Raw genomic sequence first — 55,815 nt, 5'->3', positions numbered from 1 at the left:
CTGCTTGCGCGCATCGATGCTTTCAAGGGCGCCACCCCAGGCGGCGTAGCGCCTGTAGCGGACCTCGACGAATACTACTGTATCGCCGTCGAGCATGACCAGATCAAGCTCGCCGCTGCGACAGGACCAGTTGCGCGTCAGCAGGCGCAGGCCCTGATCGCACAGGTGACGCAGCGCGAGTGCTTCGGCAGAGCGTCCGCTGCTCTGGCTGTCGCTCATTACTGCATGTTGTCCAGGCGCTGGATCTCGCCGTCGCGGAACTCGGCCCATGGAAGCTGACGCTCGATGCGCTGCTGCGGGTTCAGGCTGAGCGTGCCGGAGAGGCCGTCGAGTTGAGTATCCGGAAGTGCCAGCAGTTGATTCAGCCGCGGCGCGAGAAGGTAGGCGTCCGCACCCATTGCGTACAGTCGACCCAAACTGCCGCCCGCCTGCGGCCATTTCTGCTCGACTTCCTGGCGCAATGGAAGTTGGTCGTTCAATAGCCAAGGGGTTTCTGCGAAACGAATGCCTTCGAGGTCGAGGTATTGGGTGCGATCGTGGCTGGCCGCATGCAGGTGAGAGGTGGCGTATACCGGAAGGTCGCCCGCATATTGGAAGATCAGGGTGGGTCGGACTTGCTGGGCCTGCTGCGGAGTGGCTGCCAGGAACAGGAAGTCGACGTCCTGCCGGCGAGTGGGCTGGTTGCTCGTCGAGGCGTCAGTGATGCTGCTGACCCGTCCGCCACGACTCTCGCTATTGCGCAGTTGCAGCAGATCGGCGATCTGGTTGGCGAGTTGCACGGGCTCGGCCAATGGCTCGGCTGCAACCAGTGTTCCGCCGGCTTCTTCCCAGCTCTGGCGGAAGGCATCCAGAATCCGCCCGCCCCAGTCTCCGCGAGGAGCCAGTGCGATGGCGCGGCGATGGCCGTCCGCCCATGCGCGGCGGGCGACCTCGCGGGCTTCGTCCTCGGCAGCCAGGCCGAACTGGAACAGCTGGGGCGGGGTGCTCTGGCCGGCGTCACTGTAGTTCAGGGCGAGTGTCGTGATCGGCAGCTGATCCCTCTCGGCCAGTTGGCGCACCAGATCCTTTTCCAGCGGGCCCACGACCAGCTGTACGCCGGCAGCCTGGGCCTGTCTGTAGAACTCGTCGATGGAGGTCATGCGGGTGCTGTCATAAAGCTCGATGCGCAGCGCCTGGCCGGATTGCTGCGCGTGCAGGTGTGCCGCAAGGAAGCCGTCACGCAGGGCGCGAGCGACGCTTGCCAGCTGGCCGTCCATGGGGAGCAGCAGTGCGATGTTGTTCAGGGGCTGATCGGCCAGCTCACGAAGTTTCTGTAGTGGCTCAGGGAGCTGTTCTGCGGCAGGGTGCTGGGGGTTTTGTGCAATCCAGTCGTCAATGGCGCGCTGTTGCTGGGCAACGGTGCCGGCGCGTTTCAGTGACAGCGCCAGCGACTGCCAGCCGGCGAGATCGTCATCTGCCGCGCCTTGCAGTTGCTGCTCGGGAAGTGCGGATATGAGTTTCCAGATGGCTTCGTGGTTGGTTCTGGCTTGCTCGCCACTCAGGAGTGGAGCAGTGAAAACCCGTTCGCGCGCAGCAGCGAGGGGCTTGCCGGTCGCCTCCAGCGCTTCCGCCCGCGCCAGCTGGCTACGAACCTGCTGCGCCACTGGTAGCTCGCCCAGGCGTTCGAACGCAGGGTGCTGCAGAGCTTGCTCGGCTTGTTCCGGTTTGCCATCGGCTAGTGCGATTTCGGCCTGCAGTGTCAATGCGAAGATCTGCTGCGCTGGTTTCAGTGTATCCAGCTGAACCTTTTCCAGAATGCTGCGAGCCTGGGCATGGTTGCCCTGTTGGATGCTCTGGTCGGCGGCGGCCAGGCGCAGCTGCACGGCTTGTTCGGGGTCGCTTTGGTCGGCTTTCTCCAGCAGTTGCTGGGTGGAAGCCTGTGGTGTGCGAGGCAGTTCGCCCAATGTCGAAGAGGGAGAGCTGGCGCAAGCTGCGAGCATGATTGCGACGCACAGGAGTAGAAGGGGGCGTAAGCAAGCCATTGTTTGATCGTTCCTGAAAGCACTGGCGAGTGTTGGCGGATTGTACCCAAGCGCTGAAGTGGCGGCGATGTTGCGGCGGTGAATCGGGCTACAATGCGCATTTCCGTGACAGAGGTAAGCCCTTGTGACTGCCAGCGGTGGTGCGAATTCCGGAATGGGGACGCTTTATGTCGTCGCAACGCCGATCGGCAATCTGGAGGACATCAGTGCCCGAGCGCTGCGGGTGCTGCGAGAGGTGTCGCTGATAGCCGCGGAGGATACCCGTCACTCGTCTCGGTTGCTCGCGCACTTCGGTATTCAGACGCCGCTGGCAGCTTGCCACGAGCATAACGAGCGTGAAGAGGGGGGGCGATTCATCGGGCGGTTGCAAGGTGGAGAGGATGTCGCGCTGATCTCCGATGCGGGTACGCCGTTGATTTCCGATCCGGGATATCACCTGGTGCGCCAGGCGCGTGCTGCTGGGGTTGCAGTGGTGCCGGTGCCGGGTGCTTGTGCGCTGATCGCCGCACTGTCGGCGGCTGGGTTGCCCTCGGATCGATTCATCTTCGAAGGCTTTCTGCCTGCCAAGGCAGCTGCACGATGTGCACGGCTCGAAGCACTGAAAGAAGAGCCGCGTACGCTGATCTTCTACGAAGCTCCGCACCGCATACTGGAATCGCTTGGCGACTTTCGAGATGTGTTCGGTGGCGATCGAATTGCCGTGCTCGGCCGAGAGTTGACCAAGACGTTCGAAACGCTGAAAGGGCTGCCGCTGAGCGAGTTGCACGCGTGGGTCGAGGCCGACAGCAATCAGCAGCGCGGCGAGTGCGTGGTGCTTGTAGAGGGTTGGCATGCTCCGCTAGACGAGAGCGCGGTGAGCGCAGAGGCGCTCCGGGTGCTCGATCTGCTGTTGGCAGAAATGCCGCTCAAGCGGGCGGCCGCAATCGCAGCCGATATTACCGGTGTGCGCAAGAATCTGTTGTACCAGGCGGCGCTGGAACGCAAATAGGAGGTGGGCCTGGGCCTCGTGCCGCCTGGTGAGCTTGCAGGCAGAGCGTTGCGGCGATACTCTGGCGCCTGGAGAGTCGATCGGACAGTCGCTGTCTCTTTTTGTTCCGCAAAAAGGGAGGGAGGAAAGTCCGGGCTCCATAGGGCGAAGTGCCAGGTAACGCCTGGGAGGCGCGAGCCTACGGAAAGTGCCACAGAAAATAACCGCCTAAGCACTTCGGTGCCGGTAAGGGTGAAAAGGTGCGGTAAGAGCGCACCGCGCGGCTGGCAACAGTCCGTGGCTAGGTAAACCCCACTTGGAGCAAGACCAAATAGGGATCCATCGGCGTGGCCCGCGCTGGATCCGGGTAGGTTGCTAGAGGCAGTCAGCGATGGCTGTCGTAGAGGAATGGCTGTCCTCGACAGAACCCGGCTTACAGATCGACTCTCCTCTTTTCTTCCTTAGCAATACCCCATTTTTAATTCCGAAACATTCTTGCTCTTAACAAAGTACTTTAACTTTGTTGAGCAACTCGCTGTTGTCTCTGAAGATGCTTCCAGTCCTCTTCGCATTCTCCGCTCGAATTACCTCTCAACGTCGCTAAATTGCCGCTCCGTAAGGCTTTTTCCCGTCTGGCTCGCCTTGACGGTGGGGCGGCTGCGTTTCTATAGTGCGCACAAGTGGTAGGAAGTGGCAGAAAGTGGGTAAATATGGGCATGGATAGCTAATTCAGGGGAAGCGCAGCCGTGTTTCGCGGAGCTAACGCCATCAGTCTCGACGCCAAAGGCCGGCTAGCCATGCCCAGCCGGTATCGCGACGAGCTGAATTCCCGTGGCGATGGCCAGCTGATCATCACGATCGACGCCGTGGACCGTTGTTTGTGCATTTACCCCTTGCCCGAGTGGGAGCTGATCGAAGCCAAGCTCCGCGAATTGCCCTCCTTGCGTGAAGAGGCCCGTCGCCTGCAACGCCTCCTGATTGGTAATGCTGTCGATCTGGAGATGGATGGCAGTGGGCGCGTCGTGGTGCCACCGCGACTTCGTGAGTACGCCCGGCTGGACAAGCGCGCGATGTTGGTAGGGCAACTGAACAAGTTTCAACTATGGAACGAGGACGACTGGAACGCGGTTTCTGACGCGGACCTGGCGGCCATCAAGCAACCCGGCGGTCTGCCGGAAGAACTACGTGACCTAATCCTGTGAACCAGATCAGCAGCTTGCGACATATCACCGTGTTGCTCGACGAAGCCGTCGCGGCGCTGAGCGTGCGCCCGGACGGACGCTATCTGGATGGCACCTTTGGGCGGGGTGGTCACAGCCGGCTACTGCTTCAGCAGCTTGGGCCTGATGGCCTATTGCTAGGATTCGACAAGGATCCGTTAGCCATCGCTACGGGGCAAGCACTGGCGGCCGAGGACGGCCGCTTTGTCGTTGTGCAGAGAAGTTTTGCCGAACTTGGCGAAGAGGTGGCGCAGCGCGGCTGGAGCGGAACCGTCAGTGGCGTTTTGCTGGATCTGGGCGTTTCGTCACCGCAGCTGGACGACCCCGAGCGCGGCTTCAGTTTTCTTAACGACGGTCCTCTGGACATGCGCATGGATCCTAGCCGAGGCGTCAGTGCGGCCGATTGGATAGCGCACGCCGACGAAGATGAGATCGCCCGGGTGTTCAAGGATTATGGCGAAGAGCGCTTCGCCAAGCGCATGGCTCGTGCGGTGGTGCAGCGCCGCGAAGCGGCGCCTTTCGAACGTACCGCCGACCTCGCCAAGGTCCTGATTGATGCCAACCCCGCTTGGGAGAAGGGCAAGAATCCGGCGACTCGTGCGTTTCAGGGACTGCGCATCTACATCAACAATGAGCTTGGCGACCTTGAGCATGGCCTTGATGCAGCCCTGGAGGCACTGGAAGTGGGCGGCCGGCTGGTGGTCATCAGCTTTCATTCGCTGGAAGACCGCATCGTCAAACAGTTCATGCGCCGCCACGCCAAGGGCGAGGCGGACAAGCTGCCACGCGACCTGCCCATCATTCCGAAGGCATTCGAGCCGCGCCTTAAGCTGCTCGGCAAGCCGCAGTACGCTTCCGATGCCGAGGTCAAGGGCAACCCGCGTTCGCGCAGTGCGGTAATGCGCGTGGCGGAGAAGCTGCGGTGACCAAGGTAATGCGCTCCATGCCCAGCGGCAGCCTGTTGATGCTGGTGCTGTTCCTCAGTGTCCTGCTGTCGGCGATCGCAGTTGCCTACTCGGCGCATTGGAATCGTCAGTTGCTCAACGAGCTCTACGGTGAGCTTAGCGTGCGTGACAAGGCCCAGGCCGAGTGGGGGCGGTTGATCCTCGAGCAGAGCACCTGGACTGCGCACAGCCGCATCGAGACGCTGGCGACCGAGCAATTGCACATGCATATCCCCGAAGCGGCAGACGTCAGGCTGGTGAAGCCATGACCCTTCAAGGTGCGCTGTATCCGTGGCGGTTTCGTATCGTGCTCACGCTGCTGGCGCTGCTGGTCGGTGCGATTGTCTGGCGCATCGTCGATCTTCAGGTGATGGATCAGGGCTTCCTCAAGGGGCAGGGTGATGCGCGCAGCGTTCGGCATATCCCGATTCCTGCGCATCGTGGTCTGATCACCGATCGCAACGGTGAACCGCTCGCGGTGAGCACGCCGGTTACCACGTTGTGGGGCAATCCCAAAGAGCTGCAGGCAGCAAAGTCGCGTTGGCCGGACTTGGCTAAGGCGCTGGGCCAGGATGCTGCCGCGCTGAGCGAGCGCCTCAGGTCGCAGGCGTCGCGCGAGTTCATCTATCTGGTACGCGGACTTACCCCGGAGCAGGGGCAGGAAGTCCTCGACCTGAAGATCCCCGGCGTTTATGCGCAAGAAGAATTCCGTCGGTTCTATCCGGCTGGCGAAGTGGCTGCCCATGTGGTCGGCTTCACCGATATCGATGATCGTGGCCGTGAAGGCATGGAACTCGCGTATGACGAGTGGCTGGCTGGTGTGCCAGGCAAGCGTCAGGTGCTCAAGGATCGTCGCGGGCGGTTGATCAAGGACGTTCAGGTCGTAAAGAACGCCAAGGCCGGCAAGGCGATGGCATTGTCGATCGATCTGCGCCTGCAGTACCTCGCGCACAGCGAGCTGCGCAACGTCGTGCAGGAATACGGTGCCAAAGCCGCCAGCCTGGTGATGGTCGACGTCAAGACCGGCGAGATTCTCGCCATGGCCAACCAGCCTACCTATAACCCGAACAATCGGCGCAATCTGCAGCCCGCAGCAATGCGCAATCGCGCCATGATCGACGTCTTCGAGCCCGGTTCCACCGTCAAACCTTTCAGCATCGCGGCGGCACTGGGTACCGGCAAATATCAGCCGGATTCGGTCGTCAATACCTTGCCCGGGTGGATGCGTATCGGCCGCTACACGATTCGTGATGTCTCCCGTGGCGGCATGCTGACGCTGACCGGGATTCTGATGAAGTCGAGCAACGTCGGCATCAGCAAGATCGCCCTGGATATCGGCGCCGAGCCGGTATACGCGGTGATGCAACAGGCCGGTTTCGGCCAGGACACCGGGCTGGGTTTCCCCGGCGAGCGCGTCGGCAATCTGCCCAATCATCGCAAGTGGCGAGACGCTGAGACGGCTTCGCTTGCCTACGGCTATGGTCTGTCGGTGACCGCCGTTCAATTGGCGCATGCGTATGCCGTGCTGGGTAACCAGGGCAGCAACGTGCCGCTCTCTCTGTTGCGTCTGGATCGCACCCAGGACGGCGTGCAGGTCATTGACAAAGAGATTTCCGGCATCGTTCTGCAGATGTTGCGCGCGGTCGTGGAAGAGGAGGGTGGCGGCGGCGCTCGTGCCAAGGTGCCGGGCTATCACGTAGGTGGCAAGAGCGGTACCGCGAAGAAGATTTCCGGCACCGGCGGCTACACCAAAGACGCCTATCGCTCGTTCTTCGCCGGGGTTGCGCCACTTTCCAATCCGCGCATCGCTGCGGTGATCGTCGTGGACGAGCCGAGCAAAGGACAGTACTACGGCGGACTGGTCGCGGCGCCGGTGTTCGGCAAGGTCATGGCGCGCGCCCTGCGGCTGATGAACGTCGCACCGGACAATCTGCCGCCGCCTGCCGAGCTGCAGACCGCCGAAGCGGCAAAGGGCAAGGGAGGGCGTATCTGATGCCGATGCCATTGAATCACCTGCTGCCTCAGGCCGGCAGCGACGTGCTGATCCGTGAGCTGACACTCGACAGTCGCAAGGTTCGCGGCGGAGACCTGTTCCTCGCTGTACCGGGTCTGCAGTTCGATGGGCGCGATCACATACAGGATGCCGTCGCCCGTGGCGCGGCCGCGGTCGCTTATGAGGCAGAAGGCCTCGACCAGTCACTGACCGGTAACGCAGTCATGGTTCCGGTGCTGCATCTGGCAGAACAGCTGTCGGCGATTGCCGGCCGCTTCTACGGCGAGCCCAGCCGCAGCCTGCGTGTGGTCGGTGTGACCGGAACCAACGGCAAGACCAGTGTCAGCCAGCTGATTGCCCAGGCGCTCGATCGGCTCGGCGAACCCTGCGGAATCATCGGCACGCTTGGCACCGGATTCCACGGACAGCTGGAACTGGGACGCCACACCACGCCAGACGCCATCGGCGTGCAGGCGACACTGGCGAACCTCAAACAAGAGGGTGCTCGCGCGGTAGCGATGGAAGTGTCCTCGCATGGTCTCGATCAGGGGCGCGTCGCGGCCCTGGATTTCGATGTCGCCGTGTTCACCAATCTGTCGCGTGACCACCTCGATTATCACGGCAGCATGGATGCTTATGGTGCTGCCAAGGCGCGCCTGTTCGAGGTGCCCGGGCTGAACTGTCGGGTAATCAACCTCGACGATGCCTTCGGTCGAGTGCTGGCCGGGGAGGAGCACGAATCGCGCCTGATCACCTACAGCCTGGAAGACCCCACGGCCTACCTGTTCTGCGCTGAAGCGCGTCTCGACGACGACGGCATTCATGCTCGGCTGATCACGCCGCAGGGCGAGCGCTCGTTGCGCAGTCCGCTGCTCGGGCGTTTCAACGTCAGCAATGTATTGGCCGCCGTCGGGGCCCTGCTTGGCATGGACTATCCGCTGGACGAAATCCTGGCCGTGCTGCCTGAACTGCAAGGCCCCGCCGGCCGCATGCAGCGGCTGGGTGGCGGCGACCATCCGCTGATCGTGGTCGACTACGCACACACCCCTGATGCGCTGGAGAAAGTCCTCACCGCGCTGCGTCCACACGCGCGCGGCAGGCTGCTTTGTCTGTTCGGTTGCGGCGGTGATCGTGATACCGGCAAGCGCCCGCTGATGGCTGAAGTCGCGGAGCGGCTGGCCGACGGCGTCGTGGTCACCGATGACAATCCGCGCAATGAGGCCCCGGAACAGATTCTCGAGGGTATCCGTTCGGGGTTCAGCAATCCTGCGGCGGTCACTTTCAGCCATGGCCGCGCGCAGGCAATCGCCAGTCTGATCGCAGCGGCGCGAGCGGAAGATGTGGTCGTGCTGGCCGGCAAAGGTCACGAGGACTATCAGGAGGTTCGCGGCGAACGCTTGCCGTTCTCCGATCTCGAGGAAGCCTGCAGGGCGCTGTCCGTCTGGGAGAAGGCCAATGCTTGAGTCGATGCGCCTGAGCGAATTGCAGCTACCGCTGTCTGGCCGCCTGGTCGGAGCGGATGCCAGCTTCACTGCCGTCAGCACAGACAGTCGGGCCATCGAACCTGGCCAGCTGTTCATCGCGCTGACCGGGCCACGCTTCGATGGTCATGCCTATCTGGCGGACGTCGCCGCCAAAGGCGCCGTTGCAGCACTGGTCGAGCGTGAAGTTGCAGATGCAGGCCTGCCGCAGCTGGTCGTTGCCGATACCCGGTTGGCGCTTGGGCAGCTCGGCGCGCTCAATCGCGCCGCATTCAACGGTCCGGTCGCAGCCATCACCGGCTCCAGCGGCAAGACCAGCGTGAAGGAAATGCTCGCCAGCATTCTACGCAGCGCCCATGGCCAGGACGCCGTACTGGCCACTCGCGGCAACCTCAACAATGACTTGGGTGCGCCACTGACGCTGTTGGAGTTGAGCACCAGTCATCGCAGCGCCGTCATCGAACTCGGCGCTTCGCGGCCCGGCGATATTGCGTATACCGTCGATCTGGTGCGCCCGGATGTCAGCGTAATTACCAATGCGGGCACCGCCCACGTCGGCGAGTTCGGTGGCCCGGACAAGATCGTCGAGGCCAAGGGCGAGATTCTCGATGGCCTGAACGCATCCGGCACCGCCGTGCTCAACCGTGACGACAAGGCCTATTCGATCTGGGCCGAGCGCGCTGCGGGCAAGCGCATCGTATCGTTCGGCTTGGACGACCCCCTCGTGGATTTCTCCGCCGGGTCGATCGCCTACGACCAGCGTGGCTGCCCGAATTTCGTGCTGACTGGCCCGCTGGGCAATCTTCGCACCCAGCTCAATCTGCTGGGCCGGCATAACGTGGCCAACGCCTTGGCGGCAGCCGCGGCAGCCTATGCGCTGGGTATCGAGGCCGAGGCCGTAGTGGCGGGGCTGGAAAGCCTGCAACCGGTCAAAGGCCGAGCCGTGGCGCAAATGCTGGCCAATGGTGTGCGGCTGATCGACGACAGCTACAACGCCAATCCGGCATCGATCTGCGCCGCCATCGACGTGCTGGCCAGCTTTGCCGGTCGCACAATCCTTGTGCTTGGCGATATGGGCGAGCTGGGCGAGTGGGCCGAGCAGGGCCATCGCGACGTCGGCGTCTATGCCGCTGGCAAGATCGACACGCTTTATGCCGTCGGGCCTCTGATGTCCCACGCAATTCAGGCATTCGGTCCAGGCGCTCGGCACTTCGCCGACCAGGCCAGCCTTATCGACAGCCTGCGAGCCGAACAGGGCAGCGGTACCACCATTCTGATCAAGGGCTCACGCAGCGCGGCGATGGACAAAGTCGTCGATGCGCTCGCTGGGCCATCCATGGAGAAACACTGATGCTGCTGCTGCTCGCCGAGTATCTGCAACAGTTCCACAAAGGCTTCGCGGTCTTTCAGTACCTGTCGCTGCGTGGAATTCTCGGCGTCCTCACCGCGCTGGTGCTGTCGCTGTGGATGGGCCCTTGGCTGATCCGTACGTTGCAGATGCGCCAGATTGGGCAGTCCGTGCGTACCGACGGTCCGCAGTCGCACCTGTCCAAATCCGGCACGCCGACCATGGGTGGTGCGCTGATCCTCAGCGCCATCAGCATCAGCACCTTGCTCTGGGCCGATCTTTCCAATCGCTACGTCTGGGTGGTGCTGGCGGTGACCTTGCTGTTCGGCGCGATCGGCTGGGTCGATGACTATCGCAAGGTGATCGAGAAGAACTCCCGCGGCTTGCCAAGCCGTTGGAAGTATTTCTGGCAATCGGTCTTTGGCCTCGGCGCCGCGGTCTTCCTTTATATGACTGCGCAGACACCGGTCGAAACCACGCTGATTCTGCCGCTGCTGAAGCACATCGAGATCCCACTCGGGATTGGTTTTGTCGTGTTGAGCTACTTCGTCATCGTCGGCTCGAGCAACGCGGTCAACCTGACCGACGGCCTCGACGGTCTGGCGATCATGCCAACGGTCATGGTCGGCGGCGGTCTGGGTATCTTCTGCTACCTCTCCGGTAACGTGAATTTTGCCGAGTACCTGCTCATTCCTTACGTGCCGGGTGCGGGCGAGCTGATCGTCTTCTGCGGCGCGCTGATCGGTGCCGGCCTCGGCTTTCTCTGGTTCAACACCTATCCGGCTCAGGTCTTCATGGGCGATGTCGGCGCGCTGGCGCTCGGCGCGGCGCTGGGCACCATCGCCGTGATCGTTCGCCAGGAAGTGGTGCTGTTCATCATGGGCGGCGTGTTCGTGATGGAAACCCTCTCGGTGATGATCCAGGTGGCGAGCTTCAAGCTGACTGGCAAGCGCGTGTTTCGCATGGCGCCGATCCATCACCATTTCGAACTCAAGGGCTGGCCCGAACCCCGGGTGATCGTGCGCTTCTGGATCATCACTGTGATCCTGGTGCTCGTCGGCCTTGCCACCCTGAAACTGAGGTAATCAAGAGTGCTCATCGCTTCCGACCAGTTCCGCATCGTTGTCGGCCTCGGCAAGAGCGGCATGTCCCTGGTTCGCCATCTGGCGCGCCGGGGGCTGCCGTTTGCCGTCGCTGATACCCGTGTGAACCCGCCGGAGTTGGCGACGCTCAAGGCCGAGTATCCAGACGTGCAAGTGCGCTGTGGCGAGCTGGACGTCGAGTTTCTCTGCACCGCCAGCGAGCTGCTGGTAAGCCCGGGCCTGGCGGTCAGTACGCCGGCGCTGCAGGAAGCCGCGGCGCGTGGGGTCAAGCTGTCCGGTGATATCGAGCTGTTCGCCCGCGAAGCCAAGGCGCCGATCATTGCGATCACCGGCTCCAACGCCAAGAGCACCGTGACCACGCTGGTCGGCGAGATGGCCGTGGCGGCAGGGCGCACCGTGGCGGTTGGTGGCAACCTGGGCACGCCGGCGCTCGATCTGCTGGCAGACGACGTCGAGCTTTATGTGCTGGAGCTGTCCAGCTTTCAGCTGGAGACCACCGAGCAGCTCAATGCCGAAGTGGCGACCTGCCTGAACATCAGCGAAGACCATATGGACCGCTACAGCGGCCTGCCAGCCTATCATCAGGCCAAACACCGAATTTTCCGCGGGGCGCGTCAGGTGGTGGTCAATCGCGATGACCGGCTCAGCCGTCCGCTGGTCGCGGATGACCTGCCGACCTGGACCTTTGGCCTCGGCAAGCCGGACTTCAAGGGTTTTGGGCTGTTCGAGGAAAAAGGCGAGAAGTACCTGGCGTTCCAGTTCGATGCGCTGATGCCGGTTCGCGAGCTGAAGATGCGTGGTGCGCACAATCAGTCCAATGCTCTGGCAGCGCTGGCGCTGGGGCACGCGGTGGGTCTGCCGTTCGAGCCGATGCTGGAGACGTTGCGCCATTTCGTCGGTTTGCCGCATCGCTGCCAGTGGGTTGGCCAGCGTGGCGACGTCAGCTATTACGACGATTCCAAGGCCACCAATGTCGGTGCCGCGCTGGCTGCGATCGAAGGCCTGGGTGCGGATATCGACGGCAAGCTGGTGCTGATCGCCGGTGGCGATGGCAAGGGCGCAGACTTCTCCGCGCTGCGCGCGCCGATTGCACGCTATTGCCGTGCCGTGGTGCTGCTCGGTCGTGATGCGCAACGTCTTGCGGACGCGCTGGCCGATGCCACCACCCTAGTTCATGTCGCAACACTGGGCGAAGCCGTGCAGCGCGCCTCCGAGTGTGCCGAAGCGGGCGATGCGGTGTTGCTGTCGCCGGCCTGTGCCAGCCTGGACATGTTCAAGAATTTCGAAGAGCGTGGCCGTTTGTTCGCCGCTGCGGTGGAGGCGCTCGACTGATGCTTGCCTTCCTGCGCCATGCACCTTCGCCCTTGTTCGGCCGCCGCGGTCTGGATCTTGACTTCCCCATGCTCGCCGGATGTCTGGCTTTGCTTGGCCTGGGTCTCGTGATGATCACTTCGGCGTCGTCCGAAGTCGCGGCGGTCAATGCCGGCAATCCGCTGTATCACATGAGTCGCCATCTGGTTTATGTGGCGCTGGGCCTCGGCGCGGGAATTGCGATGCTGCTGGTACCGCTGTCGGTCTGGCAACGTCTGGACTGGATGCTGCTGCTGGCGGCGTTCGGCCTGCTGATCCTTGTCCTGCTGCCGGGAATCGGCCGGGAAGTGAACGGTTCGATGCGCTGGATCGGTTTCGGCGCCTTCAACGTGCAGCCGTCCGAGCTGGCGAAAGTCTTCGTGGTGATCTACCTGGCCGGCTATCTGGTGCGCCGGCAAGAGGAAGTTCGCGAAAGCATGTGGGGCTTTGCCAAACCCTTCCTGGTCCTGCTGCCCATGGCATTCCTGTTGCTGCTGGAGCCCGATTTCGGTGCGACCGTGGTCATGATGGGCGCCGCAGTGGCGATGTTGTTCCTCGGTGGTGTTGGCATGATCCGCTTCAGTCTGCTGGTGATCGCCGCGGTGGGTGCCGTGGTGGTGTTGGTGCAGACCCAGGAATACCGTCTGCAGCGCCTGATCACTTTCACCGACCCCTGGGCCGATCAGTACGGCGCCGGCTACCAGCTGACCCAGGCGCTGATCGCCTTCGGCCGCGGGGAGTGGTTCGGCGTCGGCCTGGGTAATAGCGTGCAAAAGCAGTTCTACCTGCCCGAAGCGCATACCGATTTCGTATTCTCCGTACTGGCCGAAGAGCTGGGCATGGTCGGCGCACTGGTGACCATCGCGCTGTTTGCCTTCGTCGGTGTTCGCGCACTGTATATCGGTCTGTGGGCAGAGAAGGCCCGGCAGTTCTTCGCGGCGTATGTGGCCTGGGGGATGGCGTTCCTCTGGCTGGGACAGTTCCTGATCAACGTGGGAGTAAACGTAGGTCTGCTGCCAACCAAGGGCCTGACGCTGCCGTTCCTCAGTTATGGCGGCAGCTCGCTGGTGGTGACCTGCGCAAGCATGGCGCTGCTGCTGCGCATCGAATGGGAAAGCCGCACCGTGCTGGGCAGCGAGGACACCGAGTTCGACGAGGCCGATTTCGCCGAGCCGCCGGCCAAGGAGGTCGCCCATGGCCGCTAATGTACTGATCATGGCCGGCGGCACCGGTGGCCACGTTTTCCCGGCGCTCGCCTGTGCTCGTGAGTTCCAGGCCCGCGGCTACTCCGTGCACTGGCTCGGCACGCCGCGCGGTATCGAGAACGAGCTGGTACCCGCCGCTGGCCTGCCGCTGCATCTGATCCAGGTCAGCGGATTGCGCGGCAAGGGCATCGTTTCGCTGATCAAGGCTCCGCTGCAGTTGATTCGCTCGCTTTTCCAGGCGCGTCGCATCGTGCGCGAGCTGCAACCGGTCTGCGTGCTGGGGATGGGCGGCTACGTTACCGGTCCGGGCGGACTGGCTGCCAAGCTGGCCGGGGTGCCCCTGGTGATTCACGAACAGAACGCCGTCGCTGGGACCGCCAATCGTAGCCTCGCGCCGCTTTCCAGCCGCGTCTGCGAAGCCTTCCCGGAAACCTTCAAGGCCAGCGTCAAGCGCCGCACCACCGGCAATCCGGTGCGTGAGGAGCTGTTCCTCGAGACGCCCCGCGATGCCCTTGCGCATCGTCGCCCGCGCCTCCTGGTACTGGGCGGCAGTCTCGGTGCCGAACCGCTGAACAAACTGCTGCCCGCCGCGCTCGCCCAGGTACCGGCGGATGTGCGGCCGCAGGTGTTTCATCAGGCCGGCAAGCAGCACGCCGATATCACCACGCAGCGTTATGCCGAGGTCGGCGTCGAGGCGGAAGTCGCGCCCTTCATCAAGGACATGGCGCGGGCCTACGCCTGGGCCGATCTGGTCATCTGTCGTGCCGGAGCGCTCACCGTTTGCGAGCTGGCCGCCGCTGGGTTGCCATCCTTTCTGGTGCCGCTGCCCCATGCGATCGACGACCACCAGACACGCAATGCCGAATATCTGGCGAAGGAGGGCGCTGCCGTCCTTCTGCCGCAAGCCAAGACTGATGCGGCCGTGCTTGCCGCTCAGCTGACCGAGGTAATGATGCAGCCGGAAAAACTCAAGGCCATGGGCGCCATCGCGCGCCGTCTGGCCCGGCCCGACGCCACCCGCAGCGTGGTCGATATCTGTCTGGAGGTGGCTCGTGGCTAAATCTCCCGCCGCGGTAAAAGCCGAAGTCCGCCGTATGCGGCGCATTCGTCGCATTCACTTCGTCGGTATCGGCGGGGTCGGCATGTGCGGCATCGCCGAGGTGCTGCTCAATCTCGGCTACGAGGTGTCGGGCTCGGACCTCAAGGAATCCGCCAGTACCGATCGGCTGCAGAGCTTCGGTGCGCAGATTTTCATCGGTCATCAGGCCGGCAATGTTGCCGGCGCCGACGTGCTGGTGGTGTCCAGCGCGGTCAATTCGGCCAACCCGGAAGTCGCCCTGGCGCTCGAACAACGTATTCCAGTGGTTCCACGTGCCGAGATGCTTGCCGAGCTGATGCGCTACCGGCACGGTATTGCTGTCGCCGGCACCCATGGCAAGACCACTACTACCAGTCTGCTGGCTTCGGTTTTTGCCGCCGGCGGGCTCGATCCGACTTTCGTCATCGGTGGCCGACTCACTGCGGCCGGTACCAACGCGCAGCTCGGCAGCAGCCGTTATCTGATCGCCGAGGCCGACGAAAGCGATGCCAGCTTCCTGCACCTGCAGCCGATGGTCGCGGTGGTCACCAATATCGATGCCGACCACATGAGCACCTATGGCGGCGACTTCGGCAAGCTGAAGAAAACCTTCGTCGAGTTCCTGCACAACCTGCCGTTCTACGGCCTGGCAGTGCTCTGCGTCGACGACCCGTTCGTTCGCGAGATCATTCCGCAGATCGGCCGGCCGATCACGACCTACGGTTTCAGCGATGACGCCGACGTGCGCGCCACCAATGTCCGTCAGGAAGGCATGCGTACCTTCTTCACGGTGCTGCGCGATGGCTGTGAGCCGCTGGATGTGTCAGTGAACATGCCGGGCAACCACAACGTGCTGAACGCCCTGGCCACCATCGCCATTGCTACCGATGAAGGTATCGACGACGAAGCCATCGTCCAGGGCCTCGCGGAGTTCGCAGGCGTCGGCCGCCGCTTTCAGGTCTATGGTGATCTACCGGTCGAGGACGGCAGCGTGATGCTGGTCGACGACTACGGTCATCACCCGCGCGAAGTCGCCGCAGTGATCAAGGCAGTCCGCGGTGGCTGGCCGGAGCGGCGCCTGGTCATGGTCTATCAGCCCCATCGCTACAGCCGCACCCGCGACCTCTACGACGACTTCGTGCAGGTGCTCGGCGAGTCCAACGTGTTGCTGCTGATGGAAGTCTATCCGGCTGGTGAGGAGCCGATCCCCGGCGCCGACAGCCGCCAGTTGTGCCACAGCATCCGCCAGCGCGGCCAGCTGGACCCGATCTACGTCGAGCGTGGCGTCGACCTCGCTCCGTTGGTCAAGCCGCTGCTGCGTGCCGGCGACATTCTGCTTTGCCAAGGAGCCGGTGATATCGGTGGCCTGGCGCCGCAACTGCTCAAGAGTCCGCTGTTCGGTGGCGATGGCGCCGCGAGGAAATCCAAATGACGACCCTGCATTCGACTCGCGACCCCAAGGCGTTTGGTCGTGTCGCCGTGCTCTTCGGTGGCAAGAGTGCCGAACGCGAAGTGTCCCTGAAATCCGGCGCGGCGGTACTCGCCGCGCTGCAGGAGGCCGGTGTGGATGCGTTCGGCATCGATGCCGGCGATGACCTGCTGCAACGCCTGAGCAACGAGCGCATCGATCGTGCCTTCATCGTCCTGCATGGTCGTGGTGGCGAAGACGGCAGCATGCAAGGACTGTTGGAATGCGCCGGTATCCCCTACACCGGCAGCGGCATTCTGGCTTCGGCCCTGGCCATGGACAAACTGCGCACCAAGCAGGTGTGGCAGAGCCTTGGCCTGCCGACGCCGCAGCATGCCGTGCTGGCTACGGAAGCCGATTGCAAGGCTGCAGCGGAAACCCTGGGTTTTCCGCTGATCGTCAAACCGGCCCACGAAGGCTCGAGCATCGGCATGGCCAAGGTCGGCGGGCTCACCGAGCTGATCGAAGCCTGGCGTGCCGCCAGCAGCTACGACTCGCAAGTACTCGTCGAGCAGTGGATACAAGGCCCGGAATTCACCGTGGCGGTGCTGCACGGCCAGGTACTGCCACCGATTGGCCTGGGCACGCCGCACACCTTCTACGACTACGACGCCAAGTACCTGGCTTCCGATACCCAGTACCGCATTCCCTGTGGCCTCGACGCGGTGCGCGAACAGGAACTGAAAGCGCTGTCTGCACGTGCCTGCGAAGCGGTGGGTATCCGCGGCTGGGCCCGGGTTGACGTGATGCAGGACGGTAACGGCGATTTCTGGCTGCTTGAAGTGAACACGGTGCCGGGAATGACCGATCACAGCCTGGTGCCCATGGCGGCGCGTGCTGCCGGTCTGGATTTCCAGCAACTGGTCCTGAGCATTCTCGATGACAGCCTCGAGGCGGGGAGCTAGCCATGATCGCTACGCTGCGCCATTCGCAACCCGGAAGCGGCCGCGCCTCGCGCAAGCCCGCGCAACGGGGTGCGAGCCGCCTGGTGCAACCGCAGCCGCTGTCGCAGCGCCTGCCGAAGCCGAGCCTCGCCGGGCTGAAGCGTTTCGTCTGGCCGGTGCTACTGGTCGGGTTGGCGGTCGGGCTTTACGAGCTGGGCGAGCGGCTGCTGCCCTATGCCGATCGGCCGATCGCCAAGGTCAGTGTGCAGGGCGAACTGGGCTATGTGAGTCGCGACGCGGTCCAGCAGCGCATAGCGCCTTTCGTCGAGCAGAGCTTCTTCAAGGTTGATCTGAACGGCATGCGCCACCAACTGGAACAGATGCCGTGGATCGCCCATGTCGAAGTCCGCCGCGTCTGGCCGGACCAGGTGATGGTGCGGCTGGATGAGCAATTGCCGATTGCCCGCTGGGGGGGCGAAGCATTGCTTAACAATAAAGGGCAGGCTTTCTCGCCGGATGACCTGACCCGATATGAACACTTGCCACATTTATATGGTCCGAAGCGGGCCCAACAGCGTGTCATGCAGCAATACCAGATGCTCAGCCAGATGCTGCGCCCGCTGGGATTCTCCATTTCCCGTCTGGAGCTGCGCGAGCGTGGAAGCTGGTTCCTGACCACCAACCAGGGCGTCGAGTTGCTGCTGGGGCGGGACCAGGTTGTAGAAAAAATGCGTCGCTTCACCGCCATCTATCAAAAGGCGCTGGAGCAGGAAAGCGAGAAGATCGCACGGATCGATCTGCGCTATGCGAACGGCCTGGCCGTCGCCTGGCATGAGCCGGTCCCGACTGTGACGGATACGACCGTCGCTGCGAAGAATTGAGGAATGAAACACATGTCGAGCGTGCAAAGCGGCAAGATGATCGTCGGCCTGGACATCGGCACCTCCAAGGTGGTGGCGCTGGTAGGTGAGGTGACCGCCGATGGTGAGCTGGAAATCGTGGGGATCGGTACCCATCCTTCGCGCGGGTTGAAGAAGGGCGTGGTGGTCAATATCGAATCCACCGTGCAGTCGGTTCAGCGCGCTATCGAAGAAGCTCAGCTGATGGCTGGCTGCCGCATCCATTCGGCCTTCGTCGGCCTGGCGGGCAACCACATTCGCAGCCTGAACTCCCATGGCATCGTCGCGATCCGCGACCGTGAAGTCAGCGCCGCGGACCTGGAGCGGGTACTTGACGCCGCCCAGGCTGTGGCCATTCCGGCGGACCAGCGCGTGCTGCACACGCTGCCGCAGGATTACGTGATCGACAACCAGGAAGGTGTGCGCGAACCGCTGGGCATGTCCGGCGTGCGCCTTGAGGCCAAGGTCCATGTGGTCACCTGCGCGGTGAATGCGGCGCAGAATGTCGAGAAGTGCGTGCGTCGCTGCGGCCTGGAAGTGGATGACATCATCCTGGAGCAACTGGCCTCTGCACACGCGGTACTGACCGACGATGAAAAGGAGCTGGGCGTCTGCCTGGTGGACATCGGCGGCGGCACCACCGACATCTGCATTTTCACCGAAGGCGCGATTCGTCATACCGCGGTCATCCCGATCGCCGGCGATCAGGTCACCAACGACATCGCCATGGCATTGCGCACGCCGACCCAGTATGCCGAAGAGATCAAGATTCGTTATGCTTGCGCGTTGGCCAAGCTGGCCGGTGCAGGCGAGACCATCAAGGTTCCCAGCGTCGGCGATCGCCCACCGCGCGAACTCTCGCGGCAGGCTCTGGCAGAGGTGGTCGAGCCGCGCTATGACGAGCTGTTCACCCTGATCCAGGCCGAGCTGCGTCGTAGCGGATACGAGGATCTGATCCCGGCCGGGATCGTTCTCACAGGCGGTACAGCGAAGATGGAAGGAGCCGTCGACCTGGCCGAGGAAATCTTTCACATGCCGGTGCGCCTGGGCGTGCCGCACAGCGTCAAGGGACTGAGCGACGTAGTACGCAACCCCATCTATTCAACGGGCGTGGGCCTGTTGCTGTACGGACTGCAAAAGCAGGCCGACGGCATTCCCGTGTCTGGCATCGGCAGTTTCGCCGACGAACCAAAGACGTCTGTTCTGGACCGGCTCAAGGGCTGGATCCAGGGCAATTTTTAAGCAGTGCGCTGTAACAACCAAAACTAGAAAGCTGGAAGGAGAGAGGGAAATGTTCGAACTCGTAGATCATACCCCGCAAAGTGCAGTCATCAAGGTCATCGGTGTCGGTGGCGGTGGCGGCAATGCCGTGAACCACATGGTTCGCAATAACGTCGAAGGCGTCGAATTCATCTGCGCCAACACTGACGCCCAGGCGCTGAAGAAAGTTGAAGCACGCACCGTGCTGCAGCTCGGCTCGGCCATCACAAAAGGTCTGGGTGCCGGTACCAATCCGGACATCGGTCGCCAGGCGGCGATGGAAGATCGTGAGCGCATCGCCGAAGTACTGGAAGGTGCGGACATGGTGTTCATCACCACCGGCATGGGCGGCGGCACCGGTACCGGCGCTGCGCCGATCATCGCTTCGGTAGCCAAGGAAATGGGCATCCTTACCGTCGCCGTGGTCACTCGTCCGTTCCCCTTCGAGGGCCGTCGTCGCATGCAGGTGGCCGACGAAGGTATCCGCGCGCTGTCCGATTGCGTCGATTCGCTGATCACTATCCCCAACGAGAAGCTGCTGACCATCCTCGGCAAGGACGCCAGCCTGCTGGCCGCTTTCGCCAAGGCTGACGACGTACTGGCCGGTGCGGTCCGTGGCATCTCCGACATCATGCAGCGTCCGGGCCTGATGAACGTCGACTTCGCCGACGTCAAGACGGTCATGGGCGAGATGGGTATGGCGATGATGGGCACTGGTTGCGCCACCGGCCCGAACCGTGCTCGCGAAGCCACCGAGGCTGCCATTCGCAACCCGCTGCTGGAAGACGTCAACCTGCAGGGCGCACGTGGCATTCTGGTCAACATCACTGCTGGTCTGGACCTTTCGCTCGGCGAGTACGCTGCCGTGGGCGAAATCATCGAGGCCTTCGCGTCCGATGAGGCCACAGTCAAGGTTGGCGCCGTGATCGATCCGGATATGGCCGACGAGCTGCATGTCACCGTGGTCGCTACCGGGCTCGGTCCGCGCAATGAAAAGCCGGTCAAGGTCGTCGACAACACCGTGCAGACCTCTGTTGCCGCTTCCGCCGCTCCGGCATCGCGTCAGCATGAGCAGGCCGCGGTCAATTATCGTGACCTGGAGCGTCCGACCGTGATGCGTAATCAGGCGCATGCAGCTGCCACCGCAGCCAAGCTGAATCCGCAGGAAGATCTGGATTATCTGGACATTCCCGCGTTTCTGCGTCGTCAGGCCGATTGATTGGATTTATCAGGAGTATCGTTGTGATTGGTGTTCAGCAAAGTTGGCTTCTGCTATTATCGCCGCTAATTGTTGAAAACTATTCGCAACTAGCGCTAAAGCGAAGCAAAAGGCCATGATCAGACAACGCACCCTGAAGAACATCATTCGCGCCACCGGCGTCGGCTTGCATTCGGGAGAGAAGGTTTATCTCACCCTGAAACCGGCACCGGTGGATACCGGAATCGTGTTCTGTCGCACCGACCTCAACCCGCCTGTGGAGATTCCTGCGCGGGCCGAGAACGTTGGCGAAACCACCATGTCCACGACATTGGTCAACGGTGACGTCAAGGTCGACACAGTGGAGCATCTGCTGTCGGCAATGGCTGGCCTGGGGATCGACAACGCCTACGTCGAACTCTCAGCGTCGGAAGTGCCGATCATGGATGGTAGCGCTGGACCTTTCGTATTCCTGATTCAATCCGCCGGCCTGCAGGAGCAGGACGCCCACAAGAAGTTCATCCGCATCAAGCGTGAAGTGACAGTCGAGGAAGGTGACAAGCGCGCTACTTTCCTGCCTTTCGACGGCTTCAAGGTGAGTTTCGAGATTGATTTCGACCATCCGGTTTTCAAGGGCCGTACCCAGACTGCCAGTGTGGATTTCTCGAGCACTTCCTTCGTCAAGGAAGTCAGCCGTGCACGTACCTTCGGGTTCATGCGCGACATCGAGTTCCTGCGCTCGCACAACCTGGCGCTTGGCGGCAGCGTTGAGAACGCAATCGTGGTGGACGAAACCAGTGTGCTCAACGAAGACGGCCTGCGTTACGAGGACGAATTCGTGAAGCACAAGATTCTCGATGCCATTGGTGATCTGTACTTGCTGGGCACCAGTCTGATCGGCGAATTCCGCGGCTATAAATCCGGCCACGCGTTGAACAACCGTTTGCTGCGCACCCTGATGGAACAAAAGGATGCGTGGGAACTGGTGACCTTCGATGACCCGCAGACCGCACCGATCTCCTACATGCGTCCGGTGGCAGCCGGCTAAGCTGTACCTCTCTTCCTATATTCAAGGCCACCCTAGGGTGGCCTTTTTTTATGGTTCGCTGAACGCTGGTGGAAACGTCGTATCGACGGATTCAGCGAGGCGCCGCTAGCGCGTGCTGAGCTAGTTCATGTCGTCCAGCAAGCCAGCCAGGTCGTCGGCATGCTCTTCCTCCTGGGCGAGGATGTCCTCGAAGATGCGGCGGGTGGTCGGGTCCTTGTCGCCGATGTACTGGACGATTTCCCGATAACTGTCGATGGCGATGCGTTCGGCCACCAGGTTCTCGAAAACCATGTCGCGCAGGCCGTTGCCTTCGGCGTACTGCGCGTGGGCGCGCTCCGTCAGGCCGTCCGGGTTGAAGTCCGGTGCGCCACCCAGTTGTACGATGCGCTCGGCCAGCCGATCGGCGTGTTCCTGTTCCTCATTGGCATGCTCGAGAAACTCGTCCGCGGCGGCGCTGGATTTCAGCCCAGTGGCCATGTAGTAGTGGCGCTTGTAGCGCAGATAGCACACCAGTTCGGTCGCCAGCGCTTCGTTCAGCAGGTTGATCACGACTTCGCGATCGGCCGAGTAACTCTCGGTGACGGCGCCATTCTCGACATGTTGACGAGCCCGCTCGCGCAGGCTCTGTTTATCGCTCAATTGTACATAGCTCATCGCCATCTCCTGGTCTGGTTCACCGCGGACGCGGTGATTCACGGTTCCCAGTTTGAGAACAGGATGCTGGCGAAAAGTTTAGCGGTGGGGCTCGTCCGGCGGTGCGGGCGCCGGCTCAGGCTCACCCGGCTCATCAATCGGCACAGGGTCGCCTGGGTCCTCGCGCTTGGGATTGCCCTCTTTCGGAGCGGTTTGGTCAATCATCGGCATGCCCTCAGTCCTCAGCTCAGCGCCCGTAGCAGTTCGTTCTTGCGCATCTTCGAGCGGCCACGAATGTCCCGCTCGCGGGCCTTTTCCATGAGCTGGTCGCGGGTCATGTCGGCAAGCGCCGTGTTGGTCGACATCGAGCTTCGTGCCGAACCATTGTTTGGTGATTTGCCCTGGCGGGCATCGGCTGCGCGGTGGGCCGAGTCCTTGCGCTCAGCCCGCTTGGTGGTCTCGCTCTTGCTCCTGCCCGAGCCCCCTTTGTGTTCGCCGCCGCCGGATTGCTTGTTGACCGTCGCCCATGCGCGCGCTTCGGCCTCGTCCTCAGGGACGCCACGCTTCTCGTAGCTTTCCTCAATGTGCTCGGCCTTGCGTTGCTGCTTGTCGGTGTACTTGGTTTTTTCTCCACGAGGCATGCTGGTCTCCTTCAAGGGAGCGTTGAATGCACAGACCCGAAGCGCGCTCGCGCCTGTGCCCGGTGGTCAGCGATGCAGTTTGCGCTGGTTTTCCTCAAGCTGATCGCAGGTCAGGAAGCCCTGGCCGTCCACGCGGCCGGAACCATCGAAACTGACGTAATAAGGTTGCTGATGGCCATCGCGATTGAGGATGTAATCGTGGCAGATGCCAGGCACTACAGTGCGAGCTGCGGCCTTCGAGGGCTCGCCACCGATGGCCAGTACCTGCTCCTGAGACATGCCGGTCTCCACATCGCGTACCAGTGGCTCGTCACGGAAGGTGATGCGGTCTACCGGGTTCTGCACATTGCCGGAACAGCCGGCGAGCAGCACGACAGGGGCGAAGATGTAGATGGCGCGCTTGATCATGGGAGTGCCTCGTTGCGTATGGACGTTACCTTTATGGCCATACGGCGTCCGGCAAGGTTCAACGGATCAGCGGGCGACGGTATCAACGGTCATCAGGGGTGACGCGCCAGACCACGTTGCCGACATCGTCGGCCACCAGCACGGCCCCGGTCTTGTCCACCGCGACGCCTACCGGGCGACCCATTGCCTCTCCTGCCTCGTTGACGAAGCCGGTCAGCACATCCTCTGCCTGCCCAGCCGGCATGCCGTTGCGGAACGGTATGAAAACCACCTTATAGCCACTGCGCGGCTTGCGGTTCCAGGAGCCGTGCTGACCAACGAACGCGCCGTGGCGGTAGTGCTGCGGCAGCAGCGTGCCTTCGTAGAAGGCCAGGCCGAGCGAGGCAGTATGCGCGCCCAGTGCATAGTCCGGGACAATGGCACGCTCGACCAGATCCGGCCGCAGGGGCTGCACGCGCTCGTCGATGTGCTGGCCGAAGTAGCTGTAGGGCCACCCGTAGAATCCGCCGTCCTTCACCGAGGTCATGTAGTCCGGCACCAGGTCGCTGCCGATCTCGTCGCGCTCGTTGACGGTGGTCCATAGCGCTCCGCTGTCCGGTTGCCAGGCTAGGCCATTGGGGTTGCGCAGGCCTGAAGCGAACAGACGCATGCTCCTGGCTTGCGGATCCACCTCGAGAATCGCTGCGCGGTTCTCTTCGGCCTGCATGCCGTTCTCCGCCACGTTGCTGTTGGAGCCGCTGGTGACATAGAGGCGGCTGCCGTCCTGGCTGGCAATGACGTTCTTGGTCCAGTGGTGATTGATCGGCCCAGCGGGTAGGTCCACGACCTTCTCGCCGTTCGCAGTGATACGGGTGGTGCCGGGCGTATAGGGAAAGCGCAGCAGCGCGTCCGTGTTGGCGACGTAGAAGTGGTTGCCTACCAACGCCATACCGAACGGGGAGTTAAGGTTTTCCAGAAACACCGTGCGCTGTTCCGCCACGCCATCGCCGTCACGATCGCGCAGCAGTGTGATGCGGTTGGCGCTGGGGCCTCCGGAGCCAGCGCGGGCCATGATCTTGCTGGCAATCCAGCCGCGCAGTCCCTGGCTCTGTTGCTTCGGCGGTGCGTCCGATTCCGCCACCAGCACATCGCCATTGGGCAGCACATGGAGCCAGCGGGGATGGTCCAGGTCACGGGCGAATGCCGCCACGCGCAGACCGGCCGCCGCCTGCGGTTTGCCATCTTGCGGCCAGCCTTTGGCGGGGGCGATGTGCACCGTGGGCAGGACTGTCTTGTTCGGCTCTGGCAGCGCCGGTTTCGGGCCGTATCCGGATTCCACCGGAAGCTTGGCCGTTTCGCTGCAACCTGCCAGAGCAGCCAGAACGGCGCCGGTCAGAAGAATACGGAAGTTGGACATGGCGAAATCCTTGGGCAGTGGAGTGCCGTTCGTTAGCGCGGCTGGTCCGGGTGGCGACGCTTGCGCGCGGCACGCAGGGCAGTATGCCGCTCCAGCCGTGGCATCAAAGCAAAGATCGCCAGCGCCAACAGCGTGCTCATTACGGCCGTTGCTTCATGCCCGAGGCCGACGGCGACACCGATCGCGGCCGTAAGCCAGATGCCCGCGGCGGTGGTCAGGCCCTTGACGTCTTCCGCGGAGTCGCCCTTGAGGATAGTCCCGGCTCCGAGAAAGCCAATACCGGTAACCAGGCCCTGAATCACCCGGGAAATGTCCTCGAGGCTCATGCCCGCCTGCACCGGCACCAGTACGAACAACGCTGCACCAAGCGCGACCAGCATATGGGTGCGCAAGCCAGCGGCCTTGCGTCGGCGCTCGCGTTCATAGCCGAGCAGGCCGCCGAGAATCGACGCGATCAGCAGACGGCTACTGACGCGGGTCGCGTCCTCCAGGTCGGTGATGTCGGAGAACTCCGACGCGATGGTGTAGGAGATGCTCGCCCACCACTCCATGTCCTTCTCCAAGCCAGGCTGGTTCTGATTTGGATACGCGAGGCGGCGGGGGGTTCGCTAATCGGTGACCTGGAAACGCAGCATGCCGATCATCTGGCCTGCTTCGGTAACGACACGTACTCGCCAGCGGCCCGATGATTGTTCCGGGAAGTTGCGCTTGTGGGTCCATGCGCGATAACCGGCTTCGCGTCCGCCGCTGATCTCCAGGGCGATACGGTCGACGCGCCGGCCGTTGTGGGTCCACTCGTGGAAGATGCGCTCCTTCAGGCCGCGCGGTGCGTTGATGGCGGCATAGGCGTAGAGGCCATTTGCGTGCAGTTCTGCGCTGGTGATTTCGCGCAGTCCCTTACCGGGTTTGCGTTGCCGATCATCGAGGCTCATGGTCACGGCGACATCGGTCAGCCACAGGGTTGCCGGGGGCACCCAGGTCCGTCCCAGCCAACCTGCGGCACCCAGCGCCACCGCCAGCAACAGGATGCCGGGCCACGTGCGCCAGTTCGAGCGGGGAAACAGTCCGCTGAGGCTCGGCAGGGCCAGCAATACTGCGACGCCCAGCGCCAGCTGATAACTCTGCGGGGTGGACAGATGAAGGATGATCGGCAACGCGGTCAGCAGGACGGCGAACAGCGTCAGCGCGTGGAATCCCAGATAGACCCAGCGCCGCGGTGCCAGCCATTTGTAGTACAGCGGATCGATCAGCGAAACGAGCGCGGCGGCGCCAAGCAGGCCGGTGAACAGGGCTTGCCCACTGTTCCAGGTGGTGGTGATGGCAAAGAACGGAATGATGAAGAACAGGCTTTCCTGATGCACCATCTGGGTTGCATAGCGCAGCAGCGGTCTTGGCACCTGCCAGCCGAACCAGCTCTGCAGGCTGCGCCGCAGGCTCGATTCCAGTACCAGCCAGAGCCAGCTCACCAGCATCACCAGGGCGACCACCTTGGCCAGGCCGGCGTGGCGTTCCACCAGAACGAAACTCGCCACCCCGGAAACGAAGCCGAACAGCGCAACCGTACCCGGATAGCGCCGAATCAGGCGGCTAGCCAGGTCGAACAGGCGTGATAACAGCGGCTTGAGTTGCATGATGGTTCGGGTCCGGATACGGCGTGCTTATCAGAAGTATCGAGCACAGGCGGGCTGGTGCAAGCCCGCGGTCGAGACCCTTCGCTTGTCGAGGGCGGATGGTACAGCGGGCGCGCCCCGCTGGTGTGGCCAGGCGCCCCTATTTGGCGTATTTCGCAGGACGATCAGTCGCTCTCTTCGATCACCTGCTGTACCGCCTCGGGCTGCTCTGGCATCGCCGATGAGTGGTGACTGGTGATCAGCCACTGTCCGGCGTCGGCGAACCACTTGTAGGTAAAGGTATAACGCGCCGGCACCGTCTTGCCGTCGCCCAGCTTGAAGCTGTAGAGCCCGGTATCGAGCGCGCTGTTGCAGTCGATCATGATCATTCGCGAGACAATTTCGCCCTTCGGTTTCAGCGCCAGAAAGTGCTCGAAGTAGTCGAGCTTGGCTTCCGCCGTCTGCCGCGGCGTGTTGGACACGGTAGGCAGCAGCATCGAGTCAGGTGCGTAGTTTTCCACCACGCGTTTCGGGTCGCCTGATTGCACATCGTCGTTCCAGCGATCGAAAAGCGCGGCGACCTGCGCTTCGTTGGTGCCATGACAGGTCGGGTCGTCCGCCAGCGCAGCCAGCGGGGCGAGGGAAAGGAGCAGGGGGAGGGCGTATTTCATAGTGTCACTCGTAGCCGGTGGTCGATTGCGGATGTCTCCGCAGCGGTACTGCACAGCATGGATACGTCATGCAGACTTGTGACCGTCCGCTGCTGCGCTCATTCCCGCCAGCGGTCGATCAGGGCTGCAGCGCTGACTCGATGGCTTCCCGGACATCGCTATAGGAGCGCGCTGCATCCGCTGGCAGGCGGACCTGCGGTAACCCGATGGTCTCGCACAGTCGAGCCATGAATTCCTCATCGGTGTCAGGGTCGTGCAGGTTGATGACGCAGACCGGCTTCAGATCGGCCCTGTCGCACAGCACGAAATCGAAGCGCGTGGCCGCGATGCGGTTGGTGGCGCGGTACCAGTACGCCCGTCGGGCGATGGCGGTGACTTCCACAACGTCGGCGACGCTTACCTTGGGGAAGATCAGATAGCGCTCGCCGACCGTGCGTTGCAGCATTTCCAGCAGCTCGCGTTCCGCTGGCGAGAACAGTGGCGCCTTGAGGCGATAGGGATATTGCAGCGCGGGATGGTTGAGCTGCCGGTTCTTGACGAAGAAGACCAGCACGAAGATGACGAACGCCACCAGTGTCAGGGCCAGCCAGCTCATGGACGTCTGCCCTGATGCAGCGATTGAAGCCTTGTTGATGCACCCATGGTGTAAGCCTAGGAATTAGACGAGCGATGCTTTTGTTGAGTCCAGCGCGTTCGATTCGTTCGGCTACCTTATCCACTACAGCTGTGGGCCGAATTGTGGATAACCATTTAGCTGCTTGCTACAGCCCTAGCGGCACTAGCGATCGAGCCTATTGATCGAAAATTGTACGTTCGCAGGTTCAAGGCTTCTAAAACGTCGTATTGCCCGCACATGCGTAACACAACAGGTCGAAGCGAGCGCTTATCCACTTTTGCTGTGGATGCGCATGTGGATAACATGGGGAGGCAGAGCTGCGGCCCGCTTGATGCGTGGGCTACAGCTAGGAGGGTGAAATTTGATCAGCTGGATTCAGCCAGATCACAGCGGCGAATTTTTGGCCCAGCGACTATGAGTAGGCGGTTGCCAGGCATCCAGCAACTCTATGAGCGCCTGCGACTCGTCACTACGTTGCAACATCTCGCGGTGCTGGGAGCGGACGAATCCCTCTTCGACGAGGTGATCGAGGAAATGACTGAGCTTGCTGTAGAAGTGGTTGACGTCCAGCAACCCGAGCGGTTTGGGGTGATAGCCAAGCTGACCCCAGGTCCAGACCTCGAAAAGCTCCTCCAGCGTACCCAGCCCGCCAGGTAAAGCGATGAAGGCATCCGCGAGCTCTGCCATCCGCGCCTTGCGGGCGTGCATGCCGTCGACCACTTCCAGCCGAGTGAGGCCGGTGTGGCCGACCTCGGCATCTTTCAGGCTCTGCGGAATGATGCCGATCACCTCGCCGCCGGCAGCCATGGTGGCGTCTGCCACGACCCCCATCAGGCCGACGGCGCCGCCGCCGTAGATCAGCCGGATGCCGTTGGCCGCGAGGGTGCGGCCGAGATCCTGGGCTGCTTGTTCATAGATGGGGTTCGAACCACGGCTGGCGCCGCAGAAAACGCAAATGGAACGCAAGGTCATCGTTAACTCCGCTCTTAGGGCTGGCGGAAGGGTACGCGGGCATGGACGAACGGCCAAGCGTGCTGGGCGATGTCAGCGGCCGTTCAATGCACCTCCGCTGGCGCACGCGTAATTGGCAAACAGGCTCTCGAGCAGATTGCGACTGGACATGGACGATCTCTCCGTCGGTTGATGCACTCATGCTAAGAACAGGGCGCTCCCGGCGCTCTTAGATTCTCGACATTGCCGTGATAGCACTTGCGCTATTTGCCGCTTCATTTATCCCCGATAGTTGTGTGCGGTTCTGTGGATAACCTTGGGAAGGTCTGCTCCAGGCGAAGCGGCGCGGGACTTCCAGCAGTATGTGCGTTTTTTGCTCAGTCCCGCTTGATGCGACCACAGACCGCATAACAGAAGGCCTCGCACGTTCATAGGCAATGTGTGCGGTGCCGTTTCACAATGGTAGTGATCGCCTCAGTTATCCACGATGGCTGTGGATAACGCTGTGAGTTGTTTGGGCAAATACGCCGCCGGGCCAGTGATGGCACGGCTGTCGGCGGTATGAATAAAAAACGTCCAGAACATTGGCGTCGGAGCAGCCCATCCTCGACTCTTATGCACTGGCATTCATTTCCGGGCGGTTGGTTGTCGGGTCCCGGCGCCTGATCGACACTCGGCGCTCCTGAATTCATCCAAGACCGCTGAGGGAGTACGCATGACTGATGCCATCCGCTTCGAAGACAAGGTAGTGATCGTGACCGGAGCCGGCGGCGGGCTCGGGCGGGCGCACGCGTTGCTGTTCGCCCGCCACGGTGCGAAGGTCGTGGTTAACGATCTGGGCGGCAGCACTCAGGGCGATGGAGCCAACAGCTCCGCCGCCGACCGAGTGGTGGAGGAAATTCGCCAGGCGGGCGGTACCGCTGTCGCCAATCATGATTCAGTAACCGATGGCGATCGCATCGTGCAGCAGGCCCTCGATTCCTTCGGCCGCATCGATGTGGTGGTGAACAACGCCGGCATCCTGCGCGACAAGACCTTCCACAAGATGGAAGACGCCGACTGGGATCTGGTCTATCGGGTGCATGTCGAGGGCGCCTACAAGGTCACCCGTGCCGCCTGGCCGCACATGCGCGAACAGAACTACGGGAGGGTGATCTTCACAGCTTCGACCTCTGGCATCTATGGCAACTTCGGGCAGTCGAACTACGGCATGGCCAAGCTCGGTCTGTACGGCCTGACCCGCACGCTGGCGCTGGAAGGGCGCAAGAACAACGTGCTGGTCAACGCCATCGCGCCCACCGGCGGTACGCGGATGACCGAGGGGCTGATTCCGCCGCAGGTGTTCGAGCAGCTCAAACCCGAACTGGTGAGTCCGCTGGTGGTGTATCTGGCTAGCGAGCAGTGCCAGGAAACCTCCGGCCTGTTCGAGGTGGGTGGCGGCTGGATGGGCAAGGTGCGCTGGGAGCGCAGTCTCGGCGTCGGTTTCGATCCGAAGGCCGGTTTCGATGCCGAGGATGTCGCCGCGCAGTGGCAGCAGATCTGTAATTTCGAGAACGCGGCGCACCCGGCTGACAACATGGAAGCGTTGAAGGAGATGATGGCCAACCTGCAACAATACGCAGGCTGACCTATGGCTTGCGCTGCCGGGCAATCCGGGAGCGCATTCAGACGGGGGCCTCGCCCGGCTCCGGGCGCAACAGGCGTAGTGCTTTCTCGCGGGCCTGACTCAGGTTGCGCACATACAGCAGATGCCCCTGCAGGCGGTGAATGCCGGCGCGGCGCAATTTCAGGCGGACGCGCGCATTGCTGCCGCTCAGGATCAGCGTGACCCCCAGTCGGCGGTAATCCACCAGCACGTTTTCCAGCGATGCCAGCGCGGTCATGTCCAGCATCGGCACTGCGCTGATGTCGACGATCACCACCTTCACCTCGGGATTGAAGCGCCGCAGGGCGCCCAGCGCCTTTTCCGCCGCGCCGAAGAACAGCGGCCCACGGATCGCGTAGGTCGCCACGTGCTCGGGCATGTCCTGGAGGATGCGCCGTTGCTCGCGCGAGAGAGTGGTGGTGTCGGTCAGCTCGCTCATGCGCTTTATGAACAGCCCGGCTGCCAGCAGCAGCCCGACCCCGACGGCCAGCACCATGTCGAATAGCACGGTGAGTGTCAGGCAGGTCAGCAGCACCAGCACATCGCTGCGCGGTGCAATGCGCAATACGTGCAGCACGTGCGGCGCTTCGCTCATGTTCCACGCCACCATCACCAGCAAGGCTGCAAGGGCTGCCATCGGCAGATAGCTGAACAGCGGCGCCAGCCAGAGCACTGCGACCAGCACCACACCCGCATGAATCATTGCTGCCAGCGGCGAGAACGCCCCGGCCCGGACATTCGTGGCGCTGCGGGCGATCGCTGCGGTCGCGGTGATGCCGCCGAACAGCGGGGCGACCAGATTGCCCAGCCCCTGGCCGATCAGCTCGCCGTTGGGCTCGTGGTTGCTGCCGGTCATGCCGTCGGCGACCACGGCGCAAAGCAGCGACTCGATGGCGCCGAGCATGGCGATGGCAAACGCCGGCGCGAGCAATTCGCGGAACAGCTCGTAACTCAGCTGCAGCGGCTGGCCATCCGGACCGGGTAGCAGCCAGGGCCAGGCGAAATCTGGGAGAAACGGTGGAATACCCGGATGGGTGATGCCGTCCAGGGTGTAGCTGAACCGCTCGCCAAGGGTCGCCACGGACAATCCGGACGATTCCAGCAGCAAACCTGCCAGCGCACCGACGGTCAGTGCCACTAGGTGCCCGGGTACTTTCGGTACCCAGCGCGGCCAGATGATCAGCACCGCGAGGCAGATCGCCGCCACCAGCGCGTCACCGAGCCGGGCGCCCGGCAGCGAGCGCAGCAGCAGGCTGACCTGCTCGACGTAGTGCTGTGGCTGTTCGGTCAGCGTCAGGCCGAACAGGTCCTTGATCTGCAGGGTGGCGATGACGATGCCGATGCCCGCGGTGAATCCGAGGGTGACAGGGTAGGGGATGAATGCGATCAGGCGTCCAGCGCGCAGCAGGCCCAGTGCGATCAGGATCAGACCGGCGAGCATGGTGCACAGCAGCAGGCCGCCAAGGCCGAACTGCTGGGTGATCGGCAACAGGATCACCACGAAAGCCGCTGTCGGCCCGGAGACATTGAAGCGCGATCCCCCGGTCAGCGCGATCAGTGGCGCGGCGATCAGTACGGTGTAGAGGCCGTGCTGTGGCGCCACGCCAACGGCGATCGCCAGGGCCATGGCCAGCGGGATGGCGATGATGCCGACCGTCAGTCCGGCGCTGATATCGCCGCGCAGCGCGCGGGCACCGTAGCCTAGACGCAGGACCTGGTGCCAGGCGGCAAACAGTGGGGGAAGCTTCATGCCTGGGACGCTCCTTGTAGGCGAAGGCGCCATTATAGGCGCGGGCAGCTCTTGTTCTTTGTGCTGAAAGATCGCCCGGTATACCGAGGCGGCGATGTACGACCTTGGTCGCAAGCCGGCCTGGCGCGTTGAGTGCGTCGCCTGCGAGGAGTAAACTGCCGCCCCCGTGAGACCCCGTGGACCGGAGGCGGCATGCGTAAAGACAAGAAGCAGGTGATTGGCGACGAGATCGCGGATGAGTCGATCAAGCTGTTTCTTCAGCCTGAACCGGCTGACGATACCCCCCCTTCGCTGCACAAGCTGATCAAGGCCTATCGCGGCCTGCGCATTGATGATTTCGAGCGCTTTCTCGGCTTCTTCGTGGCCGCCGGCTATGACCTCGATGCCCGGGATAGCAAAGGGCAGAGCTTTATCGATCTGGTCGCCAAGCAGCGTCAGGCAAGGCCCTATATCGAACTGATCGAGGCTATGCGCGGCTGAACTGAGGGCCGCCGTTTCGTATCGAATGCATCGGCACAGTCCGCTGCCAGCGGCGAAGGTTGCGGCTGGCTTCGGCAACATGATTCGCAATCGTTTTTCCTCGCAGCGTCCACCGTCGAGCACTGGGTCAGGCCCGCTCCGGATGGATCGCAGCGAGAGGAAGGAGGCCAAAAGCCGCCCTTCCGACAGCTGGCAGGCAGCCTCTGGCTTCCTGTTCTCGGGCACATGTTCCCGAGCAGCGGTCCAGGCACATGCTCCGTTCCTGACCGTCTGGCTGGTGGGTTTTACGGGGCCGCGTACTGCGGTCTCGACAGTTTAATGCTGTGATTCTGGAGAACGCGTTGATGACGCAACACGATAGCGAAGCAGTGGATATGGTGCTGGTGGGAGCCGGCATCATGAGTGCGACCCTCGCGGTACTGCTCAAGGAACTCGATCCCAATATCAAGCTGGAAATCGTCGAGCTGCAGGAATCCGGGGCCATCGAAAGCTCCAACCCGTGGAACAATGCCGGTACCGGTCACGCCGGGCTCTGCGAGCTGAACTACACGCCCGACAGCAAAGATGGCGCAATCGACATCAAGAAGGCCGTGCTGATCAACACCCAGTTCGAGGTCTCCAAGCAGTTCTGGGCCTACCTCGCTGAACGTGAAGGTTTCGGTTCCCCGCGTGATTTCATCAATGCTGTTCCGCATCTGAGCTTCGTGCGCGGCAGCAAGAACATCGACTATCTCAAGCGTCGCTTCGATGCGCTGAAGACCCATCACGCCTTCGCTGACATGGAGTACAGCGAGGATCGCGCGACTCTGGCCGAGTGGATGCCGCTGATGATGCCGGGCCGCGCCGCCGACGAGCCTATCGCTGCAACTCGCGCCATGAACGGTACCGACGTCAATTTCGGTGCGGTGACCAGCCAACTGCTCGGCTATCTGTCGCGCAGTGCTGGGGTCAAGGTGTCCTACAACCAGAAGGTCACCGGTCTCGACCGTACAGCCAGCGGCTGGAAAGTCGACATCAAGAACACTCGCACCGGCGAATCGCGCCAGGTGCAATCCGGCTTCGTCTTCCTCGGCGCCGGTGGCGCTGCGCTGCCGCTGCTGCAGATGTCCGGTATCGACGAAGGCAAGGGCTTCGGCGGCTTCCCGGTCAGCGGTCAGTGGCTGCGCTGCGACAATCCGGAGATCGTCAAGCAGCACCAGGCCAAGGTCTACAGCCTGGCAGCAGTCGGCGCGCCGCCGATGTCCGTACCGCACCTGGACACCCGTGTCGTCGACGGCAAGAAGTCCCTGCTGTTCGGGCCCTACGCCGGCTTCACCACCAAGTTCCTCAAGCGCGGTTCGTTCATGGACCTGCCGCTGTCGATTCGGCCGAGCAACATCGGCCCGATGATGGCCGTGGCACGCGACAACATGGACCTGACCCGCTACCTGATCAAGGAAGTGATGCAGTCCATGGAGGACCGCCTGGAAACCCTGCGTGGTTTCTATCCCGAGGCCAAGGCCGAGGACTGGCGTCTGGAGATCGCCGGCCAGCGCGTGCAGATCATCAAGAAGGACCCGAAGAAGGGTGGCATCCTGCAGTTCGGCACCGAACTGGTCGCGGCGAAAGACGGCACCATCGCCGCGCTGCTCGGCGCTTCGCCGGGCGCTTCGGTGACCGTCTCGATCATGCTCGACCTGCTCGAGCGCTGCTTCCCCGAGCAGTACCGTTCGCAGGCCTGGTCCAGCAAGCTGCAGGAAATGTTCCCGGCTCGCGAAACCACGCTGCAGAACGACGCAGCAGCCTACCGCGAAATCAGCGAAATGGCCGACAAGCGCCTGGGCCTGGAGTACTGACCAGCAGGCCAGTCCCGGCTCGAACGAAAAGCCCCGTACGAACCTACGGGGCTTTTTTGTGCCCTGAACAAAGCGCCTGTTGCCGCTCAGGCCGCGCGTTCGCAGTCGGTGGGAAGATGCCGGCCAATCCAGCTCAGACGCGCTTCCTCGACCTCCACCCAGTTCGCGCCATCGGGCCGGCCGGCACTGCTCAGCAGCATGCGGCAGCGACCCTGTTCGTCGAGCAGGGCGAAATGACGGGGCTTGCGGCGGCGCAGCAGCGAAAGGATCTGGCGCATGGGTTTCACTCCTGGCGAAGAGATGCTCCCTTATCGCAGGGCTCTATGACAGCCGCGTGAAATGAACGGCGCAGCACTGCCATCGGTCTGAATCGCATCACTGTCGGCGCGTCGTACCGCTGGGTATACTGCGCCGCACTCGTCGCCCCTAACCTGGAGAAAACAGCATGCTGCAACGCCTGTTGTTCGGTTTTGTCACCGTTCTTGGAATGAGTCTCGTAGGCTGTGCCCACAGCCCCCAGCAGCTCGATCCGAACCCCAAACTCAATGGCACCATCAATCCTGTCGGCCAGGGCCAGCCGGTCGTCGTGCGCGTGGTCGATGCGCGCCCCTCGCCGACCCTTGGCACCCGCGGCGGCCTTTACCCGGAAACCAGCGCGGTGATCGTGCCAAGTGCCAAGGTCATACCCAAGCTGCAGGCCCAGACCGAAGCGGCGGTGCGCCTGCTCGGCTTCACCCCGTCGCCCAACGCCTACAACGCGCCGCAGCTGACCCTGACCCTCGCGGAGCTGAAGTACCAGTCGCCGAAAGAAGGGCTGTACGTGACCGAGGCCAATATTGGCGCGACGCTGAAGATCGAAGTGCAGAACGCCGGTAAACGCTACAACGGCCGCTATGGTGCCTCGCTGAACCAGCGTTTCGGCATGGCGCCTAACGAGCAGACCAACACCAAGCTGGTCACCGATGTGTTGAGCGATGCGCTGACCCGCGTCTTCCGCGACGACAACATCGGTCGCCTGCTAGCCGAGTAAGTCGCCAGCGATACGCACGACTCGCCGGTCCTGCCGATCCGAAACCCTGCCATGGCCCAGCCTGGCAGGGTTTCTTCGTTTTCACGGGGCGGAAAACGAAAACGCCCCACGATCAGCGGGGCGTCGAGTGCAGCCAGTCGAATCAGCGAACGCCGGAGTTGCGCAGGGCAGCCGGGGTGTACTGGTTGGAGTTGGCCTTGTAGTTGTAGGTGTAGGGGTTCTTCTCTTCGTTCTTCATGCCCATGACCAGGTAGCGGCCAGAGATGAGGTCGTACAGGGTCTCCATCGAGTACAGCGGAACCTGCACGTTGTAGAAGTACAGACTGTGCGCCTCGGCTACGCGCCACAGCTGGTTGCGGCCGTCGTAATGGTCGATCACCGCAGCTTGCCAGGTGTCTTCGTCGATGAAGAAGTGGCGCTTGGCATAGATGTGGCGCTCACCCGACTTCAGCGTGGCTTCCACTTCCCATACGCGGTGCAGCTCGTAGCGGGTCAGATCCTGATTGATATGGCCGGCCTTGACGATGTCTTCGTACTTCAGCTCGGGCGAATCCAGGCGGTAGGAGTTGTAGGGGATGTACACCTCTTTCTTGCCGATCAGCTTCCAGTCGTAGCGGTCCGGCGCACCGTTGAACATGTCCAGGTTGTCGGATGTGCGCAGGCCGTCGGCTGCAGTGCCCGGGCCGTCATAGGCGACCTGCGGTGCGCGGCGTACACGGCGCTGGCCGGCGTTGTAGATCCACGCCATGCGCGGTTCCTTCACCTGGTCGAGGGTCTCGTGTACCAGCAGCACGTTGCCGGCCAGGCGGGACGGCTCGGTTACCTGCTGCTTGAAGTAGAACAGCACGTTGCCATGCTTCTCGGGGTTGTAGTCGGTCAGGGTGTCGGTGTAGACCACCTCGTCGACGAACTTCACCAGGCTGAAGCTGCCGTTCACCTGTGGCGTGGCCTGGGCGATCACTCGCCGCGCCGAGCCGCCGCGGTAGCGGGTGATGTGGTTCCAGGCGACTTCCAGGCCGTCCTTGGGAATCGGGAAGGCGACGGCCTTCTCGAAGTTCTCCAGGCCGTTGCCGCCGCGGACCATGTTGGTCTGCGTGGCATTGCGCGTGGCGGCGTCATAGACATGCTGGGGCATGGCCGCGCTGCGGCGTGTCTCGTAGACCGGCAGGCGGTAGCTGTCCGGATAGCGCTTGAGCATGGCGATCTGCCCAGGCGTCAGGTTGTCCTTGTACTGCTCGTAGTTCTGCGCCGTGATGGTGAACTTCGGCTTGTCGCTGGCGTAAGGGTCGCCGACGAAACCGTCTGGCGTCACCGCCGCAGCGTCCTGAGCCAGTCCTCCGGTCCAGGCCGGAATGGTACCTGCAGCGTTGCCGGACTTCTCCGCGCCGATCGGCGTCAGTTCGTTGCCGAGGCGGGCCGCCTCGGTTTCGGACACCGCAGCCATGACGTTACTGGCCAGCAGTGAAAGCGTGAGCGCTCCGGTTGTGAACATTGTTATTTTCATTATCTCGTCCTGTCATTTCTGAATAGCTGATTCCCCGTGGCGCTCGCTGCTGCTGCGCCATGTGATTCGGCCTGAAGAGCTGTGCCTGCAGCGCCTGGGTTGCGGATAACCGCTCGATGGAAAGGGATGCTTGTCCATCGACCGTTAGCGCATTTGGCTGCCGCCCCCGCACAGGCTCTATTTCGCCGTTTCGAGGTATGCCGAGGGTGACGGCGCGCCCGACCTTTAGTCAAGGCCGACCGGTGAAGAGCGCGTCATAAGCTGGCCTGATAATGGTGCGGGGCTGACATCGCTCCGTCGGGGAATTCGGAATCCTGGCGGGCGTCTGGATACACTACGCGGCTGCCTGGGCGACTTCGAAGAGAGGAAAATCTGGATGGTGTTACATGCGCAGTCGGGGCTGGTGATCGCCCCAGCATTGCTTCTTAACGGGCTGGCGCTGCTGTGCGCGCTGTGCGGCGGCTGGTTGCTACTGGCGACGCAGTGGCGAGAGACACGCGCCCTGCGGCGGCCGCTGGTCGCTTCCGCACTGGAAACTGCGTCGACGAGCGATGGCGCGACTCAGCGGGTCAATCAGCTGTTCAACAGGGTAGGCGGGGCTGGACTGCTGCTCGGCCTGGGGCTGTCGATGGCCTCACGGCTGCTCTGAACGTGTTTTCGATTCGCTGAAGGGCCCGCGGATCAGGTACTGCGGGCCTTTCGGGTTCAGGGTTCCAGACCGGCGTTGAGCCGGAACTGATTGCGCACCGGCATGGCGTACTGCTGAATCAGATAGGGCTGCTGCACGCTCGGGCAGGCGGCCAGACGCTTGCTCCATTCGGCTTCGGCGCGCTCCACTTCCTCGCGACTGAACAGCTCGGCGGCGCTGGGCACCTGGATATCCGGATCACGGTCATCCCAGAGGCGGTACGCGAGGTAGTGCACTGGGAACAGCCGATAGCTGCCCAGAATCTGCCGATCCAGCGCCAGGGCCATCTGCTTGGAATCTTCGGGTGCGCGCTCCATGGGTGTGCCGAAGGCGATGTGCACGCGTCCCTTGTAGCCGGTGATGCCCAGCGCAATGCTCGCGTCGTCCTCGCCCGGTGCCTTGGTATAGGTGCCGGTGGTGGCGCGGATGTATAGCTCGCGGGCCTTGGCCTGATCGCATGGGTCGTATTCATAGCTGATCGCCACCGGCACCGGGCGCAGTGCCGCCAGTGCGTCCGCGAACGCCTCGTCCTTGCGGCTCATGTGCAGCATCTTGAGGATCGCCGAATCGGTGCGGTCGTCCCCATCCTTCGCGCGCCCTTCGGCCTGGGCTATCCACACCGACTCGCCATCGTTGCGGATCGAATGGTTGATGTACGCCGACAGCACCTGGTAAGCCGCCAGCTTCTCGCGCCGCCCGCTGATGGAGCGGCGCACGATGAAGCTCTTGTTCAGACGCATCAGGTCGCTGACGAAGGGGCGCTGCAGCAGGTTGTCGCCGATGGCGATGCGCGGAGTGCGGATGCCGGCCTGATAGACCGCATAGTTGACGAACGCCGGGTCCATGACGATGTCGCGGTGGTTGGCCAGGAACAGATAGGCTCGTCCCTGCTGGAGCTGCTCCAGGCCGGAAAAGGTCACGCCGTCGGTAGCGCGCTCGATCGTGCGGTCGATGTAGGCTTCGATCTTGTGCTGCAGTGCGTCTACCGTGCGGATACTGGCGAACTGCTTGCGCAACCTCCGCGAAATGACTGGCTTGATCAGCCAGCCCATGCTGTCGGCCAGCCGCGGGAAACGAAAGTGCGCCAGAATGTCGAGAAACTCGCGATCGGCGAACAGGCGCGCCATGACCAGCGGTACTTCGGCGTCGGCGTAGGGTCGGATGGCTTCGAATTCGTCCATCATGCTCTCTGTAAAGGAAACGAGGAACGGGCCTGCAACGGATGGGCAGGCAATTTGCGGAACGGACCGGAGCCGGCTGGCTCATACTCATCGAGTAAACGGCCGTTTCGCCTCATGCCTGTGAAATCCTGCTTGCGGCCCAGGGTGCCCAATTGCGGGACACACTGAGTCGGTCTTCTAAAGGTTCGAATCAGCGACCTTTAAAGACGGCGATTATAGCGACAAGTCACGCGGAGGACTGATGCTGGAAACACAGCTCTTTCATTGCCCTTATTGCGGCGAGCCGGTCGAGGCCGTCCTCGATCTCAGCGCGGGCGATCAGCAGTACATCGAGGACTGCGCCGTGTGCTGCCGGCCGATCGTCTTCGATCTGCGTACGGACGGTGAACAGTGGCAGCTGGAAACCCGCGGGGAGGACGAATGATGCGGCGTATCTACGAGCCGCGCGATCTGCTGGAGGCGGAGATGCTCAGCGGCATGTTGATTGCCGAGGGCATCGAGGCATTCCTGGCGGGTAGTCATCTGATCGGCGCCATGGGCGAGCTGCCGGCGGCCGGGCTGCTCGGACTGATGGTTGCGGATGCGGATGCCGAGCGGGCACGTCAGCTGATCGCTGCGTACAATGGCGCCGAGCCGTTGCCGGGCGATGAACCGGAGAGTTACCCCGGCGAACTGATCTGCTGACGAGTCTTTTTATGTGCGGTCGCTATGCCCTTTTCCGCTGGAGCCAGGACTTCGCTGCCTTGCCCGGCTTCCCCTCTGATCAGCAACCGCACTGGAGCCTCGCGCCTGGCGCTTCGGTGCTGCTGCTGCGTCAGGTCGATGCGCAGTTGCAGCTCAGCCGCGTGCGCTGGGGGCTGACCCCGGCCTGGCTTACCGATCTGACGCGCACCCCTGCCCAGGCCCGGGCAGAAACCATCAGCGAACAGCCTATGTTCCGCGAGGCGTTTCGCCAGCGGCGCGGGTTGCTGCCGGCCAACGGCTTCTACGAATGGCGTGGCTCGGCGCGCAAGCGCCCGTACTGGATGACCAGCGAAGGCTCGCTCGGCTATTTCGCCGCACTCTGGGAAGCCTATCCGGTACAGGGTCATACGTATCTGAGCGCCGCCGTGGTGACGCTGCCCGCGGCTACGCTGCGTCGACCACTGATGCTTGATGAAGCCGGGCAGGCCGCCTGGCTCGATCCCGAAACACCGCTCGAGACTTTGCAGGCGCTGCTGGCCCAGCCTCAGCCAGCCTTGCGTGAGCGGCCACTGGCAACCGTGGTGAATGACCCGCGTATCGACGGGCCGGAGTGCCTCACGCCGGCGTGAACCGGCGCGGCTGCGTCGTCGTCACACCCTGAACTGGTTGATCAGGCGACGCTGCTGTTCGGCCAGGCGCGTCAACCCGGCACTGGCCTGGCTGGCTTCCTCGGCGCCACCGGCAACTTCCTGCGCGACCTGACCGATGTTGGTGACGTTGCGGTTGATGTCTTCGGCCACCGCGCTCTGCTCCTCGGCGGCACTGGCGATCTGGTTGTTCATGTCGTTAATCAGCGAGACCGCCTGGGTGATCGCCTGCAGCGCCTCGGCCGCCGCATCCGCCTGCTCGACGCTGCGCTGGGTGCGGCTCTGGCTCTGCTCCATCACCTGCACCACATCCCGCGTGCCGTTCTGCAGCTGCTGGATCATCTGCTGGATCTCGCCGGTCGCCTGCTGCGTCTTCTGCGCCAGGTTGCGGACCTCGTCGGCCACGACGGCGAAGCCGCGTCCCTGCTCGCCGGCGCGGGCCGCCTCGATTGCCGCGTTGAGGGCGAGCAGGTTGGTTTGCTCGGCAATGCTGCGAATGGTCACCAAGATCGCGTCGATGTTCTCGCTGTCGCGGGCCAGGGTCTGCACCACCTCCACCGCGCGGCCGATCTCGTCGGCCAGTTCGGTGATGGTCGAGCCGGTGTCCTGCACGATGTGCCGGCCCTGATTGGCCGCGCGATCGGCATTGTTGGCGGCTTCGGCGGCCTGGGTCGCGTTGCGCGCCACGTCCTGGGCGGTGGCTGTCATTTCGTGCACGGCAGTGGCCACCAATTCGATTTCCGCCAGCTGGGTCTGCACGCCCTTGTCGGTGCGGATGGCGATGTCGGCGGTGTGCTCGGAGGCATCGCTCACTTTCTGCACCGAGCTGACGACCTCGCCGATCATGCCCTGCAGGCGCGCGAGGAAGGCGTTGAAACCGGCGGCGATCTGGCCTAGCTCGTTGCTACTGTCGATGTTCAGGCGCTGGGTCAGGTCGCCTTCGCCCTGGCCGATGTTGTCCAGCATGACCACCATTTCGCGCAGCGGGCGGGTGATGCGGCGGCTGATCAGCCAGATCGCCAGCAGACCGGCAAGGCCGATCAGCACACCGATGACGAGCATGGTGGCAAGGCTGCTGCGGCTTTCGTCGGCGAGGGCGACCATCAACTGGTCCAGCTCCTTCATCACCTCGGCGGTCGGCAGCTCCAGCATCAGCACCCAGCGGGCTTCGGTGCCGGCAAAGGAAAACGGCAGGAACAGCGCGACGCGGCCACGGGCCTGATCGATTCGATAGTGGGTCTGACCGGCCGGCAACTGCTTGACCAGTGCCTGCTCCTCGGCGTCGAGTATCTGTGCGGCGGGCTTGCCGATAAGGCTGGTGTCGCGGCTGTAGGCGGCAAGGCGGCCGTTGTTGGAGATCAGCGCGATCTGGCCGACGCCACCGTAGAGCTGGGCGTTGGCCTCGCTCAGCAGCTGTTGGATGAAGTCGACGCTGATGTCCGCGCCGACGATACCGTGGAACTTGCCCTCGATTATGATCGGCGCATTGAACGACGACAGCAGCGACGTCTTGCCATTCATCTCGTAGGGTGCTGGATCGCCTACGCAGGGCTTGAGCTGCTCGCGCGGGCAGAGGTAGTACTCGCCGGCGCGCACGCCGGTTTCCAGCAGGCGGGTGTCCTCGATGTCGGTGAGCTTGTCGACCACCATCTGGCCGCTGGCGTCGCGGTAGATCCAGCTGGCGAAGCGGCCGTCGACCATGCCCGGGGCGTCGCCGCGGTACATGACGTCGTTGACGTCCACGCCGTTGGGCTCCCAGGCGATGTAGGTGCTGGTCAGATTGGGGTTCTCGAGCAGGGTCTGTCGCGCCAGATTGATCAGCTCTTCGCGCGTCAGGTTGGCCATCGGCATCCCTTCGTCATCGCTGAGGCCGGTCAGGGTGTGTACTCGAGCGAGGCCGGTGGCGATCTGCAGGGGGGCCTGGAGTTGTGCCTGGATGCGACTGACCTGGGTCTGGGCGAGGGCAGTGACGCGCTGCTCGACCATGCCGTCGATCAGCGAACGGGTCCGCTCCTCGACCAGCGCCTGGCTGCGCATTCCGGAAACCATCGCGTACAGCAGAAGTGCGGCGATCACGGCCAGGGTGCAGGCGCCGGCCAATGCGGCGAAGGCGGTCTGGATGGATCTGAACATGTGCGGAACTCCAATTGCGCAGCGGATAAGGAGGCTATCGGCAGGTTTTGCGACAACTGCAGCGGTACGTTCGGTTGCCTGACAGGTGGGTCCGCGATAGGGGCTGTTCCCGTTTCGTACGCGGCCGCGCCGCCCGACCCTGCGGGTTGCGCGGCAAATGGCGCCATGCGGCGTTGCGGGACTTGGCAAGGGAACCACCATTACCTGCGTCCCGCACCTGCGGAACGCCGCCCGGCCATGGCGCCATTTGGCGCAGCAACGTGGCTTGCGACGAAACGGGAACAGACCCTAGGATACGGCGCAGGTTTTCCGGAGAGACTCGATGTTCAAGCCGCATAGATTGTCGCTGTTGGTCGCCGCTGCCGTGCTGGCGGGCTGTCAGGCCGTCAACACCACCAGCGGCGGCGCCGTAGGCGTCGACCGCAAGCAGTACATGTTCAGCATGCTGTCGACCGAGCAGGTCAACCAGATGTACGCCCAGTCTTATCAAGAGACGCTCAGTGCGGCGTCAAGCAAGGGTGTGCTGGAGAAAAACAGCGCAATCACCAAGCGGGTCAACGGTATTGCCCAGCGGCTGATCGCCAAGGTCGGAGTATTCCGTCCCGATGCCACGCAATGGGACTGGCAGGTCAACGTCATCGACAGCCCGGAGCTTAACGCCAACTGCGGCCCGGGCGGCAAGATCATCTTCTACACCGGCCTGATCGAGAAGCTGAAGCTCACCGACGACGAGATCGCGGCCGTGATGGGCCACGAGATCGCCCACGCATTGCGCGAGCACGGCCGCGAAGCCATGTCCAAGGCCTATGGCGTGCAGATGGCGACGCAGCTGGGGTCGGCCATGGGCGTCGGTACCGGCGGCCTGCAGCTGGCGAACATGGGTGTGGAATATCTGATGACGCTGCCCAACAGTCGCGGCAACGAGAACGAAGCGGATCTGATCGGCCTGGAACTCGCGGCGCGCGCGGGCTACAACCCGAATGCAGCGATCACGCTGTGGGAGAAGATGGCTTCGGCCGGTGGTTCGGCACCGCCCGAGTTCATGAGCACGCACCCGTCGTCCACCACCCGCACCGCGGCGTTGAAGACGAATATTCCTAAAGTGATGCCGCTCTACGAGCAGGCCCGCAGCGGCCGTTGAGCGATGACCTGTCGCCGGCCGTTCAGGCCGGCGACAGCAGCGTCGAAAGGGGTGTCTCGATACCCAGTTGCTGATGTACGCCTTCGAGGTCGATGAGCGTGTGAATTTCCTCGATATCGCCAGCCGGGTTCAGCGTCCAGACGCTCATCACGGCAATGGCGAGAATCTTGTCGGCGACCGAGTAGCCGAACAGCGGCGTCGCCAGCGTTCCCATCACAGTGCTTGAGGTGACCACCTTGTGGCCCTCGCAGATGCACTCATCCACCACCACTTCCAGATCCGGCATGGCCGTACGCACATTGCGCACGAGATCGGCGAAACCTGCGCTGTTCAGCGGCTGGCCAATGAATGAGCCCTTGTAGGCGAAATACTTGCTCTGCATCTGTTCGGAAAGGGCCAGGCGGCCCTTGTTCCAGCTCAGATCGATATGGTTGCAGACTCGTTTCTTGCGTCCATCCGCTGACATGCAGCCTGATCTCCTCGGGGCGCTGATGTGCGCTGCGGTAGCGCACTCTATCAGCTCCCCGGTGGCGCAGATTTGCGCTGGGTATCAGCCTGAGACAATCGTGCTCATGGACAGCGCCTGATAGCCGGCGTACAGCGCGAGTGCGGCAAAGCCGGCCGCGGCGACTCGGCGGATCAGCGTCAACGGCAGGCGGTCGGCGGCGAAGTGGCTGATCAGCACCACCGGAACGTTGGCCAGCAGCATGCCGACTGTGGTGCCGAGGATGACCAGAATGAATTCCGGATACTGTGCGGCGAGCATCACCGTCGCGACCTGGGTCTTGTCGCCCATCTCGGCAATGAAGAAGGCGATCGTTGTCGCGACGAAGGGGCCGTAGGCGCGGCCCAGCTTGGCGTCGTCGTCATCCAGTTTGTCCGGCACCAGCGTCCACAGCGCGACCGCGGCGAAGCTTGCCGCCAGTATCCAGCTCAGCGCCACCGGCGAAAGCAGGCTCGATACCCAGCTTCCGACCGCGCCGGCGGCGGCATGGTTGGCCAGTGTGGCGACGACGATGCCCCAGATTATCGGCCACGGTCGCCGATAACGCGCCGCCAGCAGCAGCGCGAGCAACTGCGTCTTGTCGCCGATTTCGGCGAGCGCAACGATCAGGGTGGGGACGAAAAACGATTCCAAGCGGCATTCCTTTAGGGCGGGTCGACAGATTCACCATGACATGCGCAGCCTGCCCGCCCGGGTCAGGTGTACATGTCATGGGTCTTGTCAAACCTGGCCTGGCGTATCGTTACGCGCTGGCCGGTCGCATGCGCCATGGTCTGCGGACCAAGTATGTTGACGCATGCCGGACGAGCAGGGCGCTCGTCGGAGACTACTCCCCCAAGGACGGCGGCGAGTTTGCCGCAACCGGCCGGTCGGTGCAACCGCCGGTCGCGGGCATCAGGGGCGCACGGCGCGGTAGATACGGAAGCCGTCGCGCTCGGCGAGCGTGTGACAGGGGCCAAGATGCTGCTCGACCAAGGGGGGATACCTGAGGAACGCGTTGGCTACCAGGCGCAGCTCGCCACCGCTGACCAGGTGCTCGGCCGCGTGCTCGATCAGCGCCTCGCTGGCCCGGTAGCTGGTGTGCACGCCCTGGTGGAACGGCGGGTTACTGACGATCGCCGCCAGGTGTCGTGGCGCGGCGTCGATGCCATCCCCGGCAATCACTTCAGCTTCGAGTCCGTTCGCGGCGAGCGTCCTGCGGCTGCTCTCGATGGCGAAGGCGTCCACATCCAGCAGCAGCAGATTGCTTTGCGGATAGCGACGCTTGAGCGTGGCGCCGAGAATGCCGGCCCCACAGCCGAAGTCGAGCACATGCCCACTTGGAAGGCCATCGAGATGCTCGAGCAGCAGGGCGCTGCCGACATCCAGGCGACCATGGCTGAACACGCCGGGCAGGCTGATGACCTGCAACGGGCCGTCCGCCAGCTCAAGGGTGAAATGGTGCGCCAGGGCGTCCAGTTCGGGAGCAGCAGGTACCTGCTCGACCATTACCTGCCAGAGCTGGCAGTGGCGGGCGCTGTCGAGCTTGCGCGCGCGGCCGAACCCGGCCAGTTGCCTGGCGGCGCGCTCGACGCCGGCACGTTTCTCGCCGACCAGATACAGCGGCCGTCCGTTGAGGCGCGCCGCCAGCGTTTGCAGCAGATAGTCGGTGAGCTCGCGGGATTTCGGCAGGAACAGTACGGCGGCGTCGAACTCGCCCGGTACCGGTGCGACGCCAAAGCTGCAACGCCCACCGAAGCGCCGGTCCAGCAATTGCTGCTCGCCCGCATGCCAGCTCCAGCCAACCGCGGCGGGGAGCTGACCCAGCAGGTCGTCGGCGGGCGGCCCGGCCAGCAGCAGCCGGCCTTGAAACAGCTCGGCCTGACGCAGCAGCACTTCGCTTCGAGGGTCCATTGGCGTCTCCCGGAAAAAGTCGGGGAGCTTAGGGGCTATCGGCGTTTTCTCGCAAGCCGGGACGCCCAGCCCCTGGGCCGGTGCTCAGTTCACCTGCCGAATCGGCGCGCCGGCAAAGAACGCCGTTGCATTCTCGGCGAGCTGCCCGACGATGCGCTGGCGCGCCTCGCGGCTGCCCCAAGCGCTGTGTGGGGTGATGATCAGGCGTGGCAGGCTCGGGTCCAGCAGCGGGTTGTCGTCGCTCGGCGGCTCGCTGGTCAGAACGTCGGTGGCGGCACCACCCAAGTGACCGCGGCGCAGGGCATCGGCCAGTGCCTGCTCGTCGACCAGGCCACCACGGGCGGCGTTGATCAGGAACGCGCTCGGCTTCATCAGCTGCAGCTCGCGCGCACCGATTAGATTGCGCGTCTGCTCCGTCAGCGGGCAGTGCAGCGTCAATGCGTCCACCTGGGGCAGCAGTTCGTCCAGATCCAGGCGTTCCGGGCGCTTCGGCCGTCCCGGCAGGTTGCCGACCAGCACGCGCATGCCAAACGCCTCGGCCAGTCGCGACACCGCGCTGCCGAGTTCGCCGTGGCCGAGCAGGCCGAGGGTCTTGCCTTCCAGCTCGACGATGGGAAAGTCCAGCAGGCAGAACTGACCGCTTTCCTGCCAGCGGCCGCGGGCGACGGCCGCTTGGTAGTCGGGCAGGCGCGTGGCCAGTGCCAGCAGCAACATCAAGGTGTGCTGGGCCACGGTCGGGGTGCCGTAGGCCTGGCAGTTGCAGACCACGATGCCGCGCTCGCCAGCGGCCTGCAGGTCGATGTTGTTGACTCCGGTGGCAGAGACCAGGATCAGCTTGAGATCGGGGCAGGCCGCCAGGGTGTCTGCACTCAGCGCGACCTTGTTGACGATGGCCACCTGCGCGCCACGCAGACGCTCGACAATCTGATCCGCTGTGCTTTGCTCATGACACACGAGTTCGCTGAACGCGTCCTGCAGCGGGGTCAGATCGAGGTCGCCTTGTTCGAGTGGAGAAAGATCGAGGAAAACGGCGCGACTGGACATCAACTGTACCTTTCGAAGAAGCCGGGGCTGATCGACAATGAAGCCCGGCATTGCGTGGAGACTGGATTGTGTACTGGATGGAATTTATGACCGTGGCGCTGGTGCATCTGCTCGCGGTGGCCAGCCCGGGACCGGATTTCGCGGTGGTGGTCCGCGAAAGCGTGACCCAGGGACGCCGTATCGGAAGCTGGACGGCGCTGGGCGTCGGCTGCGGGATATTCGTCCACGTCGCCTATTCCCTGCTCGGCATCGGCCTGATCGTCTCGCAGTCGATTGTGCTGTTCAACCTCTTCAAGTGGCTGGCTGCAGGCTATCTGCTCTATCTCGGCTGGCGCGCGCTGCGTGCACGACCCATGAGCCTGGATACGGCAGACGAGGTCGGCACCACGTCGGATCGCTCACCCTGGCAGGCGTTCGTCGTCGGCTTCGTCACCAATGGCCTGAATCCCAAGGCCACGCTGTTCTTCCTCTCGCTATTCACGGTCGTGATCAGCGCCGATACGCCACTGTGGGTGCAGGCCGGTTACGGCGTCTACCTCGCCGGTGCCACCGCGCTGTGGTTTCTGCTGGTGGCCTGGCTGTTCAGCCGAGGCCGCGTGCGTGCTGGGTTTGCGCGAATGGGCCACTGGTTCGACAGGCTGACCGGCGCCGTGCTGATCGGCCTTGGTGTACGCCTGGCGGTAAGCGAGATCGGTTAACACGCTGAAACGAGGTGCGCGGAAAATAATCCTTTGGACTGATTTTGCCTGGGGGCGGACGCTCTAGAGTGCTGTTTACAACTCCAACAAGAACAGGATGCCCCTCATGCTGCAGACCCGTGTCATCAAGCCCGCGGCGAACGCTTACCAGTACCCTCTGCTGATCAAGCGCCTGCTGTTGTCCGGCGTGCGCTACGAGCGCACCCGCGAGATCGTCTACCGTGACCAGCTGCGTTACGACTACCGCACCCTGAATCAACGTGTCGCGCGGTTGGCCAACGTGCTGACTGCAGCCGGCGTCAAGGCAGGTGACACCGTGGCGGTGATGGACTGGGACAGCCACCGCTATCTGGAATGCATGTTCGCCATCCCGATGATCGGCGCCGTGGTGCATACCATCAACGTGCGCCTCTCGCCGGACCAGATCCTCTACACCATGAACCACGCCGATGACCGCTTCGTGCTGGTCAACAGCGAGTTCGTGCCGCTGTACCAGGCGATTGCCGGGCAGCTGACCACCGTGCAGAAGACGCTGCTGCTCACCGATGGCGACGTGCACGACGCCGGCCTGCCGGATTGCGTCGGGGAGTACGAAAGCCTGCTGGCTGCCGCCGAGCCGAGCTACGACTTTCCGGATTTCGACGAGGACTCGGTCGCCACGACCTTCTACACCACCGGCACCACCGGCAACCCCAAGGGCGTCTACTTCACCCATCGCCAGCTGGTGCTGCACACCCTGGCTGCGGCAGTGACGGTCGGCTGCCGGGAGAATCCTCGGCTGATGGGCTCGGACGACGTCTATATGCCGATCACGCCGATGTTCCATGTGCATGCCTGGGGTTTGCCCTACGTCGCCACCATGCTCGGCCTTAAGCAGGTCTATCCCGGGCGCTACGATCCCGAGTACCTGATCGACCTGTGGCGCCGTGAGCAGGTGACTTTCTCCCATTGCGTGCCGACCATCGTGCAGATGCTGCTCAACGCCAAGGCGGCGCAGGGCACCGATTTCAAGGGCTGGAAGATCACCATTGGCGGCAGTGCGCTGACCCGCGGCCTGTATGACCAGGCCAAGGCCCGTGGCATGAACCTGATCGCTGCCTACGGCATGTCCGAGACCTGCCCGCTGATCTCCGGCGCGCACATCAACGACGAGCTGCTCGAGGCCGATGAAGACACCCGCAGTACCTTCCACCTCAAGGCCGGCGTCCCGGTGGTGCTGGTCGATGCGGCGATTCAGGCGGCGGACGGCAGCTTCCTGCCGGCGGATGGAAGCTCCCAGGGCGAGCTGGTGCTGCGTGCACCCTGGCTGACCCAGGGCTATTACAACGAGCCGGAGAAGAGCGAAGAGCTGTGGGCTGATGGCTGGCTGCACACCGGCGACGTCGCGGTCATCGACGAGATGGCCAATATCGAGATTCGCGACCGCATCAAGGACGTGATCAAGACCGGTGGTGAATGGCTGTCCTCCCTCACCCTTGAAGGGCTGATCAGCCGTCATGAGGCGGTGCGCGATGTCGCCGTGGTTGGTGTGCCGGACGAGCGCTGGGGTGAGCGACCCTTTGCCCTGGTGGTGCTGGGCGAAGGCCGCGAACTGAGCGCTGCCGACTTGCAGACCTTCCTTGAGCCGGCGGTGGCCGAGGGGCACATCAACAAGTGGGCGATCCCGCAGCAGATCGCGGTGGTCAGCGAGATTCCCAAGACCAGCGTCGGCAAGCTGGACAAGAAGCGCATCCGCAGCGAAATCGCGCATTGGCAGAAAGAGGGGAGCGCCGAGCAGACCTCGCTCAGCTGAACCGAGGTCGCGTATCGGCTCAACGCCCGGTAGGGGCCGTCCACGGATTTGCCGGGCGCCCTGATACCGGGTGATCACCGTCGCGATCGGCCTGAACCATCGCGGCGGGCATTCATCGATGTCGATCCCGGCAGTTGCCTGAAGCCTGCCCACTCGGCAAGCTGCCCTCCCTGCGCGCCCGCGCAGCGAGAGATTGCCAAGCACCCGAGGACGTCATGGCTGCCACCCAACCGATGCTGATTCGCGAAACCTTCCCCGTCGGCCCTTTGCAGTGCAACTGCACGATCATTGGCGATCCTGTCAGCAAGAAAGCCATCGTGGTCGATCCGGGTGGCGATCCTGAACTGATCATGGCGCGACTCGACGCCCATGGCCTGAAGGTGGTGAGCATCATCCATACCCATGCGCACCTGGACCACTTCCTCGCATCCGGCTCGATGAAGGAAAAGACCGGCGCCACGCTCCATCTGCACAAGGCCGATCAGGTGCTCTGGGACAACCTGGAGATGCAGTGCCGCATGTTCGGCGTGCCTTACCGTCCGGTGCCAGCGCCGGATCAGTGGCTGAGCGACGATGAGGAGCTGGCCTGTGGCTGTGGCGTGGCATTGCACACGCCGGGGCATACGCCGGGATCCATGAGCTTCTGGTTCGCCGACGCCAAATTGCTGATCGCGGGTGACACCCTGTTCCGCCGCGGCATCGGGCGCACCGATCTGTGGGGTGGTGACTACGCCACCATCGAGCGCTCCATCAAGCAGCGGCTCTACTCGCTGGATGAAGACGCAACCGTGGTGACCGGCCACGGCCCGGATACGCGGCTGGGGGACGAAATGCGCGAGAATCCTTTCGTCCGGGCCTGAACCGGGGTGCCGTTGGCCGGGTTCTGCTGCACGGTTCCTATCCCTGGCGGTGACCGATGGTACTCTAGCGCCGCATTCAGGGCCGCGCTCGCAAGGGCTGGGGACTGCCCTGGTAACCGACGAGAGAAGGAAGTAACTATGAAAATGCTGAACATGACCGCCCTCGCAGCGAGCGTCGCTCTGCTGGTGGGATGCACCACCAATCCCTACACTGGCGAGCAGCAAGCCGGCAAGGCCGGCGTTTACGGTGGTATCGGCGCCGTCAGTGGCGCCGTCATCGGTGCGGCGACCTCGAGCAAGAAGGATCGCACCAAGGGCGCGTTGATCGGTGCAGCGGTCGGTGGTGCGGCTGCCGGTGGCTATGGCTACTACGTCGACACCCAGGAGGCCAAGCTGCGCCAGACGCTGCAGGGCACCGGTGTTCAGGTTCAGCGCAATGGTGACAACCTGACGCTGATCATGCCCGGCAACATCACCTTCGCCAGCAACTCGGCGGATATCTCCAGCAGCTTCTACCCGACGCTGAATTCCCTGGTGCAGGTGTTCAAGGAGTTCAACAAGAACGGCGTCGATATCGTCGGCCACACCGACAGCACCGGCTCCCTGCAGCTGAACCAGGACCTGTCCAACCGCCGCGCCCAGAGTGTTGCTTCCTACCTGGTCGGCAATGGTGTGGCCGCTTCGCGGATTTCTTCCTACGGTGCCGGCCCCAGCCAGCCGATCGCCAGCAACGATACAGCTGCCGGTCGCGCGCAGAACCGCCGCGTCGAGATCAACCTGCGTCCGTTGTAAGCATTCATAGGCCGCGGGGCTGCAGCGGCCTCGCGGACGTCGAAATTCAGACGCCATAATTCCGTTTATCTCTGCTTCCATTGAACCTCTCTGCGCTATTCGTATCTGACATTCGATAGCACGCCAGTTGTGGCACAGAGGAGGTCGAATGGATGATCGTACCGCTCTCCATTCCCGCAGGTCCTGGTTGCCATTATTGGTCGCTCTGGCCCTGATGGCGGGCCTGGGTGGATGGATCGGCTGGCAGTGGCATGTCCAGGAACAGCGCAGCAAGGTCGAGCAGGAGCAGCGCTTCACCTTCGCTGTGGATGACATCGAACACACGCTACGCGAGCGGATGCGCGCCTACGAGATGGTCTTGCGCGGGCTTGCTGGCGTCGTTGCCGGCAGCGACGAGGTCCGCATCGATGACTGGGCGCGGGCCGTGGACCAGCTGCAGCTGCAGGACTTCTATCCGGGCATCCAGGCTGTCGCGCTGGCGCGGCATGCGACGCCGGAAACCCTCACCACCCTGATCGACCAGATCCGCGCCTCCGGCCGCGAGCGCTTTCGCATGTATCCGCCGGGTGACCGCGAAGAGTACGTGGTGACCGACTACATCCATCCGACCGACTGGCGCAATCGGCGGGTGCTCGGTTTCGATCTGTTCAGTGAGGCGACCCGCCGCGAGGCGATCATCAGTACGCGCAACAGTGGCAATCCGGTGCTCACGGGGCCGTTGCGCCTCAAGCAGGAAACCGAGCAGAACGTCCAGGTGGGTGTTCTGTTGTTCTTTCCGATCTATGCGGCGACGGCGCCGGTTACCACCGAGGAGGAGCGTCAGCGCGCCTTTGTCGGCACCCTGCACGGCGCGTTCCGTCTGACCGACCTGATGGAAGGCATACTCGGCTCGCGCAGCCGAATGCTGCAACTGCAGCTGTTCGATGCCGCCAATCCGGAGTCGCCACTGCTCACCGGACGTGCGCCGGTCAGCGCCGACGCCAAGTTCCAGCGCATTCGGAATATTTACATGTACGGCCGCAGCTGGCAGCTGCAGGTGGCCAGCACGCCGGAATACGAGGCGGTGTTGCGTGACAACAATCGGGCCTTCAGCCTCGCGGCGGCGCTTATGGCGGCGGCATTGTTCTCGTTGCTGGTGGGCGGCTATTTGTATTTGCGCGAACGTGCGCTGCGCAACAGTCAGGTATTGAGCCTGCAATTGCAGGAGCGCGAGGCGCGCTTCCGTCAGCTGATCGAACAATTGCCCGTGGCGACCCTGCTATGCAATGCCGGTGGGCGCATCGAGCTGGCCAACCAGAGCGCCGGGCAGCTGTTCGGCAGCTCGACGGAGCTGCTGGCCGGCGAGCGTGTGAGTCGTTACGTGCCCGGCGTGCTCGGCGAGCAGGTGCTCGGGCAACTGCGCGAAACCAGTCAGCTCGAACTGCAGGCGCAGCGCGAGGACGGCAAGGCGATCCCGGTTGCCGTCAGCCTGACCAGCTTCAGACATGACGATGTCTTGTATTACGTCCTGAATCTGCTCGATCTGCAGGCGCGCAAGCGCGACGAGGAGCGCTTCCGTAATGTCGTCGAGGCCTCGCCCAATGCCTTCGTGCTGGTGGATACCCGCGGCGACATCGTCATGGTCAATCGCCAGACCGAGCTGCTGTTCGGCTATGAGCGCCAGGAGCTGGTCGGGCAGCCCGTGGAACTGCTGTTGCCCGAAGCCTTGCGCGAAGCGCATCGCGGTCTGCGCCAGGGTTATGCCGAGAATCCGGAACCACGTCGCATGGGCGGCAACCGCGAGCTGTTCGGCCGCCACCGCGACGGCAGCGCGTTGCCTGTGGAAATCGGCCTGTCGCCCTTGCGCAGTGGCGACGAGCAGCTGGTGCAGGCGGTGATCATCGATATCAGTCACCGCAAGGCGGCCGAGCGTCGCTTGCGCGAGCAGGCCGACCAGCTGGCAGTAGCCAATCGCTACAAATCCGAGTTCCTCGCCAATATGTCCCACGAGCTGCGCACGCCGCTCAACAGCATTCTCATCCTCAGCGATCAGCTGCGTCAGAACGGCTCGGGTAACCTCAACGACAAGCAGGTCCGGCATGCCGACATCATTCATCGCGCCGGTCATGAGCTACTGCAGTTGATCAACGATGTGCTGGATCTCGCCAAGATCGAGTCCGGCCATATGCAACTCAAGCTGGAGCCGCTGAACCTGCGTGAGTTGCTGACCGAACTGGAAACCTCGCTGACGCCGATGGCCGAGCAGAAGGGCTTGGCGCTGAAGGTGGTGGTCGACGCCGACGTACCGCCTGCGCTGAATTCGGACCGGGCGCGGCTGCAGCAGATTCTGCGCAACCTGTTGACCAACGCCTTGAAGTTCACCGAGCAGGGGCAGGTGGAGTTGCTGGCGAGCTACCCGCCGGAGGACGCTGACGGACAAATCCTGCAGCTGCAGGTACGTGACAGTGGCATCGGCATCGCCAAGGACCAGCAGGAGCGGATCTTCCAGGCGTTCCAGCAGATCGATGGTTCGATCAGCCGTCACTACGGTGGCACCGGTCTGGGCCTGGCGATCACTCGCCAGTTGGTGGAGGTGCTCGGGGGGCACGTCACGGTTGATAGCGAACTCGGCAACGGCGCCACCTTCACTGTGCGATTGCCGGTGGAGTCGACGTCCGCCGCATCAGCGCAGGCGCTGTTGCCGCGCCAACCGCAGCGCCGTGGGCGTGGTCCGGGGCTGTTGATCATCGAGGACGATGCCGATTTCGCATCGGTAGTGGCGGAGGTCGGGCAGAGCCACGGCTTTACCAGCCTGATCTGCAGCACCGGTCAGCAGGGGCTGGAAGCCCTGCGGCGCGAGCACTTTGCCGCAGTGATCCTTGACATCCTGCTGCCGGACATCAGTGGTTGGCAGGTGCACCGGGAATTGCGTGGCGACGAGCGTCATCAGGGCATGCCGGTGCTGATCATTTCCTGCGTGCCGCAGCCTCACGACTGGCATGACGATGGTTCGCGCTATCTGGTCAAGCCGGTAGCGCAGGCCGAACTCGAGCGCATCTTCATCGAACTGGCGCGCCACGAACAAAATTCGCTGCGCCTGCTGCTGGTCGAGACCGATCCCCGTCGCCGCGAACTGATCCGTGAGTACTTCGAGCGGCTCGGCTATAGCGTCACGCTGGCGGGGGGCGTCGAAGCGGCCCGGCTGGCGTATGCCGAACAGAATTTCACCGTGGTGGTGGTCGAGCAGGAACTGGCAGACGGCAGCGGGCTGGATCTGCTGGATGCGCTGGAGCGCCTGCGTTCGCTTCGCGGCGTCACGGTGTTGGTGAACAGTCGTGAAAAGCTGTCGGATACAGACCTGCAACACTTGCGCCGTTATTCGGCTTCAGCACTGTCCAAGGAGGATGATGTGAAACGTATGGGAGAACTGGTGCGCCGAGGGCCAACGGTGTCGTCGCCAAGCGCCGCGGCTTCGCTGCAGGTGGCGGCGTCGGGCCGGCGCGTGCTGCTGGTGGATGAGGATGTACGGCTGATCTATTCGCTGACCGCCCAGCTCGATGAGCTCGGGCTGCTGGTGGTCCCGGCCACAAGTGCCGACGAAGCGGTCGAGCGTTTCGATGAGGATGCCTTCGATCTGGTACTGCTGGACATGAGCCAGCCTGGGGCGGAAGGTCCTGATTTGGCGCAGCGGCTTAAGCAGGCGCATGACTGTCAGGCCCCCATCGTTGCGCTGGTGACAACGACCGGTGGGGGTGAGCGCGAGCGTTGCATGGCGGCTGGTGCCGACGACGTTCTGCTCAAACCCGTCGAGGCCACGGCGCTGGCGGCGCTGTTGCAGCAATGGCTGGGTCTGGAGAGCGGTGCGGCCGAGGCTGAAGAGGAGTAAGCAAGTCGTGCGTGTTGAACATGCCTGTGGTGATGCGTTGATCGAACGATATGACACCTGGTGCGCGAATTCCCCGTGGGACGCTTGTTGTCGGCAGTTTGGCAACGGATTGCTCGGAGGTTGGCGATGACGCAGACGCAGCTTAAGGCCAAGCCACGCAGTCGTACGCTGCTGGTGGTGGACGACCGGGAAGCGAATCTGGTGGCCATGGAAGCGTTGCTGGGCGATGGTGACTGGCAGGTGCACACGGTCAACTCCGGCGAGGCTGCGCTGCGGGCATTGCTGGAGCTGGACGTCGAGCTGGTGTTGCTGGACGTGCAGATGCCCGGCATGGATGGCTTCGAAGTCGCCCGGCTGATGCGTGGCAGCCCGCATACCCGCTACACGCCGATCATCTTCGTTTCGGCCATCGCGCATACCCGCGATTCCGTGCTGCGCGGTTACGCTACCGGCGCGGTGGACTTCATCCTCAAGCCGTTCGATCCACAGGTGCTCAAGCACAAGATCAACACCTTGCTGGCCCACGAACACAACCGCCGTGATCTGCAACTGCTCACACAGCAACTGGACAGCGCCCGTGCATTCAATGCCTCGGTCCTGAGCAACGCGGCCGAGGGCATTCTGGTGGTCGCCGAGGACGGCTATATCAGCTTCGCCAATCCAGCGATCGCCGGCATGTTGCATACCCGCGTCGAGGACCTGCAGGGCACGCCGCTGCTCTCGCATCTGGCGGCGCCGGAGATGCCGGCCAACTGGCAGGAGTCGGACTTCTACCGTTACTGGCGCAGCGGCTCGACCTATCGTCTGCACGAGGCGCAGCTGCACACCGCCACCGGTACGCCGTTGCCCGTCGCGTTGTCCAGCTCGCCGCTGCCGCGCCAGCAGCGCTCCATGGTGGTCATCGCGTTGGACATGTCGGTGGTGCGCAACCTTCACGTTCAGCTGGAGACCCAGGCGGTCACCGACTCGCTGACCGGGCTGCTGAACCGGCGCGGCTTCCATCAGGCGCTGGAATCGTCGCTGGCGCGGGTCGATCGCAACGGCAAACGCATGGCGATCCTTTATATCGATCTGGACGGCTTCAAGCGCATCAACGATTCGCTCGGCCACGATGCCGGCGACGAAATTCTGTGCAAGGTGGCGCGCCTGCTGGAGACCTGCATGCGTCCCTACGACATCATCGCGCGCATGGGCGGCGACGAGTTCACGGCGCTGCTGGATTCCCTCGATCACCCGGAGGATGCCGCACGGGTAG

The 55,815-nt window shown here is 63.2% G+C and carries 52 protein-coding genes, 1 other RNA gene and 1 riboswitch (2 of these 54 running past the window's edge); of the genes, 33 read left to right on the top strand and 20 right to left on the bottom strand.

Annotated elements, in window-relative coordinates; genetic code table 11:
• Together LLJ08_RS15825 and LLJ08_RS15820 are read right to left on the bottom strand one after the other, a co-directional pair.
• Positions 1-219, bottom strand: the 5' portion of a protein-coding gene (locus LLJ08_RS15825; protein WP_014821349.1) for a YraN family protein. Its footprint begins 144 nt before the window's first position; 219 of the gene's 363 nt are visible here — the first part of the coding sequence; its start codon is at positions 217-219; the stop codon falls past the left edge of the window.
• The gene (locus LLJ08_RS15820) at positions 219-2,021 is read right to left on the bottom strand and encodes a penicillin-binding protein activator (RefSeq protein ID WP_031297484.1); all 1,803 of its coding nucleotides are present in this window, start codon (positions 2,019-2,021) and stop codon (positions 219-221) included. Before LLJ08_RS15820 ends, LLJ08_RS15825 begins: the two co-directional genes overlap by 1 nt.
• 124 nt (positions 2,022-2,145) lie before the next feature.
• On the opposite strand from LLJ08_RS15820, the gene rsmI reads away from it, so the two are divergent.
• The 18 genes from rsmI to lpxC all read left to right on the top strand — a co-directional run bounded on the left by rsmI (position 2,146) and on the right by lpxC (position 21,467).
• On the top strand, positions 2,146-3,009 hold the full coding sequence (rsmI, locus tag LLJ08_RS15815; protein WP_041014820.1) for a 16S rRNA (cytidine(1402)-2'-O)-methyltransferase: 864 nt from the start codon (positions 2,146-2,148) through the stop codon (positions 3,007-3,009).
• 72 nt (positions 3,010-3,081) lie between these two features.
• Positions 3,082-3,440, top strand: an RNA gene (rnpB, locus tag LLJ08_RS15810) — RNase P RNA component class A.
• A 294-nt stretch (positions 3,441-3,734) separates the two neighbouring features.
• Positions 3,735-4,190 carry a division/cell wall cluster transcriptional repressor MraZ gene (gene mraZ, locus LLJ08_RS15805; protein ID WP_003302783.1) on the top strand — a complete coding sequence of 152 codons (456 nt, stop codon included), beginning with the start codon at positions 3,735-3,737 and terminating at the stop codon, positions 4,188-4,190.
• Positions 4,187-5,134, top strand: a complete 948-nt coding sequence (gene rsmH, locus LLJ08_RS15800) for a 16S rRNA (cytosine(1402)-N(4))-methyltransferase RsmH (protein WP_228207443.1) — start codon at positions 4,187-4,189, stop codon at positions 5,132-5,134. Before mraZ ends, rsmH begins: the two co-directional genes overlap by 4 nt.
• An 8-nt stretch (positions 5,135-5,142) precedes the next feature.
• On the top strand, positions 5,143-5,421 hold the full coding sequence (gene ftsL, locus LLJ08_RS15795; RefSeq protein WP_419585757.1) for a cell division protein FtsL: 279 nt from the start codon (positions 5,143-5,145) through the stop codon (positions 5,419-5,421).
• Positions 5,418-7,145 carry a peptidoglycan D,D-transpeptidase FtsI family protein gene (locus tag LLJ08_RS15790; protein WP_179484717.1) on the top strand — a complete coding sequence of 576 codons (1,728 nt, stop codon included), beginning with the start codon at positions 5,418-5,420 and terminating at the stop codon, positions 7,143-7,145. Before ftsL ends, LLJ08_RS15790 begins: the two co-directional genes overlap by 4 nt.
• Positions 7,145-8,608, top strand: coding sequence for a UDP-N-acetylmuramoyl-L-alanyl-D-glutamate--2,6-diaminopimelate ligase (locus LLJ08_RS15785; protein ID WP_228207441.1), 1,464 nt, complete (start codon positions 7,145-7,147; stop codon positions 8,606-8,608). The genes LLJ08_RS15790 and LLJ08_RS15785 overlap by 1 nt, the downstream gene beginning before the upstream one ends.
• Entirely contained in the window at positions 8,601-9,977 is a 1,377-nt protein-coding gene (locus tag LLJ08_RS15780) for a UDP-N-acetylmuramoyl-tripeptide--D-alanyl-D-alanine ligase (protein ID WP_228207440.1), read from the top strand. The genes LLJ08_RS15785 and LLJ08_RS15780 overlap by 8 nt, the downstream gene beginning before the upstream one ends.
• Positions 9,977-11,059 (top strand): phospho-N-acetylmuramoyl-pentapeptide-transferase, encoded by a 1,083-nt coding sequence (mraY, locus tag LLJ08_RS15775; RefSeq protein ID WP_023444292.1) that lies wholly within the window; start codon positions 9,977-9,979, stop codon positions 11,057-11,059. Before LLJ08_RS15780 ends, mraY begins: the two co-directional genes overlap by 1 nt.
• A 6-nt stretch (positions 11,060-11,065) precedes the next feature.
• The gene (murD, locus tag LLJ08_RS15770) at positions 11,066-12,409 is read left to right on the top strand and encodes a UDP-N-acetylmuramoyl-L-alanine--D-glutamate ligase (protein ID WP_228207439.1); all 1,344 of its coding nucleotides are present in this window, start codon (positions 11,066-11,068) and stop codon (positions 12,407-12,409) included.
• Positions 12,409-13,632: a putative lipid II flippase FtsW gene (ftsW, locus tag LLJ08_RS15765; RefSeq protein ID WP_125897766.1), complete on the top strand. Its 1,224-nt coding sequence runs from the start codon at positions 12,409-12,411 to the stop codon at positions 13,630-13,632. The genes murD and ftsW overlap by 1 nt, the downstream gene beginning before the upstream one ends.
• Positions 13,622-14,692: an undecaprenyldiphospho-muramoylpentapeptide beta-N-acetylglucosaminyltransferase gene (murG, locus tag LLJ08_RS15760; protein WP_179484713.1), complete on the top strand. Its 1,071-nt coding sequence runs from the start codon at positions 13,622-13,624 to the stop codon at positions 14,690-14,692. Before ftsW ends, murG begins: the two co-directional genes overlap by 11 nt.
• Positions 14,685-16,142 carry a UDP-N-acetylmuramate--L-alanine ligase gene (murC, locus tag LLJ08_RS15755; RefSeq protein WP_191122323.1) on the top strand — a complete coding sequence of 486 codons (1,458 nt, stop codon included), beginning with the start codon at positions 14,685-14,687 and terminating at the stop codon, positions 16,140-16,142. Before murG ends, murC begins: the two co-directional genes overlap by 8 nt.
• The gene (locus LLJ08_RS15750) at positions 16,139-17,083 is read left to right on the top strand and encodes a D-alanine--D-alanine ligase (RefSeq protein ID WP_095460679.1); all 945 of its coding nucleotides are present in this window, start codon (positions 16,139-16,141) and stop codon (positions 17,081-17,083) included. The genes murC and LLJ08_RS15750 overlap by 4 nt, the downstream gene beginning before the upstream one ends.
• 2 nt (positions 17,084-17,085) lie before the next feature.
• Positions 17,086-17,943, top strand: coding sequence for a cell division protein FtsQ/DivIB (locus LLJ08_RS15745; RefSeq protein ID WP_044315465.1), 858 nt, complete (start codon positions 17,086-17,088; stop codon positions 17,941-17,943).
• Between the two features lie 12 nt (positions 17,944-17,955).
• Positions 17,956-19,203 carry a cell division protein FtsA gene (gene ftsA, locus LLJ08_RS15740; protein WP_041014813.1) on the top strand — a complete coding sequence of 416 codons (1,248 nt, stop codon included), beginning with the start codon at positions 17,956-17,958 and terminating at the stop codon, positions 19,201-19,203.
• 49 nt (positions 19,204-19,252) lie between these two features.
• Positions 19,253-20,440: a cell division protein FtsZ gene (ftsZ, locus tag LLJ08_RS15735; protein ID WP_042928484.1), complete on the top strand. Its 1,188-nt coding sequence runs from the start codon at positions 19,253-19,255 to the stop codon at positions 20,438-20,440.
• 115 nt (positions 20,441-20,555) lie between these two features.
• The gene (lpxC, locus tag LLJ08_RS15730) at positions 20,556-21,467 is read left to right on the top strand and encodes a UDP-3-O-acyl-N-acetylglucosamine deacetylase (protein WP_003302766.1); all 912 of its coding nucleotides are present in this window, start codon (positions 20,556-20,558) and stop codon (positions 21,465-21,467) included.
• A gap of 120 nt (positions 21,468-21,587) precedes the next feature.
• Here lpxC and LLJ08_RS15725 read toward each other — a convergent pair whose 3' ends face one another.
• From LLJ08_RS15725 to LLJ08_RS15685, 9 genes are all read right to left on the bottom strand, one after another.
• A complete protein-coding gene (locus tag LLJ08_RS15725) occupies positions 21,588-22,121 on the bottom strand; it encodes a ferritin-like domain-containing protein (protein WP_228207438.1) in 534 nt (177 codons plus the stop codon).
• A gap of 221 nt (positions 22,122-22,342) precedes the next feature.
• A complete protein-coding gene (locus LLJ08_RS15720; RefSeq protein WP_228207437.1) occupies positions 22,343-22,741 on the bottom strand; it encodes a Rho termination factor N-terminal domain-containing protein in 399 nt (132 codons plus the stop codon).
• Positions 22,742-22,807: 66 nt separating this feature from the next.
• On the bottom strand, positions 22,808-23,149 hold the full coding sequence (gene osmE, locus LLJ08_RS15715) for an osmotically-inducible lipoprotein OsmE (protein ID WP_042928487.1): 342 nt from the start codon (positions 23,147-23,149) through the stop codon (positions 22,808-22,810).
• Between the two features lie 82 nt (positions 23,150-23,231).
• The gene (locus LLJ08_RS15710) at positions 23,232-24,545 is read right to left on the bottom strand and encodes a PQQ-dependent sugar dehydrogenase (RefSeq protein ID WP_228207436.1); all 1,314 of its coding nucleotides are present in this window, start codon (positions 24,543-24,545) and stop codon (positions 23,232-23,234) included.
• 32 nt (positions 24,546-24,577) lie between these two features.
• Positions 24,578-25,096, bottom strand: coding sequence for an MgtC/SapB family protein (locus tag LLJ08_RS15705; protein ID WP_014821328.1), 519 nt, complete (start codon positions 25,094-25,096; stop codon positions 24,578-24,580).
• A 57-nt stretch (positions 25,097-25,153) separates the two neighbouring features.
• On the bottom strand, positions 25,154-26,176 hold the full coding sequence (locus LLJ08_RS15700; protein WP_228207435.1) for a DUF5924 family protein: 1,023 nt from the start codon (positions 26,174-26,176) through the stop codon (positions 25,154-25,156).
• Between the two features lie 164 nt (positions 26,177-26,340).
• Positions 26,341-26,826: an SgcJ/EcaC family oxidoreductase gene (locus LLJ08_RS15695; protein ID WP_046617982.1), complete on the bottom strand. Its 486-nt coding sequence runs from the start codon at positions 26,824-26,826 to the stop codon at positions 26,341-26,343.
• A 118-nt stretch (positions 26,827-26,944) separates the two neighbouring features.
• Positions 26,945-27,421: a DUF2726 domain-containing protein gene (locus LLJ08_RS15690; protein ID WP_228207434.1), complete on the bottom strand. Its 477-nt coding sequence runs from the start codon at positions 27,419-27,421 to the stop codon at positions 26,945-26,947.
• Positions 27,422-27,826: 405 nt separating this feature from the next.
• A complete protein-coding gene (locus tag LLJ08_RS15685) occupies positions 27,827-28,414 on the bottom strand; it encodes an LOG family protein (protein WP_041014805.1) in 588 nt (195 codons plus the stop codon).
• 694 nt (positions 28,415-29,108) lie between these two features.
• Here LLJ08_RS15685 and LLJ08_RS15680 point away from each other — a divergent pair.
• Positions 29,109-30,020 (top strand): SDR family oxidoreductase, encoded by a 912-nt coding sequence (locus LLJ08_RS15680; RefSeq protein WP_228207433.1) that lies wholly within the window; start codon positions 29,109-29,111, stop codon positions 30,018-30,020.
• A gap of 37 nt (positions 30,021-30,057) precedes the next feature.
• Here the strand turns inward: LLJ08_RS15680 and dauA are convergent, their stop codons facing one another.
• On the bottom strand, positions 30,058-31,788 hold the full coding sequence (gene dauA, locus LLJ08_RS15675) for a C4-dicarboxylic acid transporter DauA (RefSeq protein ID WP_228207432.1): 1,731 nt from the start codon (positions 31,786-31,788) through the stop codon (positions 30,058-30,060).
• A gap of 192 nt (positions 31,789-31,980) precedes the next feature.
• Here dauA and LLJ08_RS15670 point away from each other — a divergent pair, with 192 nt between their 5' ends.
• Positions 31,981-32,268 carry a PA4642 family protein gene (locus LLJ08_RS15670; protein WP_042928495.1) on the top strand — a complete coding sequence of 96 codons (288 nt, stop codon included), beginning with the start codon at positions 31,981-31,983 and terminating at the stop codon, positions 32,266-32,268.
• Positions 32,269-32,612: 344 nt separating this feature from the next.
• Positions 32,613-34,103: a malate dehydrogenase (quinone) gene (mqo, locus tag LLJ08_RS15665; protein ID WP_256445874.1), complete on the top strand. Its 1,491-nt coding sequence runs from the start codon at positions 32,613-32,615 to the stop codon at positions 34,101-34,103.
• A gap of 86 nt (positions 34,104-34,189) precedes the next feature.
• Here the strand turns inward: mqo and LLJ08_RS15660 are convergent, their stop codons facing one another.
• Positions 34,190-34,381 carry a hypothetical protein gene (locus LLJ08_RS15660; RefSeq protein WP_023444170.1) on the bottom strand — a complete coding sequence of 64 codons (192 nt, stop codon included), beginning with the start codon at positions 34,379-34,381 and terminating at the stop codon, positions 34,190-34,192.
• Between the two features lie 167 nt (positions 34,382-34,548).
• Here LLJ08_RS15660 and LLJ08_RS15655 point away from each other — a divergent pair, with 167 nt between their 5' ends.
• Positions 34,549-35,133 (top strand): YajG family lipoprotein, encoded by a 585-nt coding sequence (locus tag LLJ08_RS15655; RefSeq protein WP_014821319.1) that lies wholly within the window; start codon positions 34,549-34,551, stop codon positions 35,131-35,133.
• Positions 35,134-35,275: 142 nt separating this feature from the next.
• Here the strand turns inward: LLJ08_RS15655 and LLJ08_RS15650 are convergent, their stop codons facing one another.
• On the bottom strand, positions 35,276-36,625 hold the full coding sequence (locus LLJ08_RS15650; RefSeq protein ID WP_041014802.1) for a DUF1329 domain-containing protein: 1,350 nt from the start codon (positions 36,623-36,625) through the stop codon (positions 35,276-35,278).
• A gap of 388 nt (positions 36,626-37,013) precedes the next feature.
• Between LLJ08_RS15650 and LLJ08_RS15645 the strand changes: the two genes are divergently transcribed.
• Positions 37,014-37,286 carry a hypothetical protein gene (locus LLJ08_RS15645; protein ID WP_090519216.1) on the top strand — a complete coding sequence of 91 codons (273 nt, stop codon included), beginning with the start codon at positions 37,014-37,016 and terminating at the stop codon, positions 37,284-37,286.
• A gap of 56 nt (positions 37,287-37,342) precedes the next feature.
• Here the strand turns inward: LLJ08_RS15645 and LLJ08_RS15640 are convergent, their stop codons facing one another.
• Complete coding sequence (locus LLJ08_RS15640) at positions 37,343-38,509, bottom strand: 1-acyl-sn-glycerol-3-phosphate acyltransferase (RefSeq protein ID WP_228207430.1); 1,167 nt, start codon at positions 38,507-38,509, stop codon at positions 37,343-37,345.
• Between the two features lie 238 nt (positions 38,510-38,747).
• Between LLJ08_RS15640 and LLJ08_RS15635 the strand changes: the two genes are divergently transcribed.
• From LLJ08_RS15635 to LLJ08_RS15625, 3 genes are read left to right on the top strand one after another with little or no spacing between them, the layout of a single operon-like run.
• Positions 38,748-38,930 (top strand): CPXCG motif-containing cysteine-rich protein, encoded by a 183-nt coding sequence (locus LLJ08_RS15635; protein WP_003302744.1) that lies wholly within the window; start codon positions 38,748-38,750, stop codon positions 38,928-38,930.
• The gene (locus tag LLJ08_RS15630; protein ID WP_014821315.1) at positions 38,930-39,190 is read left to right on the top strand and encodes a putative signal transducing protein; all 261 of its coding nucleotides are present in this window, start codon (positions 38,930-38,932) and stop codon (positions 39,188-39,190) included. The genes LLJ08_RS15635 and LLJ08_RS15630 overlap by 1 nt, the downstream gene beginning before the upstream one ends.
• Positions 39,191-39,201: 11 nt before the next feature.
• Complete coding sequence (locus LLJ08_RS15625; RefSeq protein ID WP_101274386.1) at positions 39,202-39,819, top strand: SOS response-associated peptidase; 618 nt, start codon at positions 39,202-39,204, stop codon at positions 39,817-39,819.
• A 21-nt stretch (positions 39,820-39,840) separates the two neighbouring features.
• On the opposite strand, the gene LLJ08_RS15620 is transcribed toward LLJ08_RS15625, so the two are convergent.
• Positions 39,841-41,970 (bottom strand): methyl-accepting chemotaxis protein, encoded by a 2,130-nt coding sequence (locus tag LLJ08_RS15620; RefSeq protein ID WP_228207429.1) that lies wholly within the window; start codon positions 41,968-41,970, stop codon positions 39,841-39,843.
• 322 nt (positions 41,971-42,292) lie between these two features.
• Between LLJ08_RS15620 and LLJ08_RS15615 the strand changes: the two genes are divergently transcribed.
• The gene (locus LLJ08_RS15615; protein ID WP_104098474.1) at positions 42,293-43,111 is read left to right on the top strand and encodes a M48 family metallopeptidase; all 819 of its coding nucleotides are present in this window, start codon (positions 42,293-42,295) and stop codon (positions 43,109-43,111) included.
• A gap of 22 nt (positions 43,112-43,133) precedes the next feature.
• On the opposite strand, the gene LLJ08_RS15610 is transcribed toward LLJ08_RS15615, so the two are convergent.
• The 4 genes from LLJ08_RS15610 to LLJ08_RS15595 all read right to left on the bottom strand — a co-directional run bounded on the left by LLJ08_RS15610 (position 43,134) and on the right by LLJ08_RS15595 (position 46,553).
• A complete protein-coding gene (locus LLJ08_RS15610; protein ID WP_042928507.1) occupies positions 43,134-43,577 on the bottom strand; it encodes an ester cyclase in 444 nt (147 codons plus the stop codon).
• 84 nt (positions 43,578-43,661) lie between these two features.
• On the bottom strand, positions 43,662-44,249 hold the full coding sequence (locus LLJ08_RS15605; RefSeq protein WP_014821310.1) for a TMEM165/GDT1 family protein: 588 nt from the start codon (positions 44,247-44,249) through the stop codon (positions 43,662-43,664).
• 90 nt (positions 44,250-44,339) lie between these two features.
• Positions 44,340-44,456: riboswitch (yybP-ykoY riboswitch) on the bottom strand.
• A 54-nt stretch (positions 44,457-44,510) separates the two neighbouring features.
• Positions 44,511-45,509 (bottom strand): class I SAM-dependent methyltransferase, encoded by a 999-nt coding sequence (locus tag LLJ08_RS15600; protein ID WP_228207428.1) that lies wholly within the window; start codon positions 45,507-45,509, stop codon positions 44,511-44,513.
• Between the two features lie 84 nt (positions 45,510-45,593).
• Positions 45,594-46,553: a 2-hydroxyacid dehydrogenase gene (locus tag LLJ08_RS15595; RefSeq protein WP_023444179.1), complete on the bottom strand. Its 960-nt coding sequence runs from the start codon at positions 46,551-46,553 to the stop codon at positions 45,594-45,596.
• A 68-nt stretch (positions 46,554-46,621) separates the two neighbouring features.
• Between LLJ08_RS15595 and LLJ08_RS15590 the strand changes: the two genes are divergently transcribed.
• From LLJ08_RS15590 to LLJ08_RS15565, 6 genes are all read left to right on the top strand, one after another.
• Entirely contained in the window at positions 46,622-47,251 is a 630-nt protein-coding gene (locus tag LLJ08_RS15590; protein ID WP_125862214.1) for a LysE family translocator, read from the top strand.
• A 106-nt stretch (positions 47,252-47,357) separates the two neighbouring features.
• A complete protein-coding gene (locus LLJ08_RS15585; protein WP_228207427.1) occupies positions 47,358-49,043 on the top strand; it encodes a fatty acid--CoA ligase in 1,686 nt (561 codons plus the stop codon).
• A 215-nt stretch (positions 49,044-49,258) separates the two neighbouring features.
• Positions 49,259-49,903 carry an MBL fold metallo-hydrolase gene (locus LLJ08_RS15580; protein WP_041014793.1) on the top strand — a complete coding sequence of 215 codons (645 nt, stop codon included), beginning with the start codon at positions 49,259-49,261 and terminating at the stop codon, positions 49,901-49,903.
• Positions 49,904-50,041: 138 nt separating this feature from the next.
• Positions 50,042-50,695, top strand: a complete 654-nt coding sequence (locus tag LLJ08_RS15575; RefSeq protein ID WP_003302724.1) for a YiaD family glycine zipper/OmpA-like lipoprotein — start codon at positions 50,042-50,044, stop codon at positions 50,693-50,695.
• A 148-nt stretch (positions 50,696-50,843) separates the two neighbouring features.
• Entirely contained in the window at positions 50,844-54,560 is a 3,717-nt protein-coding gene (locus LLJ08_RS15570) for a CHASE domain-containing protein (protein WP_228207426.1), read from the top strand.
• A 126-nt stretch (positions 54,561-54,686) separates the two neighbouring features.
• Positions 54,687-55,815 carry the 5' portion of a putative bifunctional diguanylate cyclase/phosphodiesterase gene (locus tag LLJ08_RS15565; RefSeq protein ID WP_228207425.1) on the top strand. It continues 995 nt past the right edge of the window, so the window shows 1,129 of its 2,124 coding nt (coding positions 1-1,129); the start codon lies at positions 54,687-54,689; its stop codon lies off the right edge, out of view.

This window comes from Stutzerimonas chloritidismutans (genome assembly GCF_020783375.1).
Classification (GTDB): Bacteria; Pseudomonadota; Gammaproteobacteria; order Pseudomonadales; family Pseudomonadaceae; genus Stutzerimonas; species Stutzerimonas kunmingensis.
Note: the sequence above shows the minus strand (reverse complement) of the source record. Positions and strands in the feature narration are given on the sequence as shown.

Excerpts from the sequence above, each read along its gene's own strand:
- osmE (WP_042928487.1), bottom strand. The coding sequence starts at position 23,149 with ATGATCAAGCGCGCCATCTACATCTTCGCCCCTGTCGTGCTGCTCGCC.
- LLJ08_RS15650 (WP_041014802.1), bottom strand. The coding sequence starts at position 36,625 with ATGTTCACAACCGGAGCGCTCACGCTTTCACTGCTGGCCAGTAACGTC.
- LLJ08_RS15600 (WP_228207428.1), bottom strand. The coding sequence starts at position 45,509 with ATGGACCCTCGAAGCGAAGTGCTGCTGCGTCAGGCCGAGCTGTTTCAA.
- LLJ08_RS15720 (WP_228207437.1), bottom strand. The coding sequence starts at position 22,741 with ATGCCTCGTGGAGAAAAAACCAAGTACACCGACAAGCAGCAACGCAAG.
- LLJ08_RS15785 (WP_228207441.1), top strand. The coding sequence starts at position 7,145 with ATGCCGATGCCATTGAATCACCTGCTGCCTCAGGCCGGCAGCGACGTG.
- LLJ08_RS15750 (WP_095460679.1), top strand. The coding sequence starts at position 16,139 with ATGACGACCCTGCATTCGACTCGCGACCCCAAGGCGTTTGGTCGTGTC.
- LLJ08_RS15660 (WP_023444170.1), bottom strand. The coding sequence starts at position 34,381 with ATGCGCCAGATCCTTTCGCTGCTGCGCCGCCGCAAGCCCCGTCATTTC.
- LLJ08_RS15620 (WP_228207429.1), bottom strand. The coding sequence starts at position 41,970 with ATGTTCAGATCCATCCAGACCGCCTTCGCCGCATTGGCCGGCGCCTGC.
- LLJ08_RS15695 (WP_046617982.1), bottom strand. The coding sequence starts at position 26,826 with ATGAAATACGCCCTCCCCCTGCTCCTTTCCCTCGCCCCGCTGGCTGCG.
- LLJ08_RS15685 (WP_041014805.1), bottom strand. The coding sequence starts at position 28,414 with ATGACCTTGCGTTCCATTTGCGTTTTCTGCGGCGCCAGCCGTGGTTCG.
- LLJ08_RS15595 (WP_023444179.1), bottom strand. The coding sequence starts at position 46,553 with ATGTCCAGTCGCGCCGTTTTCCTCGATCTTTCTCCACTCGAACAAGGC.
- LLJ08_RS15700 (WP_228207435.1), bottom strand. The coding sequence starts at position 26,176 with ATGCAACTCAAGCCGCTGTTATCACGCCTGTTCGACCTGGCTAGCCGC.
- LLJ08_RS15790 (WP_179484717.1), top strand. The coding sequence starts at position 5,418 with ATGACCCTTCAAGGTGCGCTGTATCCGTGGCGGTTTCGTATCGTGCTC.
- lpxC (WP_003302766.1), top strand. The coding sequence starts at position 20,556 with ATGATCAGACAACGCACCCTGAAGAACATCATTCGCGCCACCGGCGTC.
- LLJ08_RS15645 (WP_090519216.1), top strand. The coding sequence starts at position 37,014 with ATGGTGTTACATGCGCAGTCGGGGCTGGTGATCGCCCCAGCATTGCTT.
- mraY (WP_023444292.1), top strand. The coding sequence starts at position 9,977 with ATGCTGCTGCTGCTCGCCGAGTATCTGCAACAGTTCCACAAAGGCTTC.
- LLJ08_RS15725 (WP_228207438.1), bottom strand. The coding sequence starts at position 22,121 with ATGAGCTATGTACAATTGAGCGATAAACAGAGCCTGCGCGAGCGGGCT.
- LLJ08_RS15745 (WP_044315465.1), top strand. The coding sequence starts at position 17,086 with ATGATCGCTACGCTGCGCCATTCGCAACCCGGAAGCGGCCGCGCCTCG.
- LLJ08_RS15655 (WP_014821319.1), top strand. The coding sequence starts at position 34,549 with ATGCTGCAACGCCTGTTGTTCGGTTTTGTCACCGTTCTTGGAATGAGT.
- LLJ08_RS15615 (WP_104098474.1), top strand. The coding sequence starts at position 42,293 with ATGTTCAAGCCGCATAGATTGTCGCTGTTGGTCGCCGCTGCCGTGCTG.
- LLJ08_RS15705 (WP_014821328.1), bottom strand. The coding sequence starts at position 25,096 with ATGGAGTGGTGGGCGAGCATCTCCTACACCATCGCGTCGGAGTTCTCC.
- LLJ08_RS15610 (WP_042928507.1), bottom strand. The coding sequence starts at position 43,577 with ATGTCAGCGGATGGACGCAAGAAACGAGTCTGCAACCATATCGATCTG.
- LLJ08_RS15820 (WP_031297484.1), bottom strand. The coding sequence starts at position 2,021 with ATGGCTTGCTTACGCCCCCTTCTACTCCTGTGCGTCGCAATCATGCTC.
- LLJ08_RS15580 (WP_041014793.1), top strand. The coding sequence starts at position 49,259 with ATGGCTGCCACCCAACCGATGCTGATTCGCGAAACCTTCCCCGTCGGC.
- LLJ08_RS15640 (WP_228207430.1), bottom strand. The coding sequence starts at position 38,509 with ATGATGGACGAATTCGAAGCCATCCGACCCTACGCCGACGCCGAAGTA.
- ftsZ (WP_042928484.1), top strand. The coding sequence starts at position 19,253 with ATGTTCGAACTCGTAGATCATACCCCGCAAAGTGCAGTCATCAAGGTC.
- LLJ08_RS15625 (WP_101274386.1), top strand. The coding sequence starts at position 39,202 with ATGTGCGGTCGCTATGCCCTTTTCCGCTGGAGCCAGGACTTCGCTGCC.
- mqo (WP_256445874.1), top strand. The coding sequence starts at position 32,613 with ATGACGCAACACGATAGCGAAGCAGTGGATATGGTGCTGGTGGGAGCC.
- LLJ08_RS15780 (WP_228207440.1), top strand. The coding sequence starts at position 8,601 with ATGCTTGAGTCGATGCGCCTGAGCGAATTGCAGCTACCGCTGTCTGGC.
- ftsL (WP_419585757.1), top strand. The coding sequence starts at position 5,143 with ATGCGCTCCATGCCCAGCGGCAGCCTGTTGATGCTGGTGCTGTTCCTC.
- dauA (WP_228207432.1), bottom strand. The coding sequence starts at position 31,788 with ATGAAGCTTCCCCCACTGTTTGCCGCCTGGCACCAGGTCCTGCGTCTA.
- ftsW (WP_125897766.1), top strand. The coding sequence starts at position 12,409 with ATGCTTGCCTTCCTGCGCCATGCACCTTCGCCCTTGTTCGGCCGCCGC.
- LLJ08_RS15570 (WP_228207426.1), top strand. The coding sequence starts at position 50,844 with ATGGATGATCGTACCGCTCTCCATTCCCGCAGGTCCTGGTTGCCATTA.
- LLJ08_RS15670 (WP_042928495.1), top strand. The coding sequence starts at position 31,981 with ATGCGTAAAGACAAGAAGCAGGTGATTGGCGACGAGATCGCGGATGAG.
- LLJ08_RS15635 (WP_003302744.1), top strand. The coding sequence starts at position 38,748 with ATGCTGGAAACACAGCTCTTTCATTGCCCTTATTGCGGCGAGCCGGTC.
- ftsA (WP_041014813.1), top strand. The coding sequence starts at position 17,956 with ATGTCGAGCGTGCAAAGCGGCAAGATGATCGTCGGCCTGGACATCGGC.
- LLJ08_RS15630 (WP_014821315.1), top strand. The coding sequence starts at position 38,930 with ATGCGGCGTATCTACGAGCCGCGCGATCTGCTGGAGGCGGAGATGCTC.
- LLJ08_RS15710 (WP_228207436.1), bottom strand. The coding sequence starts at position 24,545 with ATGTCCAACTTCCGTATTCTTCTGACCGGCGCCGTTCTGGCTGCTCTG.
- LLJ08_RS15690 (WP_228207434.1), bottom strand. The coding sequence starts at position 27,421 with ATGAGCTGGCTGGCCCTGACACTGGTGGCGTTCGTCATCTTCGTGCTG.
- murG (WP_179484713.1), top strand. The coding sequence starts at position 13,622 with ATGGCCGCTAATGTACTGATCATGGCCGGCGGCACCGGTGGCCACGTT.
- LLJ08_RS15680 (WP_228207433.1), top strand. The coding sequence starts at position 29,109 with ATGACTGATGCCATCCGCTTCGAAGACAAGGTAGTGATCGTGACCGGA.
- LLJ08_RS15575 (WP_003302724.1), top strand. The coding sequence starts at position 50,042 with ATGAAAATGCTGAACATGACCGCCCTCGCAGCGAGCGTCGCTCTGCTG.
- LLJ08_RS15585 (WP_228207427.1), top strand. The coding sequence starts at position 47,358 with ATGCTGCAGACCCGTGTCATCAAGCCCGCGGCGAACGCTTACCAGTAC.